The 57,671-nt window shown below is 59.9% G+C and carries 42 protein-coding genes and 3 pseudogenes; 17 read left to right on the top strand and 28 right to left on the bottom strand.

Going from position 1 to position 57,671, the window contains the following annotated elements; genetic code table 11:
• Nucleotides 1-329: 329 nt before the first annotated feature.
• Nucleotides 330-1,360 (bottom strand): annotated as a pseudogene (locus X739_RS01000000166685) (AraC family transcriptional regulator).
• Between the two features lie 214 nt (nucleotides 1,361-1,574).
• Here X739_RS01000000166685 and X739_RS139115 point away from each other — a divergent pair.
• From X739_RS139115 to X739_RS139135, 5 genes are all read left to right on the top strand, one after another.
• On the top strand, nucleotides 1,575-2,345 hold the full coding sequence (locus X739_RS139115; protein WP_031252494.1) for an alpha/beta hydrolase: 771 nt from the start codon (nucleotides 1,575-1,577) through the stop codon (nucleotides 2,343-2,345).
• Nucleotides 2,346-2,480: 135 nt separating this feature from the next.
• Nucleotides 2,481-3,356 (top strand): alpha/beta hydrolase, encoded by an 876-nt coding sequence (locus tag X739_RS139120; protein ID WP_023796128.1) that lies wholly within the window; start codon nucleotides 2,481-2,483, stop codon nucleotides 3,354-3,356.
• 54 nt (nucleotides 3,357-3,410) lie between these two features.
• Entirely contained in the window at nucleotides 3,411-3,905 is a 495-nt protein-coding gene (locus X739_RS139125) for a DUF302 domain-containing protein (RefSeq protein ID WP_023796127.1), read from the top strand.
• Between the two features lie 103 nt (nucleotides 3,906-4,008).
• The gene (locus X739_RS139130; RefSeq protein WP_023796126.1) at nucleotides 4,009-4,530 is read left to right on the top strand and encodes a hypothetical protein; all 522 of its coding nucleotides are present in this window, start codon (nucleotides 4,009-4,011) and stop codon (nucleotides 4,528-4,530) included.
• A gap of 65 nt (nucleotides 4,531-4,595) precedes the next feature.
• Nucleotides 4,596-5,357 (top strand): alpha/beta hydrolase, encoded by a 762-nt coding sequence (locus tag X739_RS139135; RefSeq protein WP_031252493.1) that lies wholly within the window; start codon nucleotides 4,596-4,598, stop codon nucleotides 5,355-5,357.
• A 495-nt stretch (nucleotides 5,358-5,852) separates the two neighbouring features.
• Here the strand turns inward: X739_RS139135 and X739_RS1000000170840 are convergent, their stop codons facing one another.
• Nucleotides 5,853-6,059, bottom strand: coding sequence for a hypothetical protein (locus X739_RS1000000170840; protein WP_245273959.1), 207 nt, complete (start codon nucleotides 6,057-6,059; stop codon nucleotides 5,853-5,855).
• A gap of 817 nt (nucleotides 6,060-6,876) precedes the next feature.
• On the opposite strand from X739_RS1000000170840, the gene X739_RS139140 reads away from it, so the two are divergent.
• The gene (locus X739_RS139140) at nucleotides 6,877-7,689 is read left to right on the top strand and encodes a hypothetical protein (RefSeq protein ID WP_023796122.1); all 813 of its coding nucleotides are present in this window, start codon (nucleotides 6,877-6,879) and stop codon (nucleotides 7,687-7,689) included.
• A 169-nt stretch (nucleotides 7,690-7,858) separates the two neighbouring features.
• Nucleotides 7,859-8,989, top strand: a complete 1,131-nt coding sequence (locus X739_RS02655; protein WP_023796121.1) for a nitronate monooxygenase — start codon at nucleotides 7,859-7,861, stop codon at nucleotides 8,987-8,989.
• Between the two features lie 305 nt (nucleotides 8,990-9,294).
• Here the strand turns inward: X739_RS02655 and X739_RS139145 are convergent, their stop codons facing one another.
• Nucleotides 9,295-10,332 (bottom strand): IS110 family transposase, encoded by a 1,038-nt coding sequence (locus X739_RS139145; RefSeq protein WP_023796120.1) that lies wholly within the window; start codon nucleotides 10,330-10,332, stop codon nucleotides 9,295-9,297.
• Nucleotides 10,333-10,869: 537 nt separating this feature from the next.
• Between X739_RS139145 and X739_RS139150 the strand changes: the two genes are divergently transcribed.
• Both X739_RS139150 and X739_RS139155 read left to right on the top strand, forming a co-directional pair.
• A complete protein-coding gene (locus X739_RS139150) occupies nucleotides 10,870-13,653 on the top strand; it encodes an MFS transporter (RefSeq protein WP_198026177.1) in 2,784 nt (927 codons plus the stop codon).
• A complete protein-coding gene (locus X739_RS139155) occupies nucleotides 13,650-14,657 on the top strand; it encodes an ABC transporter substrate-binding protein (protein ID WP_084056525.1) in 1,008 nt (335 codons plus the stop codon). The genes X739_RS139150 and X739_RS139155 overlap by 4 nt, the downstream gene beginning before the upstream one ends.
• A gap of 255 nt (nucleotides 14,658-14,912) precedes the next feature.
• Here the strand turns inward: X739_RS139155 and X739_RS139160 are convergent, their stop codons facing one another.
• The 3 genes from X739_RS139160 to X739_RS139170 all read right to left on the bottom strand — a co-directional run bounded on the left by X739_RS139160 (nucleotide 14,913) and on the right by X739_RS139170 (nucleotide 17,420).
• On the bottom strand, nucleotides 14,913-15,605 hold the full coding sequence (locus X739_RS139160) for a hypothetical protein (RefSeq protein ID WP_156940005.1): 693 nt from the start codon (nucleotides 15,603-15,605) through the stop codon (nucleotides 14,913-14,915).
• 52 nt (nucleotides 15,606-15,657) lie between these two features.
• Nucleotides 15,658-17,232, bottom strand: coding sequence for a relaxase/mobilization nuclease domain-containing protein (locus X739_RS139165; protein WP_084056523.1), 1,575 nt, complete (start codon nucleotides 17,230-17,232; stop codon nucleotides 15,658-15,660).
• Entirely contained in the window at nucleotides 17,229-17,420 is a 192-nt protein-coding gene (locus X739_RS139170) for a plasmid mobilization relaxosome protein MobC (RefSeq protein ID WP_156940003.1), read from the bottom strand. Before X739_RS139170 ends, X739_RS139165 begins: the two co-directional genes overlap by 4 nt.
• Nucleotides 17,421-18,198: 778 nt before the next feature.
• Here X739_RS139170 and X739_RS139175 point away from each other — a divergent pair.
• Nucleotides 18,199-18,879, top strand: a complete 681-nt coding sequence (locus X739_RS139175) for a ParA family protein (RefSeq protein ID WP_023796114.1) — start codon at nucleotides 18,199-18,201, stop codon at nucleotides 18,877-18,879.
• A gap of 590 nt (nucleotides 18,880-19,469) precedes the next feature.
• Here X739_RS139175 and X739_RS139185 read toward each other — a convergent pair.
• Nucleotides 19,470-19,811: a hypothetical protein gene (locus X739_RS139185; RefSeq protein WP_023796112.1), complete on the bottom strand. Its 342-nt coding sequence runs from the start codon at nucleotides 19,809-19,811 to the stop codon at nucleotides 19,470-19,472.
• Nucleotides 19,812-19,867: 56 nt separating this feature from the next.
• Entirely contained in the window at nucleotides 19,868-20,191 is a 324-nt protein-coding gene (locus tag X739_RS139190) for a DUF736 family protein (protein ID WP_006205585.1), read from the bottom strand.
• Between the two features lie 1,012 nt (nucleotides 20,192-21,203).
• Between X739_RS139190 and X739_RS01000000166675 the strand changes: the two genes are divergently transcribed.
• A complete protein-coding gene (locus X739_RS01000000166675; RefSeq protein WP_245273958.1) occupies nucleotides 21,204-22,355 on the top strand; it encodes a hypothetical protein in 1,152 nt (383 codons plus the stop codon).
• A 655-nt stretch (nucleotides 22,356-23,010) separates the two neighbouring features.
• Here X739_RS01000000166675 and X739_RS139200 read toward each other — a convergent pair.
• Together X739_RS139200 and X739_RS139205 are read right to left on the bottom strand one after the other, a co-directional pair.
• Nucleotides 23,011-23,850, bottom strand: coding sequence for a hypothetical protein (locus X739_RS139200; RefSeq protein WP_023796109.1), 840 nt, complete (start codon nucleotides 23,848-23,850; stop codon nucleotides 23,011-23,013).
• A 2-nt stretch (nucleotides 23,851-23,852) separates the two neighbouring features.
• Nucleotides 23,853-24,935, bottom strand: coding sequence for a hypothetical protein (locus X739_RS139205; RefSeq protein ID WP_023796108.1), 1,083 nt, complete (start codon nucleotides 24,933-24,935; stop codon nucleotides 23,853-23,855).
• 442 nt (nucleotides 24,936-25,377) lie between these two features.
• Here X739_RS139205 and X739_RS139210 point away from each other — a divergent pair, with 442 nt between their 5' ends.
• Both X739_RS139210 and X739_RS139215 read left to right on the top strand, forming a co-directional pair.
• Complete coding sequence (locus X739_RS139210) at nucleotides 25,378-26,226, top strand: hypothetical protein (protein WP_023796107.1); 849 nt, start codon at nucleotides 25,378-25,380, stop codon at nucleotides 26,224-26,226.
• A gap of 65 nt (nucleotides 26,227-26,291) precedes the next feature.
• On the top strand, nucleotides 26,292-27,821 hold the full coding sequence (locus X739_RS139215; RefSeq protein ID WP_023796106.1) for a DUF2235 domain-containing protein: 1,530 nt from the start codon (nucleotides 26,292-26,294) through the stop codon (nucleotides 27,819-27,821).
• A 213-nt stretch (nucleotides 27,822-28,034) separates the two neighbouring features.
• Here the strand turns inward: X739_RS139215 and X739_RS1000000170835 are convergent.
• The 5 genes and pseudogenes from X739_RS1000000170835 to X739_RS139235 all read right to left on the bottom strand — a co-directional run.
• Nucleotides 28,035-28,352, bottom strand: a pseudogene (locus X739_RS1000000170835) (hypothetical protein); the annotation flags it as partial.
• Nucleotides 28,342-28,602: a type II toxin-antitoxin system prevent-host-death family antitoxin gene (locus X739_RS139220; protein ID WP_023796105.1), complete on the bottom strand. Its 261-nt coding sequence runs from the start codon at nucleotides 28,600-28,602 to the stop codon at nucleotides 28,342-28,344. The gene X739_RS139220 and the pseudogene X739_RS1000000170835, both read right to left, overlap by 11 nt.
• A gap of 61 nt (nucleotides 28,603-28,663) precedes the next feature.
• Nucleotides 28,664-29,605, bottom strand: coding sequence for a DUF2493 domain-containing protein (locus tag X739_RS139225; RefSeq protein ID WP_023796104.1), 942 nt, complete (start codon nucleotides 29,603-29,605; stop codon nucleotides 28,664-28,666).
• Nucleotides 29,606-29,853: 248 nt separating this feature from the next.
• Nucleotides 29,854-30,897 (bottom strand): toprim domain-containing protein, encoded by a 1,044-nt coding sequence (locus X739_RS139230; protein ID WP_023796103.1) that lies wholly within the window; start codon nucleotides 30,895-30,897, stop codon nucleotides 29,854-29,856.
• 12 nt (nucleotides 30,898-30,909) lie between these two features.
• Nucleotides 30,910-32,079 carry a hypothetical protein gene (locus tag X739_RS139235; protein ID WP_156940001.1) on the bottom strand — a complete coding sequence of 390 codons (1,170 nt, stop codon included), beginning with the start codon at nucleotides 32,077-32,079 and terminating at the stop codon, nucleotides 30,910-30,912.
• A gap of 185 nt (nucleotides 32,080-32,264) precedes the next feature.
• Here X739_RS139235 and X739_RS01000000166670 point away from each other — a divergent pair.
• Nucleotides 32,265-33,469 (top strand): annotated as a pseudogene (locus X739_RS01000000166670) (DUF1173 domain-containing protein).
• A gap of 35 nt (nucleotides 33,470-33,504) precedes the next feature.
• Here X739_RS01000000166670 and X739_RS0135725 read toward each other — a convergent pair.
• The gene (locus tag X739_RS0135725) at nucleotides 33,505-34,188 is read right to left on the bottom strand and encodes a transposase (protein WP_023796099.1); all 684 of its coding nucleotides are present in this window, start codon (nucleotides 34,186-34,188) and stop codon (nucleotides 33,505-33,507) included.
• A 255-nt stretch (nucleotides 34,189-34,443) separates the two neighbouring features.
• Between X739_RS0135725 and X739_RS139240 the strand changes: the two genes are divergently transcribed.
• The gene (locus tag X739_RS139240; RefSeq protein WP_084056519.1) at nucleotides 34,444-34,902 is read left to right on the top strand and encodes a hypothetical protein; all 459 of its coding nucleotides are present in this window, start codon (nucleotides 34,444-34,446) and stop codon (nucleotides 34,900-34,902) included.
• Between the two features lie 168 nt (nucleotides 34,903-35,070).
• On the opposite strand, the gene X739_RS139245 is transcribed toward X739_RS139240, so the two are convergent.
• From X739_RS139245 to X739_RS139260, 4 genes are all read right to left on the bottom strand, one after another.
• A complete protein-coding gene (locus X739_RS139245; protein ID WP_023796097.1) occupies nucleotides 35,071-35,670 on the bottom strand; it encodes a DUF1419 domain-containing protein in 600 nt (199 codons plus the stop codon).
• A gap of 129 nt (nucleotides 35,671-35,799) precedes the next feature.
• Nucleotides 35,800-36,192 carry a hypothetical protein gene (locus X739_RS139250; RefSeq protein WP_051410647.1) on the bottom strand — a complete coding sequence of 131 codons (393 nt, stop codon included), beginning with the start codon at nucleotides 36,190-36,192 and terminating at the stop codon, nucleotides 35,800-35,802.
• 64 nt (nucleotides 36,193-36,256) lie between these two features.
• Nucleotides 36,257-38,404, bottom strand: a complete 2,148-nt coding sequence (locus X739_RS139255) for a ParB/RepB/Spo0J family partition protein (RefSeq protein WP_031252487.1) — start codon at nucleotides 38,402-38,404, stop codon at nucleotides 36,257-36,259.
• 279 nt (nucleotides 38,405-38,683) lie between these two features.
• Complete coding sequence (locus X739_RS139260; protein ID WP_023796094.1) at nucleotides 38,684-39,880, bottom strand: hypothetical protein; 1,197 nt, start codon at nucleotides 39,878-39,880, stop codon at nucleotides 38,684-38,686.
• Nucleotides 39,881-40,247: 367 nt separating this feature from the next.
• Between X739_RS139260 and X739_RS139265 the strand changes: the two genes are divergently transcribed.
• On the top strand, nucleotides 40,248-40,490 hold the full coding sequence (locus X739_RS139265) for a DUF982 domain-containing protein (protein WP_023796093.1): 243 nt from the start codon (nucleotides 40,248-40,250) through the stop codon (nucleotides 40,488-40,490).
• Between the two features lie 659 nt (nucleotides 40,491-41,149).
• On the opposite strand, the gene X739_RS139270 is transcribed toward X739_RS139265, so the two are convergent.
• The 3 genes from X739_RS139270 to X739_RS139280 form a co-directional block, all read right to left on the bottom strand.
• The gene (locus X739_RS139270; RefSeq protein ID WP_023796091.1) at nucleotides 41,150-42,679 is read right to left on the bottom strand and encodes an HlyD family type I secretion periplasmic adaptor subunit; all 1,530 of its coding nucleotides are present in this window, start codon (nucleotides 42,677-42,679) and stop codon (nucleotides 41,150-41,152) included.
• Entirely contained in the window at nucleotides 42,676-44,835 is a 2,160-nt protein-coding gene (locus X739_RS139275; protein WP_023796090.1) for a type I secretion system permease/ATPase, read from the bottom strand. The genes X739_RS139270 and X739_RS139275 overlap by 4 nt, the downstream gene beginning before the upstream one ends.
• A 153-nt stretch (nucleotides 44,836-44,988) precedes the next feature.
• Complete coding sequence (locus tag X739_RS139280) at nucleotides 44,989-48,081, bottom strand: hypothetical protein (RefSeq protein WP_023796089.1); 3,093 nt, start codon at nucleotides 48,079-48,081, stop codon at nucleotides 44,989-44,991.
• 150 nt (nucleotides 48,082-48,231) lie between these two features.
• Here X739_RS139280 and X739_RS139285 point away from each other — a divergent pair, with 150 nt between their 5' ends.
• A complete protein-coding gene (locus X739_RS139285; protein WP_031252485.1) occupies nucleotides 48,232-48,489 on the top strand; it encodes a hypothetical protein in 258 nt (85 codons plus the stop codon).
• A gap of 4,399 nt (nucleotides 48,490-52,888) precedes the next feature.
• Here the strand turns inward: X739_RS139285 and X739_RS139300 are convergent.
• The 5 genes from X739_RS139300 to repC all read right to left on the bottom strand — a co-directional run.
• On the bottom strand, nucleotides 52,889-54,187 hold the full coding sequence (locus tag X739_RS139300; protein ID WP_198026176.1) for an SEL1-like repeat protein: 1,299 nt from the start codon (nucleotides 54,185-54,187) through the stop codon (nucleotides 52,889-52,891).
• Nucleotides 54,188-54,456: 269 nt separating this feature from the next.
• Nucleotides 54,457-55,830, bottom strand: a complete 1,374-nt coding sequence (locus tag X739_RS139305) for an ATP-binding protein (RefSeq protein ID WP_156939997.1) — start codon at nucleotides 55,828-55,830, stop codon at nucleotides 54,457-54,459.
• Nucleotides 55,820-56,479, bottom strand: coding sequence for a response regulator transcription factor (locus X739_RS139310; protein ID WP_156939995.1), 660 nt, complete (start codon nucleotides 56,477-56,479; stop codon nucleotides 55,820-55,822). Before X739_RS139310 ends, X739_RS139305 begins: the two co-directional genes overlap by 11 nt.
• Nucleotides 56,476-56,772, bottom strand: coding sequence for a hypothetical protein (locus tag X739_RS139315; RefSeq protein WP_023796082.1), 297 nt, complete (start codon nucleotides 56,770-56,772; stop codon nucleotides 56,476-56,478). The genes X739_RS139310 and X739_RS139315 overlap by 4 nt, the downstream gene beginning before the upstream one ends.
• A gap of 417 nt (nucleotides 56,773-57,189) precedes the next feature.
• Nucleotides 57,190-57,671 (bottom strand): plasmid replication protein RepC (repC, locus tag X739_RS0135720; protein ID WP_031252481.1); only part of this gene is annotated, 482 nt, incomplete at its 5' end.

Here is a 57,671-nt window from a genome sequence, read left to right as displayed (position 1 = left end):
TGTCCAAACAAGATCATAACCATGCCATCGCTCGCTGGGTTCGGGTTACGCCAACTACAGACATCCCCAAGCCTTTACTCGGACGTCGCCTCTGGGGCCGACTGCGGACTGTCCGGTTCAAGCTGAGATACTTAGAAAGCCGCCGTCCCAAAATGCTGCACGCCCTCTTGAGAGCTGGCGTTGTGCGAGATGAACCTGCACCGAGGTGGGCGACATCTCGTCTTCTTCGCGACCCAGCGCCCGCGAGATGGCCAAGTTCGCAAGCGACTACGAAGAGCCGCTAAGCGCAAGTGACATGGCGACTGCGCTTGTCTTAGGTCAATCCGAGGTCAATCCGATACTTGCACTTTAGGACCGTCCGACTTCGGAAGGCCTCCGTCGGCGCGTCGGGCGGCCCGGTACCGGCCTGGAGACTGTTGGTTATGCCGGTGAAACAGCTTCGAAAACGCTGCGGCTGTCTCGTAGCCAACCCGGCTGGCAATCCGTGCGATGGGCTCATCGCTGGTTTCCAGCAGGAACGCCGCCNCTCGTAGCCAACCCGGCTGGCAATCCGTGCGATGGGCTCATCGCTGGTTTCCAGCAGGAACGCCGCCTCCGCCATCCGGCGTTCGATCACATAACGTTGCATGGACTGGCCGACGAGCTTTGTAAAACGCGCCGCAAATGCCGAGCGGCCGAGCCCGACGCGACGGCCAAGTTCGCTCAAGTTCCAGGACCGCTCCGGGTGTTCGTGAATCAGCTTGAGCGCCGGTCCGATATGCGGATCAGATATAGCCCCTAGCCAGCCGCCTTGTCCAGGACCGAGAGATGCGATCCAGCTTCGGAGCACCTCGACAAAGAGAACTTCTGTCAGTCGTGAAAGCGCGACGCGTTGGCCAGGACGCTCAAGCGCGGACTCGGCGACCATGCGGCGCAGGATGGCTTCGAGCCAACCGCCGTCCGCCGTCGGCTTCAGCACGAGCACCGGCGGAAGCAGCTGCAGCACGCTGCCGAACATCGGCCGTGACACCGTGAAATTACCGCAAATCATGGCCGAGAGTGGCTTTGCAGTGGTGCCGTGACGAATAAAGCTAAGGTGCGGCGACGATCGATCGATATCCACGATCCGTAAAGGCTGGGCCTGGCGATCCGAATAAAACACATGCGGCTCCCCGCGCGTGATGACGACAAAATCGCCCTCGGTGATCCGGATTTCCGGTCCCTGTCCGAGCTCGAGGGTGGCGGCGCCCTGGCTGAGATAGTGAAACAGAGCGTAGGGGCGCGCCGGCAACTCAAGATGCCAGGGATGGCCGAGCTCGAAGTGAAAGAGCAACGTCCCGCCGAGCCGGACGCGATCGAGCACCTGGGCGAGTATATCCATGCCATCGAGATTAGACCGGTGGACGATCGGACACAAGATCCGGACGATTGATGCCTACCGTCCGCAAGGCCGGCGGAATAGGACACCTCGCAGCGGGCCGACGTTACGTGCGGCAACCAATTCGCCAACTGCAATTGGAAGAACCGCGACCTTGTGGAACGCCTGCCCATTCACCACGGACCTCATTCCGTCCGATACGCAAAAGGACCATTCAATGCGAAATATCCTCTTCTCAGCCGCCGCCGCACTCTTGGCCGGATCGACATTGGTCGGCTCAGCCAATTCTGCCGAACTGCCCAAGGGAGCAGCCCACAACATTGTGCTCGTGCACGGCGCTTTCGTCGACCAGACGAGCTGGCAGCCCGTCGCCGATATTCTCACGAAAAAAGGCTACAACGTCACGCTCGTCGAAAATCCGCTCACCTCGCTCAGCGCCGACGTCGATGCCACCAAACAGGCGCTCGCGAAGCAGGACGGCAGGACCGTTCTGGTCGGTCACTCCTGGGGCGGCGTGGTGATCACGGAAGCCGGCAACGATTCCAAGGTTTCGGCGCTGGTCTATGTCTCCGCCTTCGCGCCTGACGTAGGCGAATCCTTGGCGTCGCTGGCGAAGGCCGGGCCGCCGACCGAAGGCGGCAATGCGATCCGTCCCGACGCGAATGGCAATCTATTTATCGAGCCCAGGGTGTTTCCATCGGCCGTCGCGGCCGACCTTCCTCCGGAGATCGCCGCACACCTGGCCAACTCGCAGCTTCCGTTGAACCATGTTGCTTTCGAAGCACCTGTCGACATTGCGGCCTGGCACGACAAGCCGACGTTCTATGTCATCACTACCAAGGACAAGGTCATCGCGCCTGAGGCCCAGAAGTCGTTCGCAACCAGGATGAAGGCTCAGACGACGCAAGTCGCCGGCAGCCACGCCTCGCTGGTTGTCCATGCGAAGCAAGTTGCAGAGGTCATCGAAAAGGCAACGCTCGCGAAGTGACGATACTGCTCCCGGCGCTTCGCGCCGGGAGCGTGCACACCCGCTCGGAGAATCTGGAACGCCTCGGACCGATGGCGCAAACCCGGCAACTCCGCAGAAGATCCCTTATTTTACACGCAAAATCCGGAGGATGACATGACTCAACTCGACATCGCACGCCAGAACGCCGCCACACTCGAAACAGCGCCCACCCGTTACGTCCAAGGCCACGGAATCAGCTTCGCCTATCGGCGCCTCGGTCCCGCAGCCGGAACGCCGTTGGTTCTCCTTCAGCACTTCTCGGGCAACATCGATGCGTGGGACCCCGCCGTCGTTAACGCTCTCGCCACAGATCGCCCTGTAATCGCATTCGACAATGCCGGGGTCGGTCGCTCGACCGGCGAAACGCCTGACAATATTGCAACGATGGCGAGAGATGCGGTCGCCTTCATCAATCTGCTCGGCTTTTCTGAGGTCGACCTGCTGGGCTTCTCTCTCGGCGGCTGCATTGCCCAACAGATCGCGGCCGAGCACGAACGGCTGGTCCGGAAGATCATCCTCGTCGGCACCGCGCCGACAGGGGGAGAGGAACATCTTTTAGAGGTTCTGCAGGACGCGTTTTCCCAAACCGATGCCCCCGATCCCCGCCTGCCGCTGTTCTTTACGAAGTCGTCTGCCAGCCGGGCGTCCGGCTTGGCCTTCCTGAAGCGGGCGAAGTTGCGTAAGGACGATCGGGACATTGATAACGGCAACGCGGTCACCGATCCGCAGGCCAAGGCTCTGATCACGTGGTGCGCCACGCCTGATCCCGAGCACGCCATTTTACGCGCCATCCACCAGCCCGCCCTTGTGGTCAGCGGCAGCCACGACACCATGCTGCCCGCAAATAACGCCTACGCAATGTTCAAGGAACTCAGCAACGCTCAGCTGGTCCTCTATCCCGATTCGGGGCACGGCGCCCTGTTTCAGCACCACAAGGTATTCGTCAGCCACGTCCGGACCTTCCTGGAAGCACAGCCCGCGGCTGCATGATCCCGGCGCGTTTCGAAAGTCCGAGGCGTTCGTGCAATGAGAGGAGAGGATAAAATGACAATCGCCAAAATCGAGGTGGAACGTTTTAGCGTCACGAGCTCAAAACCATTCGACGCTGTTGTGGCCGCCTTCAAGTCCGCGGTCGGACAGCCTGACATAGTCGAATTTTTCAGGGAGACGAGAGCGACCAACTCCTTCCCGGATTTGGAGCGCGTTGTACGACGCGGCCTCGGCCGAACGGACCTTATGCTCTTCGCGCAATTCGACCTCGGGGATATCTTGTGTCGCGAGACCGGAGCCAGGGCGCCTAACATCATGCGGTTCGTGGTCGGCAATCCACTCATCATGAAAGAAATGGTAAAGCACGTGCCCGAGGCTGGGTCCTACGCTCCCGTCACCGTGCTCATCGATGAGCGGTCCGACGGGGTGCACGTCTCTTATGACAAAATAGAGAGTTATCTGCTGCACTATGGCAGCCCGGAAGCCCTTGCCGTCGCCCGCGCTCTCGACACGAAAATCACAAGTTTACTCTGCGAATGTGCAGGCTGAGGCGTCGTGATCACGTCTTTGGCCAATCGAAGGTGAGTATGCCTGCCGCTAAATACGACCAGCGTCGTCATGATGCGAGCCAGAGTTGGAAAGGAACTCCCGCATGTATAAGATAATCATTGTCACTCTATTTGCTTTGGACTTATCCACCGGGGGTGCTGCATCTTCTTCCGCTGTCAGCAATGGGCCGCAGGATGCTTCGACACTCAGCGGCATAAAATTGAAGTTCGGCAGGCTGATGGATCTGGCCAACAAGCACGATTTCGAAGCTCTGCATGAGATGTTCTGGCAATCGCCCTCGACCCTATTGGTGGCTAAAAGCGCGATCCAGTCCGAGGGGAACTGGGCCGGCTTTTGGGGCAATGATGCGGTTGATCAAAAGCTGCATGAGATCGGTAGCTCCGGTCCGGTCGTGCTCGAGCCAGATTATTCGAAGCTCAGGGTAGTCAGCCTGACGCGAGATGTCGCCGAGTCCTACGTGCCGATGAACATCACCGTCTCTTATGCGGGGCAGGATGGAACAGCCAGGCCGTTTCTCATGATCATCAATTGGCTTCGCGTCGAGAACGACTGGAAGGTGGCTTCTGAAATCATCCTCCCGGTGCCGCCCGTCGTGTCACGGTAATGAAGATTGAATACACGAAGGAGAATTTCATGAAGAGCCAAGACCACCTTCCGCAGGAATATTCAATGAATCGGCGAGCCTTTGTGAGTACTTGTGTCGCCGGAGCGGCAAGCGCTCTTCTCCTGAGCGCACCCGCCGTTGCCGGGCCAGTGCCGAAGGCGCGGAACGTCGTCCTCGTACATGGCCTGTTCGCCGACGGGTCATGCTGGTCGGAGGTGATCGCACGACTGCAGGTAGCCGGACTCAATGCTACTTCCGTGCAAAACCCTCTGACAACCCTGCCAGACGCGGTGGCCGCCGCCGAGCGCGTGCTGGCACGGCAGGATGGTCCGACAGTCCTGGTTGGGCATTCCTTCTCCGGAATGGTCGTGACAGAAGCCGGCATGCACCCAAACGTGTCGGCTCTTGTCTATGTGGCCGCACGGGCGCCGGATGCTGGCGAGGACTATACGGCGTTGGCCAAGACATATCCGACGCCGCCGGCGGCCGCCGGGATCATCTTCGACGGCGACGAAGGGCGTCTTAGCGAGGCCGCGTTCCTACGCGATTTCGCGGGCGACCTCCCGGAAACGAAGGCTAAGATCCTTTATGCAATCCAGCAGCCATTCCAGAAAGCCCTGCTCACCGGCAAGACAACGCATGCGGCGTGGCGATCCAAGCCGAGCTTCTACGCTGTTTCGACGGAAGATCGGACGATCAATCCCGACCTCGAACGCTTCATGGCCAGACGCATGGGCGCGACGAGCATCGAAGTCAAAGCGAGTCATCTCTCGCTAATCTCCCAACCCGATACGATCGCTCGATTGATCCTGGAGGCCACCGGATAGCCCGATCAGCAAGGTGGCTTCGCGAGGAACAGGAGAAGTTGGCACTTGACATAAGAGAGCTGCGCGATCAACCGATCGAAAGCGTCAGCGCGATTGTGCTGACCGAGGAAGTGCTGTCCGAGACCACCTTCCAAGTGCTGTCCGGTTTATTTGAGGAAGAGCCCGTATGGTCCGAACTGCCGATTGTGGCGTTCGTCGGTCGGGAACCATCGACAGCCTACGTCGCTCAACCAGGCTCTTACAACGAGGGTGGGGCCGGCCGAAACATTGTCATTCTCAAGCGTCCTGTCCCGAGTTTCAAGCTTTATATCCGCGATGCAGTCCGCCGTCCTGGCACGAGCCCGGCAACACGAACTGCGCGACCAACTCGTCGCACGCGAGAAGGTCGAGGCGCACGCCCATATGCTTGCCAGTGAAATGAAGCATCGGGTCAAGAATACGCTCACAATGGTCGGCGTCGTCGCCTCGCAGACGTTCCGAACGCGGGTCGGTGGATCAAGCGCTCACGACGTTTTCCGCCTGTCGTCGATGGCCCGGGCTCAAGACCTGCTGACCCAGAACGGTCAGGACAGTGCCGATCTCCATCACCTGATCGATCAGGCGCTCGAACCCTACGGTCGCAGCAATGAGACACAGCGCTTTGAAATAGAGGGACCAAAGGTGAGAATTACGGCAAGGATGGCGCCCCCTGTCCATGGCCATGCACGAACTCGCCAGCAACGCGGGCAAATACGGTGCGCTGTCGGTGGAGTCAGGACGGATTGCGATCGGATGGCGCGTGGACGAGACACATGGAACGAGGCTATTGCGGCTTGAATGGCGTGACGTGGCGGTGCACCCGTTAAGCCGCCTGACATAAGGGGCTTCGGTTCGCGTCTCATCGAACGCGCTCTCGCACTGGAACTGGGCGGCACTGCGAAACTCTTCTTCGAACCGGAGGGTGCCGTCTGCGAAATTTCCGAGCCTCTTTGAGCGTCCTCCCCCTGACGTCGAGTACTCACCATCCCCATGCGGGTTTGCAAATAATCCTGTCGCCGATCAACTGCGGTCTGGCCGCGCTCGTATGATCTCGTATGGCCTGGCGAACCTTCGGCCGAAGGGAAGGACGACGACGCGTGGTTTGGAAGCGGCGCGCGCGGTCCTATAGTTAAATCTTAGCTGGGTTCGCCTTGGCCACGGCATGGGTTTTTGACTCCTATGCGGCATCGGCCACGCTCGTGTCGGTGCTGCTCCACGCCATGTGCAACAACATGAACGGCCAGGCGAGGAAGCGGCTCGATGACGTCGACCGGTCCTCAAAGAAGCGGAAAGTCTTCCTCTGATTGAGACGCCGAATTGGCGATACCATTGCGCTTAGGTCGAAATGGAAGGCGTCCGCTTTTGGGCAGCCGTAGGAATTCTCTGCACGGCGGAGATTGGGCGCAGAGCAGGCGTTCGCAGTCCTCTAGTTCGGCGGGAGATCCCACACTCATGACTTGAGACCGTTGTCGCTCGATCGAAATGAGTGCACAGTAGCCCCATGGGTTTATCCGACGAGACATTGGCCAAGATTGCTGATGAGGTGTTCGATACAATGACCGCACCCCGTGAGGTGCCCCCTTTCTCAGAGCGATTTCCTGGATTTGGCCTTGAGGATTCCTATCGGATCGTCAACGAGATCCGACGCCGACGGGAGGCTCGGGGTGAGCGCGTTATCGGCCGGAAGATTGGCTTCACAAACCCTGCCGCATGGGCCGGCTACGGCATTTCGGGGCCGATTTGGAATTATCTTTATGACGCAACAACTATCGACTTGAAGTCGGGAAGCGCCTTTCCACTCGGAGCTTGGCCAAACGTCCGCATGGAAACTGAGGTCGCACTGGGACTGTGTGAAACACCCGATCCGAGTATGGAGGATATCGATCTTCTGCATTGCATCGAATGGGCCGCCCTAGACTTTGAGATCTGCACCTCGATCTTCCCGGATTGGCGATTCAAGGTATCCGATGCGGCAGCGACCGGCGTGCATGTCGCACTGCTGCTAGGCGCGCGATACCCAATCGGCGAAACCCGAAAACAGTGGGCCGACGCGCTTGAATCGTTTTCGGTCACACTTTCAGAAGCGGCGGGGGCGCATGCGACGGGAGGCGGTGTTCAGGTCCTTGGCAGCCCGATCAAGGCGTTGGGGTATCTTGTGCGACAACTCGCGCTTTACGACGGCGAGCCACTACACGCGGGTGAAGTCGTCACGACAGGCACGCTAACGCAGGCGCTGCCCGCCGTGTCTAGCGAATTGTGGAGGGCCAGCGTCAAGGGCGCTCACTTTGCAGACATCCAGGTTCGGCTAACCTAACCAGCGTCGCGCAGAGGCCGAGTGGCCGTTAGGCGGAAGACCGCGTGTTGCGACCAAAAACCACAAAGATGGAATAGTGAAGTAAACGAAGCCGGAAATCCTTGTGCAGCAACACGGAAGTTCTGCGAACTTCCTGCCGACCCACCGGAGCGCTAAGGGGAAGTGAACTATGCGAACGCCACTCTGCGATCTGCTCGGCATTGAGGTGCCTATCGTCCTCGCCCCGATCATTGCCCCTGTGGGCGCACCGGCGGGGCCGCTCCTAGCGGCCGCCGTTAGTGAGGCCGGCGGGCTCGGAACGATCGCGCTCTGGCTTGCTGAACTCGGAGTGCTGCGGACCCGTGTCCGGGAAATGAAGTCGCTGACCACAAAACCATTTGCCGTCAATCTGCGACTGGATTTGGATCCTGATGTTCGCCTCGATGCCTGCCTCGACGAAGGTGTCCGCATTATCACTATGTTCTGGGGGGATCCGTCGGAACTGGCACCACGGGCCAAGGCAGCTGGTGCGGTAGTGATGCAGACAGTTCGTTCGGCCGATGAGGCACGGATGGCCGTCGATTGCGGGGTCGATGTGATCGTTGCGCAAGGCTGGGAGGCTGGCGGCCATGTCTGGGGAACGGTCGCGACTATGGCTCTGGTTCCGACCGTGGTGGATGCAGTCGCGCCTGTTCCGGTGGTTGCGGCGGGCGGGATCGCTGACGGCCGGGGGATGGCCGCTGCACTCGCGCTTGGCGCCGCTGGTGTCTGGATCGGCACCCGGTTTCTCGTCAGCGCAGAGGCCAACTTCCACGCCCGCTATCGCGAACGGCTGCTGGCCGCGTCGGAAACAGACACGATCTATCTCGAGAACCTTTTTGATGGCGGCCCTTGGAAAGATGCGCCCACGCGTGTGCTCCGCAACAAGACAGTTGCAGCATGGGAGATTGCTGGGCGTCCACCAGTCGGACAACGACCCGGTGAGGATGCCATTGTCGCCGTTTCAGCTTCAAGGGGCAACATCGAACGCTACGCGCCGGTGGCGCCGGTGATCGATGTGGAGGGTGACATCGACGCTTTACNGACGCTTTACCAATGTGGGCTGGCCAGGGAGTCGGGCTGGTTAAGAAAATTCAGCCGGCCGCGGAGATTGTTCGCGAAATCGCCGCTGAAGCGCAGTCGGTACTCGCGCGATTGGGAACGACAGGCGAGAACTGAGTGGTCGGTTTCGACATGGGACGCGATCGATCGCCTGCCCATCGCGGAAGGCTTATCGCTTGCTAAGGTCGGCAACGGGAAACGCGGACACCATTCCACCTGAGCCGAATGTCTTCTGTGGATGGCTCCCGCGATGGAAGAGGTAATTCGACATTATGGCGCGTTGGTCGGGTGCAGTCTTCTGTCCGGCCTGTTGATGCAGCCATTCGAGGCTGCTGGCCCTGATGGGGTCGGCGAACTGGGTCCCAATCTGCTTATCAGGCTATGATGCCTCGGACATTCGACGGGTTGTCCCTGTTCCCGGCCTGACCGGTCACGCCATCACATCGCGTCGCTCTCACAACCTCATGGAGCCGATCGATCGGCTCGAACTGTTCTCTGTCCTTAAAATTTCATCTTCTTCGAACCTTACGCCGCAAGGCTCGCGGCATGGCGAGCTTGATAGGTTTCGCCGCGCGCCATGATCGCCCAGACCACGCGGGCCATCTTGTTTGCCATGGCTACGCTTGCCACGCGCGCTGGCTTCCTGGCGAGCAACGCGAGGAGGCGCGGATCCGCAGCCTCGGGCTTATGCCTTGCCCGTCGGATCAGAGAGGTCGCGCCGATCACCAGGAGCTTTCTCAGATACCGGTCGCCCATCTTGGTGATGTGCCCGAGACGGTCCTTTCCGCCGCTCGAGTTTTGCGAAGGTGTCAGCCCAAGCCAGGCGGCGAACTCTCGACCCGAGCGGAACTGTCCCGGATCGGCAACGGATGCAGCCAACGCTGTAGCCCCTACCGGACCGATACCGGGGATCGTCGACAAGCGTCGTGCGACGTCGTCGGTTCGTTGGAGGGCACTGATCGAACGGTCGATCGCCTGGAGACGAACATGGGTGTCGAGCACCTGCCCGCACAGGAGACCGAGAACCTGCGTTGCCATTGCCGGCACTTCCGGCGTCGCTTCCTTCGCGGCGATCTGGTGCGCCAGCCTGAGCGCCCGCTCCAAACCTTGGGGAATGTCGATGCCGAACTCAGCCAACAAGCCGCGGATCATGTTCACGAGTTGCGTGCGCTGCTTGACCAGAAGATTGCGTGTGCGGTGAAGCGACAGGGCCGCCTGTTGCTCGGCCGACTTCATCGCCACGAAGCGCATGGTCGGGCGTGTCACCGCTTCGCAGATCGCTTCCGCGTCCACCGCATCATTCTTGCCGCGCTTCACATAAGGCTTCACGTAGCTCGGCGGCATCAACCGGACCTCATGGCCGAGCTCCGTCAGTTCTCGAGCCCAGTGATGTGACGTCCCGCAGGCCTCGATCCCGATCAGGCAGCGCGGTAGCTTGGCGAAGAACGGCAGAACTTGCGATCGGCGCAGTGCCTTGCGCACAACAACGTCTCCAGACGCGTCGACGGCGTGAACTTGAAAAATGCGCTTGGCCAGATCGAGGCCCACGGTGGTAATCTGCATGGCGGATGGCTCCTTTGCTCGGGTTGCCTGACAGCAAACCCACTGTGGCACTCAGATGCCGGGAGCGGGAGCCATCCACCTCATCTGCTTTCGGGAGACGACCAAGGACACTTGAATGGCGGACGAGAGGCGCATTGCAGACTGGCGATTTTGGGGCCGGAGGCGGTCCGACCGGTTCTGGGAAGAACGCTAGATTGCAGACATTCGATCCGGTGCATCCGAAACTCGAACTGACCCTTTGCGGACGGGTTCGTGCGAGAGATCGAAGCTCTGGCCGGGTTATAGTGACCGACCGGGGCTGAGGTTTGCGCCACCGCTTCACGATGTATTTTTAAATGAGAGCATGCTAATGCAATAGCCGGGGTGGCGGGTCCTGATCGATTACGTCGCGAATGTGATCGCCGGTGCATGGCAACCGGTGTCCTTGCAAACATCCGAATGCCTGGAGGCGGACCTTGGCGCCCCGCAGGCGAGCAAGACGATATAAACGACGAAGTGGTTGAGGGCTCCATTAGGCGGCGAAAGCGGCAGGGCACAATGACGTTTTTGGTCCGCGTTTGGTTGGCGTTGACGGTTGTTCTGGCAATCGTGGTCACGATCTTGGCTGTGCTGGTCAAACTACAGCACGAGGCGGTTTATTCGCACCTTGTGCGGCAACGACTTTCCGTCATTGCAGCTGCGACTGCCGCCCCCTTCCGGTCAGTCTCGGAACTTGGGCTGACGGTGGCGACAGTCCGCAATGCTCAAGAATTGCTGAACCGGGCTAGGCAGACGGACCCCGCGATTTCCAACATCGTACTGCTTGATGCAGCCGGCGGCGTTATCCTTTCCGTGCCGGATTCCGCTGTTCCATTTACCGGGCGCCAAATGACGCGAGCCATGGAAGAGGGCTCAAACAGCCAGTGGGGCCTAGAGACCACGACCGTGCTGGTTAGTGGTGCCACCATTATGGATGAGAACGACGAGCCGGCCGCCGCGCTGGCCGTTATTTATCCGATGAATGAATTACGGACGCACAATCGCGACATCAGTTCACAAATTTGGCTGTCCGCACTGGCCCTTCTAGGCGGGTTCTCGGCCCTGACCTACGCCGCGCTGCGCTATCGCCTGCGGCCGGCCATCCGCAGTCTCGATAATATCGCCAGCCATGCCGAGGATACCTCTGAAGATGACAGCACTTTCCCTGCGCGAGACTTTGCCGATTTTCGCGCGACCCTCGCGGCGGGCACCGCAAAATACCGTTTGGCAACGACCAAACTCGCGGCGATTATCGGGGCGGACCGCACGGTAGTTCCGCTTACGGGGGCCTATGGTGCCGACGTCATATCGCTCCCTGATAGCCCCATGGCCGTCGCGGTGTCGCGGAGGCTTACGGCGCTCATAGCCGCTCTGGTTTTGGGGATCACCGGATCGCTCGGCGTTGTCGGCTACCGCAGCATCGATGCATCTTTTGCGCCCGAACTCGACAAACGCACAAGGCTTATTGGCAGCATCGCCAATGATGCTATCGCCCGCACGCTCAAGGCCGGTGTGCCGCTTGACATGATGGTCGGTGGACGGGATTTCTTCTCGTCCCTGCTTAGCGAGTTTCCAGAAATTTCCTACTTCGCGCTGGTCACCAACCGACCCATCTTGGAGATGGGCACCCGTCCGCCCACCTCGACGTCGGTGATGCTAAAGGCAGGGACCCTCGTGCCGATCATCGTCGACAACAAGCTTGTAGCCAATGTCTTCGTCATAAAGAACGCGGAATACCTGTCGCGAGAATTCCGCGATCTCATCCTCGACCTTCTGGTGGTGACACTGGTTACCATCCTGTTGGCGGTCGAACTGGTTTCCGTGATGACCAACCACTCGCTGACAGGACCGTTGACCCGCCTCGACTACATTTTGAAGCTTCAGGCAGCGGGCGACTTCTCCCGCCGCATTCTGGTGAGCGGGATTAGCGCCGTTGACAGGTTGGGCCAGGTCCTTTCATTACGTGCCGAGCGACTTACGGCAATGATGGCGGGCGCAAGGAAACTACCCGGCCACGTCCTTGCCGTGCAACTGGAGCCAGACTTCATTATCCCAGCAGGCCGGCCGCTCATGATGAGATTTTGCAGTCTAAGCGATGTGCGACTCCCGCTCTTCCTGATAGCAGCGGCTGACTCCTTTCCCCTTTCGTTTTTTTCGCTGTACGTTCGCGATGCGGACAATCCGCTGACCTGGCTCAACCCGGGCATTGTTATCAGCTTGCCGCTCGCAGCCTATCTCATCGCCATTGTCCTCGGTTCACCCTACGCGCGTCCGCTTGCAAAACGCTTCGGGCACCGCAACCTTTTCTTGGTTGCGTCGATCCCAGCGGCCCTCGCGAATTTAGGGTTCTTCATTTCCACCAATGTGCTGGAAATTATCTTTTTTTGTGTGTTCAGCGGCATTGGTTATGCATTTGCTTCGCTCTCTTGCCAGGACTACGTGATCGATGCTGCTCCAAAGGAACAACGGGCCCAGGCTCTAGGACTTTTCCACGTGGCAATGTTTGGCGGTTTTTATGCGGGAACCGCGTTAGGGGGTGTCGTTGCCGACCGTCTGGGCGAGCGCAGCGTGTTTCTGGTTTGCGCCGCCTTGATCGTGATTTCGGCGGCAATGATCTTGCGCATGCTGCCTGCTTCCAGCCACGTTTCGGCGCTCGCCGAGCAGGGCGGCCGCTCAAGTCTGCGGCAGCTGCTCGGAACAATGGCCAACGGCCAGTTCGCCACCTTGCTGTTTGGCATTATCTTGCCCCAGACGATCCTCGATCAGGTTTTCGTCTCATATCTCTTGTCGCTTCAGATGAACGCGTTGGGCGCCTCCACGGCGGATACCGGACGACTGATGATGATGTACTTCCTGATGGTGATCCTGTCGGGGTCACTATATGGGCGATTGCCTGCCGGCAGGATTTCGGTGGTGGGAATTACCCTCGCCGGAGCATTGCTTGGCGGAGGGACGTTGCTCGTAGCAGCAGTCGTAACAAACGGCTGGACAATGATCGTTGCCGCAATGGGCACCGGCCTTGGCTACGGCCTGGTAAGCGGGCCGCAGACGGCGACGGTGATGAGTCTTGCGGAAGGAAAGCTGGCCCATATCGGTGCGGAGAAGGTTCTTGGCACCGTGAGGGTCATGGACCGAATTGGCAGTGTTGTGGGACTTATCGCCATTGCCGCCATCGCTGGAAATTTTGGCTATTCCGCCGCAATGGGCTTCATCGCCATCTTGGTGTTGGCCGGGGTTGGCTCGTATTTCATCTACCACGTGGCAAGCCGCAACTTGCCGATCATCGCCGGGAGGGAAGCATGAAATTGGCATACCTTATGTTGGCAGCCGGGGCAGCGCTGGCTTCTTGCCTCATTGTTGCTCCTCGTGTCGAGGCAGCCGAGAAGACCGTTGTTATGATAACCTGGCTAGGCTGCGAGGATGTCTGCAAGGGCCTCAAGGATTCGCTTGCCGAGAAGAAAATCGACGTCAGCTTCATCGTCGATGATGCGGGCCAGGACAAAAGCAAGCTGCCAGGCTTTGTCAAGGACGCACGTGAGCGCAAGGCCGATGTGGTGGTCACTTGGGGCACCAAAGCCACCCTCGGCATGGTCGGCACGTTGAAGGACCAGGACGATAAAGGCCTTCTCAATGACATTCCCGTGGTGTTCACGGTGGTGTCCGATCCGATCGGGGCGGGTATCATCGAAAGCTATGAAAAGACCGGCCGCGCCAATGTGACCGGCACCCGAAACCGGGTTCCCGAGAGCGTCAATATCAAGAGCATCAAGCGCTACCTGCCGACCTTCGATCATCTGGGCCTCCTGTTCGACCGCGCCGAGCCCAACTCGGTGAAAAAGATGGAGGAACTGGCGACATTGTCGAAAAAGATGATGTTCAAATTCGACGCATTGCCATTGCCGGCACTTGCCGACGGAACTCCAGATCAAGCCAAGCTTGCCGAAACCATCGCGCAACTGAAGGCAGCCGGTGCGCAGTTCGTCTACCTGGGGTCGAGCACCTTCCTTGAAAAGAACGCGGACGCCTTCACCGCCGCCGCAGTGGATAATGGTCTGCCGGTGCTCAGCCCATATGAGCATCTTGTCAGCGAATCCCAGGCTCTGATGTCGGTGGCCGCCCGAGACTACGACGTCGGCAAGCTCGCCGGCGAGCAGGTGGCCAAGATCCTCACACAGGGGGCCAAGCCTGGCGACATGCCGGTCGTCGCCATTGAGAAGTTCGCCTATCTGGTAAACATGCGCGTCGCCAAGAAGCTCAATCTCTTTCCGCCTGTCGAGTTCCTGCAATTCGTTGAGAGGGTGGAGTAGCCGTTACGACAATAACGAACGCCAGCAGCGGAAGGAACAAGGTCGCATTGGCGCTGGCCAATAGTTTGATACAATCACTGTCGACAAAGGGCGGGACCATGACCTCCAGCGGGTCAAACGCAATGTCTGCTTTCGGGCGGCGGGAAAGTTCGCCTTTATGGCCGAGATTAGGCGCATTGCTGCCATCCAGCCTGATCATTCTGTGAGGAATGACATTGTTTTGATAGACCACAGGACACCTAGATTGGCCCTTGCTCAACGCTCGTAGTCGTTATCGTTTGAGCGCTGGGTCTTCCGGTCCTGCTCTTCCGACTGCCGCGCCTTCTGTTTGTTGGCGTCCTTCTGCTTGGCTCTCACCTTCTCCTGCTCGGTGCCTGTGCGCGGCTCAACCGGCTGGCGGGAATCGTCCCGAGTTGGAAGGTCTTGCCCGCGCGCCTCGCGCTCGGGGATCGGCTCGCCACTGCCACCACCACGACGCTGCTGCTGCCGCTCGAACTGAAGCCGCGCCAGACGGTCGCGCATCTTGTCGTTCACCTCTTCACGATACTGTTCGAACTGTCCTTGATGCGCCGGCGGCAGCGTCTCGCGCATGTTGTCCAGAGCCTGATTGACGCGGGCCATCTGACGCCGCATCTCCAAGGGGGTTTGCGCCATGTTCAAATCTCCTATCAGTGCATTCAAATCTCTCATAACGGGGTGGGACAGGAAAGACTTCTGCCCCGATTGATCAGCTTCGCGATCCGCGGCAGGAGCTGGCTGCCCCTCCCCTGTCCGATCGCGCCGGAACTGCAGAAAATTGTTGCCGATCGACTCCGCTGCCATGAGCGCCTGACCGACTACGCCCGCGGTCCGCATCGTCGTAACAGTCTTTTGCCACGCGGCAGCGATTGCATCACCGTTCACGACCAAGGATTGCCCGTCCAAATGGCGTTGCCGCTTGGCTTCCACCCGCTCGATCGTCCTGGCGCTGACCCGGTAGCGCGGATCGCTCTGCGCGCGGCTATAGNTGCCGCTTGGCTTCCACCCGCTCGATCGTCCTGGCGCTGACCCGGTAGCGCGGATCGCTCTGCGCGCGGCTATAGGCCCCGGCATGCTCCTTCGTGAACGGACGCGTCATTGCATGGTCCATGCGCCGGGTCGCCACCATCGCAATGCCGTTCTCGCGTGCTTTTTCCGCAAAGGTCTCGCGCCAGGCGACCAAATCCGGCTTGTAGAATTTCAAGCGCTCACCGTCGGCCGACCGTGCCTGTACCATCGCATGGATATGGACGTGCTTGGTGTCCTTGTGATGCGCCAGGACGAACTTGTATCCCGGCGCTCGCTCCTCAAGCACGGCGCGCGCCGCGGCCATGACGGCGTCGGCATCGGTGCCGGCTCTCGCCGAGAAAAGCAGATGATAGGCATTGCGGCGCTCACGCCCCGAAAACTGCGGCCGCCATTGGTCATAGACTGAAGCGGCAGCCTTCGTGGAGTTCTTCACCCCAGGTACGGGCTCACCATTTGCGTGGCGGACCTGGCTGTGGGTGCGGATGAACTTCTGCAGGAAGTATTTCGCTTTGGGTTCACGGCTCACAGCCGCCGTTACCTCTGCCTTGGCTACCACCCCGGCCGCGCCCATGGCCTCAGACAAGCGCGCCTCGATCTTGTCGAGCGCCTTGCTGCGCGAGTTCTCCCGGCCGCCGGCAAGCACCTTGGCAAGCGGTCCGGCCCGCTCATCGGTATGCGCGTAAACCTCCACCGCCCGACCGCCCCGTGCATAGATGAACGGTTTTGCACCCAAGGCCTCGTTCAGCGCCTCGCTCAACGCGGCATCGGTGACCTCGCCGGCAAGCTCAAAACGAACCTCGATAAAATTGGTGTTTTCCAGGGGCGGTTCGAACGTCTCGCAAAATGTTTCCAGGAACGCTTTTCGTGCGGCACCTGTCGCAAGAACCTGCCCGTCCTCGTCAAAAATCTCGATGTCGTGTTTCCCGCCTTTTTCGTCCTCGCGCTTGCCGATGTAATTGAGCAGCCGAGCAGCGGCTTCACTGGTCGACGGCGGATTGGGCATAACCTTGAACACGGCAGGCTGCGCGCCCGCCGCATAGCCTGCCCGTGCCGCGACGGCCCGCGCCTGATAGCCCGCCCGCGGCACTCGTCCTGTAGCGCCAGAGCGGTCAGCGCCACGGCCACCGCCACCGCCGCGCCGCTTCCAGTCTTCCTCCTCCTCTTCCGGCCGGAAGCCGGCGAGCGTGGCGGCGTAGACCACGATCGGCGCGCCAGTGGCCTTGTGCGAGCTCGCAGCAGTAGTAGCCTTTGGAGCCCCGCTGGACATCGAACTCCCCGACGCCCCCAATCCTCCCGGCGACGAACGAGGGGCGTTCCTGCGCCCACCTGGCGTCGCGCCGGCTTGTCCTTGCCCGAGGCGCCCGCCCCCACTAGTCCGCTCATGACTCTTCATCGCCTGGAATTCACCGGCCTCGCGTCTGGCCCCCGTCAGAGAATTGTCGTCGTCCAGCCCCTCACGCTTCACGCCGGACCCGCCCCGCAGATAGCGTTCGATTTCGGCCGCGTAGCCAGCAAGACGACCACTCATGGCCTGGCCTCCCTTGCCTTGCGAGACTCGACAGTCATTGTTTTCAGTTCCTCGCGAAACTGCCGCACGAGGTCGCCCACCGCGACCAAAGCCCGTTCAATATCCTCATCCTGGGCAGCACGGCCGTCGTTCATGGCGCGCACGGCCTGATTGAAATTGACGCCGACGCGCCGCAGCTGATCGGTCATGTCCACGATCGCCGGCCGCAACGCCTCTGACGCGATAGGCAGATGCCCTACCTCTGCCCGCACCAGACGCCGGACGACCTCGCTGACNCGGCCGCAACGCCTCTGACGCGATAGGCAGATGCCCTACCTCTGCCCGCACCAGACGCCGGACGACCTCGCTGACGGTCACGCCGTCCCGCTCCGCAATGCCTTTGAGGCTAGCCAGCTCGTCAGCCGAAAACCGGATGTGCGTCACCTCGCCGTAGCGGCGTGACGCGTTCTTCACCGCTGCTTTCTCTGCGTCTGCGTCCATCTCTCAAGCCCGCTTGCGGGCGCTAAGACCCGTTAGGGCCGCGCCGCCTATTTTGTGTGTATCACAAAATAGGCTATCCTGCCAAGCACAGGAGGGAGGTTTCGAGGACGCTTTCTCACCAGCGCACTCGTCAGCAGCAGCAGCCGCCAGCGCGGGTGAGACATTCCCATCGTGACTTGATGCGATGTGTCTATGATGCGTTGGTGACTTGTTTCCATGTTAACATGGAAACATCGGCCCTATGATGAGCAGCCGGAAAGCGTAGTCGGAAAATGCGCGGTCGACGGGCCACCGGACCTTATTTTCTGAAGATAGCAGCTGCGCAAAAACCGCCCCCTGAGTGAACCCCTATCGATGCGCGCCTGGGTTGCCAAACCAGCCTTCCCCGTCGACAATGCCACCATGTTTCGACCGTGATTTCGTTTCATGTGTCCATGTTTCCATGTTGACATGGAAACATGGAAACAACGCCGGAAGGAGGCCCCCATGATCATCTCCGCTGCGATCCCAAAGGGCGGCACTGGCAAATCGACGATGCTGCGCACCCTCGCATCCGTCGCGCTGCATCGGGGCTATTCGGTGACTCTTATCGACGGCGACCGGCGGCAGAACATGAACCGCTGGTTCCAGATGCTGGGCGAAGCTGGCAATCGTCCTGATAGGCTCCAGATGGTGAGCGCGATGACGCCGCAGGAAATCCTTCGCGCGGCAGCCACTCACAACGCGGAACGCTCGGTCGTCTTGATCGATACGGAAGGCACCACAAACGATAACCTCATGGCCGGGCTCTTCGCCGCCGACATTGTCGTCGTGCCGGTCTACTTTGCCCTCGATGATGTGACCGCCGCTATCCAGATCACCGACCACTACATTCCGCTGGCGGTCGAGAGCCGCGGTAGACCGCTGCCTGCGATATTCGTGCTGACCAAGCAGACCATCATCGATGGCAGGGCGCGAGCCCTGACCGAACTGCGCGCCATCATCCAGGCCAACGGCACGCCCATTGCGGAACACGTCCTGCACAATCGAGTTGCCTATCGTGATCTCCAGACCGGACAGACACTTTACAGCCCCGAGGTGCCTGACACGAAGGCGATTGCCGAGAGCGAAGGGGTCTTCGACGACCTTCTGCAAACCTTCATCGAAGCCACAAGGAACGCGGCATGAGTGAAGAAACCGCACCGAAACCTGGTGACGACAAGAAGGCCCGCATGATGAAGGCGATCTCCACGCAGCCGCCCGTACTGCCGAGTATGTTCATCCCATCGAAGGCCGAGCCGTCAGGGATGCAAGCTGCGCCACAGATGCAGGAACCGACAAAGCCGTCCCTGGCAGTCGGGCCCGATTTCCGCAAGCTGCTGCGGCAGGGTCAGAAAAAGGACCCCATCGCCGGAAAGAAGATACGCGAGGAGGAGATGATCCGCTGCGGCTACTACCTGACGGCTGCGGAGCAGCGGCAGTTCAAGTTGCTGGCGATCAGCAACGGGCACAGCATGACCGAACTGCTGCGAAAGGCTGTCCAGGATTATATCCGCATTCATAGGCACAAACTGCCGAAGGAATNACAGCATGACCGAACTGCTGCGAAAGGCTGTCCAGGATTATATCCGCATTCATAGGCACAAACTGCCGAAGGAATAATCGGCGGTTTGCACTCGCTGTCGGATGCCGCAAGGGTGATGTTCGTGGCTCTTTCCGACGCACAAAAAAAGGGCCCCCGACGGAACACTCCGTCGCGGGCCCTGAAATGTGTTTGCCTACTTAGGTTGGTTGAGGTGTTTCAGCACCTGGCCGAGGATTGTGTCTTGCACCGAACGCCCGCTCCCTGCCGCTTTGTCGTCGACGAGCTTTGCGGCCAGTTTGGGCGACAACGGCGTGAAGTCATAGCCGTGTGCGATGGCTGCGCGGTGAAGATCCTCAAGCGTTTCGAACGCGCGATCGCGGGTGCCGAGCCAAAGGCTCGGCTCGTCGGTTTCTTCGTGCGGGAACGCTTGCAGGAAGTAGGTCCAAAGTGGCGGGTCGTAGCCGATGACGGCGTCTGGATCCGAGCGGACCTGTCCGGTGACGGTGCCAGTAACAGTGATGGTGTAGCGGCTCATTGCAACCTCCTTTACCGGTGGGGAGCCGGCCCCTTGCGGGGCCGGCCGCCGATGCCTCACTGGGGGTTGTTCCAGAGGATGACCTTCTTGTTTTCCTCGCCGCCGGGGGCGGGAGCGAGATTGCCGAAGATGACGCCGATCTCGGGGGCTTCCAGCTTGACCGAGAGGTATTCCTCGCCCGAACGCTGGGAGATGCGGTGCCAGCCGGCTCCGATCTCGAAGCCCGTGCGCTTGTTGACGATCCGGTAGTCGGGGGCGTCCTCGCGCGACTTGTTGGTGTTCGGGATCAGGGTGATCGGGGCGTTGACCCGGAGCGTGGCAAAGACGCCTTCCATCGAGCCGTCGGCCTTGGTGGTGAGGTTTGCGATCGTGGTGGCCATGGTAGTTCTCCTTCGGTTGCATCGGGACCATTCCCGATGGCGCCAAAGGAGAGGACCGTCCTGCTGCGGTCATCGCGGCGAAAATTCTGGAAAATTCTATTTGCGGAAAAATAGCGGGCAGGCCCTTCGCCTGCCCGCAGACAAAAAACAGAAATCGAATTTTCCTGAATATTCGCCGAGTGTACCCCCAACGGGGGTTGACCGCACAAAGCAGGCGGTCGTCTACAAAGGCGACATGAAACGGGAATGGCCCCGGATGCAACCGAAGCAGAAGAACTCAGGCCGCCATCGCTAGACAGCCGACGCAACGCTGCCGGATCGCCGGAACGTGCTGCAGCCTCTCGGGTCATGTCGTCGGCATCGCCAACACATCGAACAGCAGCCCGGCGCGTAAACCGCCTGGGCATGTTCGGTATGACAGCACAGCGGTTTTGAGATCGGAGCCGACTGGCAGCGAACTTCACGCCCCTCCGGGACGACACCGGGCAGTCAGGCTGGATGAGGGGCAAGCTAGGGTGTTGTTAGGCACGCTTGCACCCGCTTCGGAGGCGAGAAGCGTCAAGATGATCATCCGCACAACGCCCCGCGGCCCTGCGCGTGGACCGCTTTCGAAAGGGGCCGGCTCCGTCCGCTCATACAAGTGGATTAGGCGGCGCGAAGCCGGATCGAGATATCGGATTGAACCCGCCGGGCTATCGGCAGCTATCATCCTGGCAACGTTAGACGCTCCTCCGGCATCATGCGCGCTTCGGCTTGGCGGCGAATGTCCGAACCAGCATGGCGAAGCATGGCGCACCAGTCCTCCACATTGTACGTCGTCGCCATCCGGCCCCTGGCCAGATCTTAAATGAGGCACGGCTTGTTCGCGATGGCGAGCCGAAGCACGTTGACGTCCGTACCGGGTGATGCGCCGTCCCAGACCATACCGCCCCCGGCTAGGGTGCCATTTGCTCAAATGACCACGAGCTTCCAAGTTTTGGTGTTCATGCTATGTTCAAGACTGGAGGGAAGCATGTTTGAAAATTTGCAGCGCGAACTTGAACGGCTTTCGAGAACGACCTCGATAAGTGTCCCGATCGAGTCGGACGCAGACGGGTATTACGACCGCGAATGCCCTGCTACGGAATGCATGTTCTCGTTCAAGATCCATAGCGACGACTGGCGGGATATCGTTCGCGACGAGGAAGTGTTTTGTCCATCGTGCCGTCATGCCGCACCCGCGAAGTCCTGGTATACGACCGAGCAAGTTGAACAAGCCAAGGAATACGCGCTCAACAAATTGAAAAGCGGTATCAACGCGGCGATGCGTGCGGACGCCGATGCCTCCAAGCGCCGCCAGAACCGCAACTCATTCATCCGGATAACTCTAGAGGTGAAAGGCGGCCATGACAGCTTGCTGGTCCCTTTGGCGGCCGCCAAACCCATGCAGCTCAAAACATCCTGCGAAGGCTGCAACTGCCGCTATTCGTATATCGGCGCGGCATATTTCTGCCCCAGCTGCGGCAAGAACTCGGCGACCCACACCTTCACGCAAACCTTGGCGGCCATTCGGACGGCGGCCAATCTCGGACCCACGCTTCGCCAAACGCTCGACGTCGACGCCGCGGAGATCATGACGCGGACCTTGCTGGAGAAGGCTATGCAGGACACGGTTACGTCGTTCCAGCGACTTTGCGAGCAACTCTATGAAGCCAAAACAGGTGCGGCAGCCCGCCGCAATGCCTTCCAGAGCCTCGACGCCGGTTCTGACCTGTGGGAGCCGATCGTCAAGGAATCTTACGCTGATATGCTGGGAACGGCTGACCTTAGCCGGTTGCGGATATTCTTCCAGCAGCGGCATCTTCTGGCCCATCAGCAGGTATGGTCGACAGTGACTATGTTCAGCGAAGCGGCGACGCCAGCTATCAGGTCGGGCAGCGCCTTGTGGTCCGCGACACGGGAGTACTCCAGTTCGGCGACCTCGTGGAAAGGCTCGGCGCCGCGCTCATCGCCAAGGTGTAGGTCAAAAGACGTCGACCACGGCCCCTTGCGGGCTCGTCTGGATCCGGACCCGGCCATCCTTGCGCGTGCTGAGGACGCGTCGGCGTTCTCCGTTAAGTTCGAACCCCCGACATCGATGCCTGTACCAGCTCACTGTGTCTTGAGAGGCGTATTCCAGACCTGAGTCGGATATGACAACGAAATAGGGTTTGAGACCGGTCTCGTCGAAGAGACGCTCGCTGCACCCGTTGCGCCGGCCATGATGCGATGCAACGAGGATGTCGACCTTGCCCATGGCAGCGCGGAAACCCTCGCGAGCCAACAGACAGTCCCACCCAGCAACCTCCATATCACCCGGAAAGCAAATCTTGATGCCATGGCTCTCGATGATAGAGACGAGGCTGAGGTTGTTCTCGTCCTCGAAATCCGTCGGATAGCGGTTCCAAAAGCATTGGATATTGAAGTCGCCATAGTCGACATCGCTGCTAATCGGTCTGGTATATCTGGCCATCATATCCGCAAGGGCATCAATGCCGCGGCCTATCCCGCCGATGCCCTTCAGGCGCCGGAGGTTCTGCGGCGACACCGAGGGATTTTTCGTCAAGGTTCCTACGCTGACGGTGTCCACCAGATTGTGCAGGTCGCTCGCATGGTCTTCGTCGAAATTCGAAATGATGAGGTTGTCGATGTAAGAAATGCCCCGGCGCGGCAGATAGGTCGACGGCCGCCAGTTGGTGGTCGAGTTGTGGCCTGCATCAATTAGGACGTGCCTGTTGGTGCTGGTGACGATATGCGAGCACTGTCCGTGCTCGACATCGAAAATCCTGAGGTCCATTGGGTTAGTTGCCCGTAATCGCCGCATTGCGAGCAGCAGGCGTTTGCTGCAGCTGGACTTTGTCACAGGTCGCGAGCAAGGCCGTGGCGTACTGGATTCCAGCTTCATACACCCAGCGGTTCGAGACCACGAAGACCCAGATCAGTATCGCAAACGCGTTCACGACCATGGCAGACAGCACCGCCGGACCCAGCGGTGTCAGGACCGCGATCGCGGCCCGCCACGCGTGCGCCTGGATGAGGTCAATGACGCCGGGGTTGCTATAAATGATGGCTCCTGCCGAAGCCAGCAAGGTGATGACACATGCGGTGATGCCGATCGGCTTGAGACCGCGCAGGTTGCGGCGAAAGCCGTACTGCGCATTTTCGCGGTTCACCATTGCGAATTCCTTGCCCCTCGCTCGCTCCTTGAGCCAGATCACGGCGGAATCGTAAACGGCATTGGCAGCGGCAGGGTCCGCAGCCTCCTGCTCAGCGGTCGGGAAAGCCGGCAGGTCTGGCACCGCCCCGCCCAGAAACGCATGGTAGCGCTGACGGGTGTGCAGATCGAGCTCGCTGGTATGGCGAAGGAGGATTGTCGTCGGCCAGCCGCCCCACCGTCTGCGCAGCCCAGGCTCGATCCGGCGTCCCTTAGTTCTGGCCCAAGACCCGAGCGCGTAGAGCAGTCCGCACGACGTGGCAATCGTGAGCAATGTCGCCGCGACACTCGACACGATTAGCCAGGGGAACCAGGCCATCACTGCCAGCAAAGGCGGAAAGATCGTCAACAGTCCCGGAAACAATCGGGCCTGCCTGCCGTAGCCGTCGAACATCTGCGCGATATCAGTTGTCAGAGGAATTGCCATTGCTATTCCTCGTACTCGTCAGGATAGGTAACAGGCGTCAGAGCGCTCCATCCGCTCCTGACAGGCGCACCAGCGGATGACGATCGAATATCCCGCCCCTCGGTCATATGCAGGTTGGCGCCGCGATGAATCACGGCGCGCATCACGACCTTTCGCGGATGATCTTCATCTTCCTTTGCCGAACTGATGATGGCTGTGAAGTGGCCTTGGGCAGGAGGATTATCGAGGCGTGGGCCCAAAATTCTATCTAGTAAGTCAGTAGTCAGGTTACGGCGCCCACCGTGATGCGGAACCTGAAAGCGATTGATGCCGGGGAGCGAAAGTCCTGCGGCAGGAGCGTAATCAATCACTTCCGCCAAACCGTCGCGGCCGGTGTCGGCCGTTAGGAGAATCTTCTCGCCGCACATTTCAGCAAACTGCACCACGCTCATCTCGTTTTCGTTGCTTGTATCCTCTGCTGGGAACGCTTCGGCGCCCCATGCGACCCTGATGAGAGCCACGGCCGTGATTGCCTTCTCGAGCAGGGTAGTGAAAATCCCGCCGCCGGTGACCTCCTCGACCCTGGCCTCCGGCGTCTTGTTTGACGTGACGATCAGATCGAGGAACCGTGCCCGGGTGGGAGCCATGACATGGAACGCGCCGATCCACGCGCCTTGGAAAGGTTCGCGGATTTCAATGCCCTTTTTGAGCGCGATATCCTCAAGGGCGGCCAAGTTGGCATAGGCTGACCGCAAGGTGGACCGCAAACGGTCGACGCTCGTGTAGGTTTCGAACCGCCCAATAAGCTCGTCCGCGTACAGCCATGGCCGGAGCATCCAAAGGACGCCGACCTCAAAATGCTCAAGAACAGCAATCAAGCCGCGTGCATGGTCACCATCGTTGTGGGTGGCCACGACATGGTCAATGAACGCAGGATTACCATAATGCGTGACAATATGATCGCAGAGGGTCTCCCCGGTCGTCGCGTAACCGCCGTCGACGACGTGGATATAATTCGTACCATCTTTCTCGTAGCGCAGCGCAATGGCGTCGCCGCTTTTCTTGGTCTCTACCCCAAGAAAATCGATCTCAAAATAGTCTGGCATGTGGTTTCCCCGCCCCTCGGCTCCTTGAAAACTACTACAAACGCTTTCCGTCGCAAAGTTTTGTTGTCAAGTGCGACTTCAAGCGCCTGATTACAAGGGCGCTTATACAGAGAAATGCGGAATGTCGGCGGCATCCTTGGGAACATAATCGACGGTAGGTGCTAGGCTGCCGGGCGCCTCGGCCATCGCGCTACCTGCTCTCCTATAGATCTGCCTTGGAAAAGACGGTCCGTGGTCCACGGATAGGTTGTCGCCCCGTAGGTTTCGCATCCGCTCTTCTCTTCGCTTGACCAAGTGTGGGGAAAACCGTGCAGATACCCGAAAAGTAGTAGCCCTCTGAGCCTCGAAAACTTGTTGACAGTCCATTCCTTATGAAAATCTCGTTTTGTTTTTGCCAATACGGGATGCATTATTTGCGAAGCGGGAAAGGTGGGGACAGATCATGAAACTTTTCGTTAGGGGATCAATTGGAATTTGCTTGGCCGTTTCAGGGTGTGGAAGTGTTCCCAAGCTTCAAACCGACATCGGACTGCTGCGTATTTCGGACATTGTGGACAATATCCGGTGCGAGCTACAGGAAGGGCGAGACGGCAACACGAAGACAGGCGTCGGGCCGGCATCATTCCTGACCGAGAAAGAAGAGTGGAACGCTGGTGTCGACCTCTCTTTGAACGTGATTGCCGAAGGCGGTGGGAATGGAGCCGCCGGCAACGATGTGCCCTACATTCCACAAACCGCTACATTGGCTCTTTCCACGGACGTAACAGGCACCGCCGACCGGCAGGTCGGCTACAAGTTCACGATCGGCCTTGGCAAAAGGGATCAAATTGACTGCAACCACGATGCCGTTGAAGCACGCAGGTCGCATGGCATCCGCCTGGTGGGGGACCTTGGTATCGCCAGTTGGCTGGCCCAGTTGCAGGATGCCTATGCGGAGACGCGGACCAAGCCGGAATCGGTTGCGTATACCCTGAGTTTCAAACTCGTTCAGAAGGGCGAAGCCAGCGTAAAAATCGTCAAGATTCCCTTTGACACCGCGCAAGGTAGCCTTGGGTTTGGATGGAAAGGCTCGTGGACGGATACGAACAAGATCATCATCACCTTTGCCCCCAAGCCCGCCAAAACACCAAAGAAAGAGGCCGAGCGGCCAAAGCGCGCAACCAAGCTTCCGGAAGGTCAGAAGCCCAGGACGGTCGTCCCGCCACCGCCACCACCGGTGGACGAGGGCTCAAAGGAGAGGCTCCTAAGGGATCTCGACTTCCTGATTTTGCAGCAGAAACTCCAACAATAGACACAACGTGACCGGCGACCAAGTCCGAGCTTACGTGACCTAAATACTCAAAGGGTATTTTTGAAATGAGCAAAAACATTGTCGTGTTCTCCGACGGGACCGGACAGGACGGCGGAGTTCGCGCGGAGCAACGGATGAGCAATGTCTACAAGCTCTATCGGGCATCTCGTGTTGGCCCGGAAAGCCCCATCAACCCAAAAGCCCAGGTTTCATTCTACGACCCGGGACTGGGCACTGAAACGACTGCGACCGGCATGACCGACGTCGTCCGGCGGGTACAGAAGCTGCTTGCATCCGTTTCTGGCACTGGCATCACCACGAACATTGCTGATTGCTACGAATTCATCATCAATCACTATCAACCGGGAGATCGCATCTTCCTTTTTGGCTTTAGCAGAGGCGCGTACACCGCCAGAGCGGTTGCGAACCTTCTTATGCTTTGCGGCGTACCGAGCCGCATGGGAGATGACCGTCTTCCGCGGTTCAGGAAGGCGACGCGTGACATTTCAGAGGAAGCCGTGCGCACCGTTCTCGAACATGGCGCTGGGCATCCTCGGAAAGACTTTGAGGATGAACGGCTCGAACTCGCGCGCCGATTTCGGGAAAAGTATGGCTCGCATCATGAGACCGGAGAGGTAAACCGCTCAAATGCAGCGCCTCATTTCATCGGTGCGTTCGATACGGTGGCGGCACTGGGCGCAAAGGGAATGCGGCGCGCCATAATCCAGATCGGCCTTTACGCCGGTGTGTTCGGTCTCGGCGCAGTGGTGGCGTTCGTTCCCGCACTGGTTATTGCGGCAATCGCCAGTTTCTGGATTTCGTTCTGGGGAACCTTCTGGACGATTGTAGTCGCCGGGGCAGCTGTAGGCATGGCAGTGCTCCACCACAAGCAGCGCGGGTCCGTGCGCAAAACCATCAAGAATTTCCCCAACCCGGGTGACGTGCACAGCCATATCGCGGAGTGGAAGGGGGACAACTTCGACCGCCTTCTCAGCCGGTTCGTCAACTTTGCGCGATCGGCAAATGCGATCGACGAAACGCGCGAGGATTTCGGGAGAGTCGGCTGGGGATCGACCGTGGCTGCGCCCACCACAATTGATGGCCATGAGGTCCTCAAACAGTGGTGGTTTGCCGGCAATCACTCGGACGTTGGCGGAAGCTACCCCGAGGCCGAATCGCGTTTGTCCGACATAGCGCTTCTTTGGATGATCGAAGAAGCGACTGCCATCCCGGGTGGACTTGTCGTGGGCCCGATCGTGGTCAACGGGGAGAGATTCGAACGATCGATGGAAACTGGTACGGCGCTGCACCTCTTCCCTTCCGCCGATGGTCTCCAGCATTGTGAGGTGGCAGGCATGAAGGACACAATTGCGAGCCGAACGCCTACCTGGCTGTCCTGGTTGACCGCCAGGCTGGGTTACAAGGTGAAACTCCGGGATATCAATCCGGAAGCTGTAGTCCATCCCACCGTCGACGCCCGCTTTGAGTTCGCCGATGTCCCGCAGTGCGCCGGATTCGGACCTTACCGACCTGAGGCTCTGCGTAACCACAAGAAGGTTGCCCATTTTTACATCGAAGAAGCCACGCCTATCTAGGCAGCTGGATCTAGAAAAGCTCTTATAGCCTTTGTGCATAAGCCAGAGCGCCCGTTGGAGATGACTCGAAGGGCTTTGCGGGCACGGATTGGCTCTTTCACCGGATCGATACCAAATTGGCGCGCGGCTGCTCGCGATCAGTAGCTCCTCAACTTGGCGAGGCGATGTAAGGCTCGCCTGAACCACAACGGCGCGGCTATTGAGCAACTTCCCGCCGGCTTCGATGTACCGGGAGCGTTCGGCAATATCGTAATTGTATTCGTCAACCACGACCCAGCAGCGTTTGAGATCGGTCAGACCGGCGCGGCGGCACTCGATGGCGGAGACTTCCAAACCGACCCGATCAGCGGTCGGTGGCTGGGTTGTTATCGCCAGGAGCGCCAGATGGGTCAGGCCGTCTCTTGCGCCGCGGACAGCGACGACCACACAGGTCGGCCGGCTCTTGCGGCCTTCCGTTTCGCCGCGCTCGTGTTGCCATGCCCAAAGATACGGGTAGGAGACGACCTGACCGGGCAGGAATCTAGCGCTCATTATCGTATCCCTCGCCGCGCGCCAGTCGGTCGATCTCCGCGGTGAAGAGTTCCTGGTGTTCCTCCGGCATCTCGGAGACTGGATATGCGCGGCGGGGATCGCCACCGGTGCGCATCCGTTCGTAGTGCTCGTAACTCATCAACACGAACCAGGGTTTCCGGTGTTTGGTGAGGATGACGGGTTCGCGGCTGGCAACGTCGGTGACGTCGCCAACCTGCTTGTTGAGATCGCTTGTCATGAAATGACGCATGGCCGCGCTCCTTCGTCAATCTCCATAATATCCAGATTTTCGCATTGCAAAAAAACGGCGCTCACGCGCCGTCCTCCGTGAACCGCCACACGGGGATGCCGAGGCGACGAGCCTTGTCGGCGAGGTTCTCGGTGATGCCGGAGCCGGGAAAGACGATCAAGCCGTACGGCACCACCGAGAGCAGCTGATCGTTGCGTCGGAAGGGCGCCGCCTTGGCGTGCCGATTCCAGTCCGGCTTGAAGGCGATCTGCGTGACCTTGCGATTTTCGGCCCAGCAGGCGGCGATGCGCTCGGCCCCGCGTGGGCTGCCGCCATGGAGGAGCACCATGTCGGGGTGCTTCTCGCGGGCCTTGTCGAGTGCATCCCATATTCGGTCGTGCTCGTTGCAGTCGAGGCCGCCGGCGAAAGCGATCTTGGTGCCGGCCGGAACCAGCACCTCGGTTTCAGCGCGGCGGCGTGCGGCGAGGAAGTCGCGGGAGTCGATCACCGAGGCGGTCATCGCCTGATGGCTGACCTTGGAGCCGGTGCGCGGCCGCCATGCCGACCCGGTTTCCGCCTCGTAGAGGTCGGCGGCCTCGTCGCGCATGATTTCCAGCACGTTGCGGCGCTCGATATAGCTGATGCCTTCCGCGGTCAGCCGTTCCAGCTCGACCGACTTCACCTCGGAACCGTCCTGTTCGCCCTGACTCGAGCGCTGGGCCTCCTCGTTGCGGTCGAGGGTGCGGGCAACGCGCTCGGCGGCACGGTGGAAGAGATTGGTGAAGGACCAGAGGAGGTCATCGAGGTCGGGTTCGAGCCTGGTGTCGCCGAGCATGCCGGCGAAGGTCTCGACGATCCCGGCGAGGCCGGCCCGGATCACCCCGTCGTCGGGCAGCGGGCGGGGATCGGGCTCGTCCTCATGCGGGCGATGCCCGTACATCTGCAGCTCGAGGATGACGCGGTCCGTCGGCGAGGAGGCGTGGTAGGGTTCGTGGGCGTCGTCGAAAGGAAGCTCGTTGATCATGGCGTGTCTCCGTCGGCTTTGGCCGCGCCTATCGCGGCCTGACAGCGCATCCCGGCCGCGCCCCNGGCCGCACCGAAGGCCGGAGCGCGAGCGGAGGACGGCGCAGCCGTTGCGGCCGTGACGGGGGAGTGGCAGGGGTCGCCTCTCGGGCAGGCCGCGGGCGCGGCCTCTCCGGCGGACCGCCACCATGCCTGCAGCCTTTCCGGACGTCGACCCCGCCTGCCGGCCTTATTGCCGGTTTGGGCCGCTCATCCGTGCGGAGGCAAGAGACCGGCATCCTCCGGGGCGAGCTGATCGCTGAGCCATGCCGCGAGACGGGTCGGGCCGAGATTGCGCAGATCGTCGTTGAAGTCGCCGAGCCGCGGCCGCAACGCCAGCGCGAGGATCCCAGCCTCGCCTGCGCGCTGGCTGAGACGCTCGATGCCATGCCGGCCGGCGGCGTCAGCGTCGGCCGCGATGTAGAGGCGACGGCAGCCAAGCGGGAAGATCAGGCCGGCGAGGTGATTGGCCGAGGTGGCGGCTGCCACCGGCAGGTCCGGCATCACCGTCCGGAGCGAGGCCATTGTCTCGAACCCCTCGCCGGCAGCCATGACCGGAACAGGCGTTCCGGGCTGGAGGCCAAGCCAGATACCGTTGCCAAGAAGATGCCCGAGCGAGCGGCGGGGATCGGCGAGCTGCGCCTTGCCGTTGCCCGAAGGATGGAGCCAGGTGCGTTGCAGGCCGGTGAGACGCCCGTCGAGGCCGGTAACCGCCGCGATCAGCGCGGGCAGGGTCTGCGTCTCGCCAGTCACGAGATCCCGGTAATAGCAGGCGGGATGGAAGCGCAGGGCGCGCTCATATGTGGACAGAAGGATGCTGCGGCCGGCGAGATAGCGTTCGGCAAGGGTACCAGCGATCGGCTGAGATATTGTGAACAAGCGACGCGCGGCCTCGGGAGAGCCGCGTGCCGCGCCGGGTTTGCGCTGCGCGCCAGGGGGATGGTGCGGTGGCAGCGGCATGGATAGGAAGCGACGTGCTTCATCGGCGACTTCACGGAAATCAACAAGGCCACAGCTTTCGCGGATGACGTCGAGCAGGTCACCGTGCTCGGTGCTGGCCTCGTCCACCCATTTTCCGGCTGGCCCCCTGCCATTGTCCTTCAAGCGGACATGCATGGAGCGGCCGCTTGCATTGCGCACGTCGCCGACGATCCAGTAGTTGCCGATGCGCCGGCCATTGGAGAGATATTCGCGGCAGACCGCCTCGGCATGGTCGCCAAGGCGGCGTGCCAGCTCGGAAGCCGAGCCGGTCATGATCGCCTCCCCTCAAGCCGCGGCCGCACGGTCGGTGACGCCGACCAGCGTATGGCGTTCGAAGAGCGCGGCGAGGATGACGGACCCTTGCGCGGCCGTCGGGATGAATAGCCTGAGCTTCCACGAGATGATCTCGGATATCAGCCCAAGCGCCTTCAGCCGGGGAATCATGGCATCGGTGAAGCCGATCAGCTCGACACGGTAGTCGTTCATGACGCGGCTGCGACGGAGGAGCAGCCTGTCAGCAAGTTGCAGCCCGATGCGTCCCTCGAGCAGACCGGCCCAGGCCTCATCGGCCGACAAGGTTGCAACATGGTCGATGCCCAGATTGCGCAACAAGGTCGCCACGAGCGTCGGCGCGATATGACGGCCGATGATGGGTTCGCCGGCATCGGTCTGGATCCGATAAACCTGGCAATCATCGTCAGGCAGCCGCCGCCAGATCGGCAAAAGGAGGCCGGTCACGATGTGGAAGGTGCTGGTGGCGACATGGCCGTCGACATAGGCGCCGACGGTGAAGGGTGGATTCATCAACACAACGGACGGCCGAATGGCCGCATCGAGATGATCGTCGATATGGGCCGCGTCGTGCCGGCAGACGGGAACACGCGGGAACAGCAGGCCGAGGAGATCGGCCCGTGTCGCGGCAAGCTCGTTGAGCGCGAGCGAGGCCCGCGCGGTCTCGGCATGGACGGCGAGCAGGCCGGTGCCGGCCGAGGGTTCGAGGACGAGGTCTGAACATGCCATTGCCGCGGCTTGCGCCGTGACGAAGGCGAGCGGCAGCGGCGTGGAGAACTGCTGCATGGCCTGGCTCTCGTCTGACCGTCGCGTATGGGCGGGAAGAAGGTCGGCGACCCGCTTCATCATCGCCAGCGTCGCCTGCGGCGTGGTCGATCGCGACAGCATCGCCGGTCCGAAATGGCGCAGAAACAGCACGTGGGCGGCTTCGAGCACCTCATAGACGTCCTTCCAGGTCCAGAAGCCTTGCGCATCCGTGCCGCCGAAACTTGTCGTCATGGCCGTGCGCAGGGCTGTGGTGACAGGCTTGCCCTGTTCGAGGAAAGGCAGAAGCAGCATTCCCGCCTGATAGACCGCCTGAGCTTTGTCGCGGCCGGCGGGTGACTGCGCGACTAGGTGAGAGGCCGTTCTGGGAGCGGCCGGTGTGGTCGTAACGATGTTCATGGAAATGTCCTTCGCGAGAGGGGGAGGGCCCACGCGCCGGCACTCTCTCCGCGCCAGCCGGGCCACACTCCTCCCGGCGCCCCTCTGCCTCTAGGCCGATGCCTCAAAACGGGTTGCGCTCCGCGCAAAGCCATGGCTTGAATGCGCGGACAGGGATGCGGCGGCGACCTGGAGCTGTGGAGGGGATGCGACGGTTCAGAATTGGCAGTGAGGTCTACGAGGAGGGAGCGCCTGACCTGCAGGCGGCGCTGGCGAACGCCTATGCCCGCAAGGAGCGTCCATCATGCCTGTGCCATGAGCCAGGCTGCCCTATGTATGTCGCCCGCATCGGCGACCTCTACCTTATCAAGCGCATGCCGCTCAGCGGCGGCGGGCACGATTCTTCCTGCGATTCCTACGAGCCCCCTCACGAACTGTCTGGGCTCGGCGCCTTGATGGGCAGTGCGATCCAGGTCGATCCGCAAAGCGGCATGGCGGCTTTGAAACTCGATTTCAGCCTGTCAAGGACGGGGAGCCGGACGGCGTCCGTGCCTGCTGGCCAAAACTCCGCCAGCGTAAGCGCAGATCCAAGCAGGATGTCACTGCGTGGCCTTCTTCACTATCTCTGGCACGAGGCCGAATTGACGGTCTGGACATCCAGATGGGCCGGCAAGCGACATTGGTGGAATGTCCGCTGGCACCTTCTTGAGGCGGCCGGGCAAATGATGGTGAGGGGCGGGCCGCTCGCCGATATCCTGTGCGTGCCCGAGCCGTTTCGGGCCGAAAACAGGCAAGCGATAGAACAGCGTCGCAACGCGGTTCTTGCTACAGCACTTCCGCCGAAATCCGGCCCACGAAAACTGCTGGTGCTGGTCGGCGAGGTCAAGGAGATCGTTCCCGCCCGATCCGGTCAGAAACTTGTCATCAGGCATTTGCCCGGGTTTCCCTTCATCATCGACGATGCATTGCACCGGCGTTTGCAGGCCCGCTTCGAAAGGGAATTGTCGCTGTGGGAAGCGGATTCGACTTCACATCTCGTGGCGATCGCGACATTCGGGCTGAACCCGGCCGGCCTCGCCATTGTCGAGGAGATCGCGTTGATGGTGGTGTCCGAGAACTGGATTCCCTACGAGACGGTCCCGGAGAAGAGGCTCGNAAGAGGCTCGTCGATGGGCTCGCCCGCCTTCGCGAGAAGAGCGTGAAGGGGTTGCGCTATGACCTGCAATCCGACCAGCCGATCGCCAATGCGTTGCTTCAGAACAGGGACGAGCCAATAGCACTCTTTGTCGTCCCTACCGGTGCGGACGAGAACTACGAAGCCGCGCTCGATGAAATGATCGCCGCGCGACCTGAGATCGGCTCCTGGGTGTGGCGGGTCGGCGATGGCGACATGCCGCCGCTACCGCTTTGAGCGTCGTGCCGATTTCCAGCGATGCTCACGATGCCTTAGGCGAGGCCCAGCTTCTTCTTGAGCTCGGCATTTTCCTTGCGCAGACGGTCGGCAAGCAGGCTCTTGAGGCGCTTGTTTTCTTCTTCGAGCGCCACAAGATCGCGAAGGTCGCCGCTGTCTGAAGACGGTGCCGCAGCCCTCTTCCAATAATAATAGGTCTGCTCCGATATGCCGGCCTGGCCGACCGCAATCTTGCTGGTCGCGCCGCCAGCGATCGATTTCTCGATCTGGGCAAGCTTCTGGGCGCGTTCCTTGTCGGAATATGTCTTGCGGGCGGTCTTCGCTGCCACGGGAGCTTCCGCGGCCTGGGGCACTGGTCTCGCCCCGTCCTTGCGGGCCGGCTTGGTGAGATCTGCCTTCGCTTTCTTTGCTCGCGGAGCTTTCTCCTTGGATTGAGGCGCTTCCACTTTGGCTGGCGCCACCGTCGTCTGAACAGTTTGAGCGTCCTGAAAATCGGCCATTATATACTCCGCTAGTGGTGTTTCCCCTTCTTCAGCATCAAGAGGTCTTATACTGAAGTCAATCACCTCCGAATTTGGAAGCTGAGCAGCATGAGCCGGCTGCGTCATCTCGGTGGCAATTTTGGACAGGTCAAGATCGCCCCAGATCGAATGGCTTGGCTTTTGGCTGCCGCGCCTCTGTTTCACCTCCACGATGAAAGGCCGGATCTGGCGCTTCATAGTCTGTTCCTTGATGTAAGCATGGCTGGCAAGCCAAGTCGCTGTTCGTGTTAGCGAGTATACGACGCGAGGGCATCTTATCGCTCTCGCCGTGCTTTATCGGAGAAGCCCCGCAACGAGCAAGCGGTGTGTCATGGGGTCTTGGGCAACCGGCTCAATCAACTGGGGACAAGCAGACTTGCTGAGAGGTGATGGAGTGATCTTCAGAGCTGCATCCACACACGCCGTGCTCAGGCGTCTAGCCGGCGGCGTGCGATGACTGTGCACAATCCGGCTGGAGCGATTGCAATCCAAATTTTCTCGGGAACTAATCTTCTCATGGCGGCGGATGAGCTGGACGCGCTTGTTTTCGGGATGGCGGTCGACAGCGTTCGTGCGCTTTCTATCCCTTTCACGGAAAAAGTCGCGGAAATCGCCCACAGAAGCCACGGCGTACTGCTTTTCAATTTGCGCATCGATGGCGACATGGAACTTCAGCGCGTCGCCGCCATCCGGTATCCAAGCAATCAGACAGGCGTTCTGGTGCTGGATAAGCAAGGCTTGTTGACAAGCCATTGCATGGTCAATGGCCCTTTCTCCAGCTTTATCGCTCCGTTGGAGGACTGGAACGCGCTGCCGCTCGCAACGCAGGCCAGGACGAGTATCGCCGGCCCGGTCAGCCTGTTCATCGGCGCTTTACGCAATGCCGGATACTTCCCGCGTGGCAGGCGCTGACCCGAATTTTCCTGAGGGCCGGATGCTTATATCCTCGGGGCAGTTGGCCATACGGTCTCGCATGGGCCGTGCGCGGGTGCATCCATTGAACGAAAGTCGGTCACCATGATGGAGAGGCTTCGCCGCCGAAGCGCGGTTCTTATAGATGCCCATCGTCGTCTTCCTTCATCAGCTCCGACGCAATCGGACTTTGGACAGGCACTCGTCGATCTCGAGATCCGATAGGTCATCGAGCAGCTTGAAGGCAGCATCATGCCTTCCGGCGTTAACGAGAATCGTGCGTTTGCCGCGATGTTCGGCCCACCCGGTCTCGGGGTCTGCGTTGCGGGCGGTCCCCCTGAGCTCGACAGGGGTCATGTTCCAGATGGCCTCGAGCTTTTCCTCACGGGTCATGGTGTCGGTCGCGCCCGTCTCGTGGGCGATGATGGCGGCGCGCATCTTGTCTGGCGACTGCCGATCCGTGAGATCGCAGAAGCCGTGATACCAGCGCTCGCGCCCTCGGATCCTGATCGCGAAAAATACACTGGTGACGTTGCCGGCCTTATACTCCGACATGCCGAACAGGCCGGTCCTCTGGAACAGCGGCGGCAGCAGTCCGAGCATGAAGTGGTACAAGGCGGCCTCGATCTCGAACCACTCACCTGAATACGGCGTGCCGGATAGCGCATCGAGGTCTGGGTTGTCTTTGTGTCGATTGAACAGCTGGAACATCTGCTCGCGGGTGGCAACGCCATCGAGCACCTTCCTGAAGGGTGGATGTGCGGTCATGGTGTTCTCCTGAACGCAGCTCGGCCACGCGCGGCATCGCCGCGCCATGGCAACTGCTTGGTGTGTTGTGACTGGCGACCGGTCGAGCCTCTGCCGGCGCGTGCACCGGCGATGATGGGTTTGCAGGGTTCAGGCGGCGCGTCGCTCGGAGGAACGCGAAGCGTCTCGACCAACCCCAGTGATGGCGCGGACGGCCGCAGCAAGGGCCGGAATGTCGTCGAGCATGCCGAGTGCGACGAAGTGATTGGCTCCGCCGGTATAGTCCTTGCGGCCCTTGCAGGTGCGGATCAGGATGCCGTGGCCCGGGGAAAGCCCGAACTGGCTGACCTGGATAAACGCCCGGTCATGGTGCAGGGTGACTTCGCCGGAAATGGCTATGCCCGCCTTGTTCGAGCGCAGGTCAAAGCTGCCGGGCGGCAGTGCAAGCTCGGCCGCGAGCTTCTTTAGCCGTGAACGGGCGGTCGTGTGAAAACGTCTCTTCTGCTGCTCGTCGTAGGAGCAGCTTCTGTTCCAGTCGAACATGTCGATCTCCATGAAATGTAACAGGCCCGGCGAAGGTGCCGGGCCTGGGCGAGCGGGAGGCCGACTATTCGGCGGCCTGGAGGTGGTCTGTCTCGTCGCCGGCGAGGGTCGCCGGCTCATCGGCGGACGGATCCGCAACGTCGGCGAGGAAGGCCGGCAGCTCGGCCGCATCGCCATCGAGCGGCGCCTCCCCCGACGCGTCGCCGGCGATGGCGCCGCCAGCAACGGCAGCCGCGTCGTCGACCTCGAGGCGCAGCGGCTCGGGCAGCCAGTTCGATCCCTCGAGAAGGCGGGCCGCCTCACGGGCCATGATGTCCTTCTTCATGTTGTCGATCAGCTGCGCGGAGTCCGCGTCACGGGCTTCACGGACAGCCTGCAGGATCCGCGCCTTGGTGAGGCGGCCGAGGAACTCGACCGTGGGCGTCCAGCCTGCATCGACCATATTGAACTGGAGCGCACGGCCGAGCACGTCTGCATGCTCGAGTGCCCGGTGCCGCCTGTTCCATGGTTCAACCACCGCGTTGAGGGCCAACGAGACGCAGTGCGCGAACAGCGCCTTGCGGCTCGCTTCGTCGAGCCCAAGAAGGAAGTCCCACAGGCTTTCCGCCCCTTCGGGAAGATCTCGATCCCAGGCTTCGTGCCGGTCGGCGATCTCCTTGGCCCAGGACGTCTCGGCAAGCCCGTCGACCTGGCTGAAGCTGCCGCTCTTCAAGCTGATCTCGAGGCAGGTGTCCGGCGCGAAGCGATAGAAGACCTGCAGGACGAAAGCATGGAGTGCCGCAACGAAGGCGATGTCGACTTCACCCGCGAGCGCATTGCGCAGCGCAAGCGTCCGCTGCGCGGTCAGGTCGAAGACGAGCCGATCGGGCAGCGGCTTGATGCCATCCTCCTCGCCGTCGTCGCCGGAACTATCATTCACCGGCTTGCCATTGACGACAACGCCATCGCCCTCGGCGTCCCCGTTAGACCGGGTTTCGCCCTCGGCGTCCCCTTCATCGCGCTCATCGCCATCGCCGGTCTCGGTCCGCGGTTCGTCCTCGGACCGCACGAAACCGGCCTCGACCTGGAGCTTGCCGTTCGCGGCGAGCGTCACGAACACACCGGCAATGCCCTTCTGGGCGGGGTCGTAGCTTTGAGGACGATCGTCGATCGCGTCGAGCTCGGCGCCCAGTCGATCGAGCTTCGCCTCGATTGCCTCGTCGGCATCCTCGGCCGCGGCATAGTCCGCATCGAGCTTGTCGTATTCCGCCTTCAGCGCATCGTAGCGTGCAATCTCCTCGGCGCTGAGCTCCTGCGCCTCGGCATAAATGCGGCGCATGCCGGAGGTATGTCCGTAGGGAAAGCTGATCGCCGCCTCGACCCATTTCCAGCCTTCGGCGCGGACCGCCTCGGCGTCCACCTTCAGCCTGTCGAAGACAAGCTGCTCGAGAAGTGCCGCATCCTGGAACCAGCCGCCGGAATCCTGCTCGAACAGGTCGCGGAGGATGACGCCGCCAGCTGCCTCATAAGCCTCGGCACCGACATAGACGGCCCGACGATCGTCGGCCCGGACCGTGGTCTCCGTCAGCAGGCGCCTGATGTAGTAAGGTTCCTGCGTGTGCGAGCCGGAGATCCGTTCCCAGACCTGCTCCTGGCGTGCGTGGTCGTCCGAGATCGAGAAGGCCATGATCTGCTCAAGCCGGATTTCGTCCTTCTCGTAGAGACCGAGAAGTTTGGGCGATACCGTTGCCAGCCGCAGCCGTTGCCTCACCGTCGCCGGCGATACGAAGAAGCGGGCGCCGATCTCTTCAGGATCGAGGCCCTGGTCGCTGAGCGTCTTGAAGGCCCGGAACTGGTCGAGCGGATGCAGGTCGGCGCGGCGCAGATTCTCGGCGAGCGAGTCTTCCTCTGCCGAGGTCTCCTGCCTGCGGTTGACGATGCAGGGGATCGGCTCGTTCTTCGCCAGGCGCTTCTGCTTGATGAGGATGCCGAGCGCGAGATAACGCCGGCCGCCGGCGGGCACTTCAAATGTGCCGGTCTCCTCGCCTTCACCGTCGAGCACGGGACGGACGTTCAGGCTCTGGATCAGCTTGCGCCGGCCGATGTCTTCGGCAAGCTGCTCGACGGAAACGCCGTCCTTGATGCGCCTGACATTCTTCTGCGATAGCATCAATCTGTCGTAGGGGATGTTCTCGGCGGCGTTCATTGCGATCTTCTGAATGGCCTTTGCCATGGTCAGGTTCTCCATGACGGGCGGCCCGGGGCCTCTCCCCGAGCCTCCAAGCCCGTCAGAACCCTCCCCTCCCCCCTCTGCCTCCAGGCCTCGCGCCGACCCCGCTCGGCTCGCGGATCTCGACGCGACCGCGCCGCCCGGGGGCCTTCAGCATGTGCGTCACCGGGCTATCCACGAAAAAAGCGCCGTCCTCTTGCTAAGAAGGACCGCGCTGGAACTAATGGGGATGGCTCGGAGGCGAGGCCGGCGGCGAGAGTTTTCGCCGCCGGCCCTGCGGAATCAGTTGGCAAAATCGAGAAGCTTCTTGGCCTTGCCCTCCATGTCCAGGCGGACATCCTGATGCGGCTTGTCGCGCGCGACCCGCGTGATGCCCTGCACGAAATCAAAAATCGATTCCGGTGGTCTGCCTTCCTCCATGAGAACAGTATCGATGATCTTCGTGGTCTCGGACTTGGAGAAGCCCCGCTTGCGCAGGAAGCTCTGGCGATCTTCGTCGTCTCTGGCAATGATTCGCTGCCGCGCCGTCTTGATGCCGTTGACGAATGGCATGGGCGAGGAATCGGCAAACTGGATCAGCGCCGGCTCGGCTTCCAGGGTGAAACGGGAGGCCGCGTATTTCGAATGGCGGATGGTGATTTCCTCGAAATCTTCCACGCCCCACAGATTTCGATTCTGACACACTGCGCGCAGATAAAAGCTGGCGATCCCGAGGGTGCGGGCTCCGACTTCGGAATTCCAGCAGTAGAAGCCGCGGAAATAGAGATCCGGTTCCCCATTTGGCAGCCGCCCGGCCTCGATCGGGTTCAGATCGTCTACGAGGAACACAAAGATATCGCGATCAGACGCGTAGAGCGTTGTGGTGTCGCTGGAGATGTCGACGTGCGGATTGTAGATTCCCGTTGACCAGTCGAGCACTCCGGGCACCTTCCAACGCGTGTCGCCGGTACCGTTGCCGGCGATCTTTTGAACGGCGTCCACCAGTTCTGAGTCAAATATTCTGCCGTAATCCGGGCCCGTCACCGCCCGCAACTCGAGGCGCCCGTTCTCTATTTCCAGTGTCTTCACTTGTTCGGCGCGGTGCTTAAGGAGACCGTGCTGAAGGTTTATCGCCGCGAGCGGAGCTGGAAGCTGCCGCAGATAGGTGGCCGGTGCGCCGACCAAACTGGCGAGTTGGCCAAAACTCCAATGCGTGGGGGCAACAGGGGCAGGCGCATCAGGCAGCATTAGCCTCAGGCGCTCCGGGTCGTCGCGGCTGGCCTCGACGCGGATCAGCTCACTTTCGACGATGCGGGTCTTGCTGCGCTCCGACCGGCTCTTCACCGCATTTCCAAGGTCGTTGAGCGACAGGTATCGCTCATCCGCTGGCCGGTTGAACCATTCTGACGACACGCGGCTAATACGCTGGCCGCGGCTGACGTCGACCTTGTAACCGGCACGCTCGTTGCGCTTGGGCGCAAGAATTTCCATCTGGGTCATGGGTGTTGCTCCTTGGCGGGCGCCGGGAGACTCTCTCCCGGACCTTTACCCGCCACCGCAACCCGCCCCCCCTCTTCCTCTCCTGCACCAGCGCGCCCTATCAGGCCGCCATTGCAGCCGCTTCAGGGCTGGCACCCAGGAAGGAGGGCTCGGGCTTCGGGAAAGCCCGAGCCTGAGACCAAGCGCCGTTCACCTTCCGGCCGCGACAGAATTCCGCGGTGCTTTCTTGGGCAACGAGACCGTCCGGAACTTGTCTTGAGATTGGGCAATTGCCAGTTCTGTTCTGGCCCTAGCCAGAAATGTATAAATTGACCCCACGTCATGATACGCGAATACTTTATCGAGGTCGGGATTAAGAGTGAATTGGATGTCGAGCAGGTTCGTCCGGCCCGTAGTGGTGCAAGTTGGCCGGCATGACCGTGAGCGCATTGTATTCGATGTGAACGACGCAGCGACGATCCTGCTGCGGAGTTTCCCTCATCAGACGGAGAAGCGAAAACTGGCTATGGATGCATGTCTTCAGGTTCTGCGCGGTGAAGCTCGGACGCCGGTTGCAAGACGGGCCTTCGTTGCAGCGGCGTTGGAAGCGAACATCCTACGCAGCGACTGAAGTCCAAGTCATATTAGTCGCATCCTTAAGCCGCAGCCCAGCAGGAAAAATCGACCTGCGGACCTGGCTCCCGGACAATCAAGATATGGTCCCGCTCCATCCGCTATGCCGGGCTTTGACCACGGCGCAGTCAAGTACCGAAGCCGGGCCATTTCTCAGTCAACTTTGATGTTCATGGTAATTTTCGAGGTACCCGAGCGCTGTGCGCTTTTTCCCGTAGCGGCGAAAACAAAGGTGTCGGTACCTTTGTAACCGCTTTGGGACTGATAAGTGAAGCCTGATCGGCTGGTGGCGGCAGCAACGCCGTGTTGAGGAGCGGAAATGATTTTCAGACTTGAGTTGCTACTGGTGCCATGGGCGTAGACGGGGAATGCGCATTTTTGGCCGCTATGTGCCATTGCGCTGCCGGTACCGTCTTGTCCGAAATAGAAGCGCAGTCGCCACGGACACGGGTCCGCGTTCGCAGGCCGTAAAATGCCCAAACTTAGAAGGCTAGAAAAAAGGAGGACAGCATACGTGTTAGATCTCATGGGAATAGATGCTTTCTGGCTGGTGTTGGAGGACATGCTCAGGATTTCGCGGGCTCGCCCTTGTGGGTAACTGGACCTCGCGCTTGGCATTTTCGAATGTTGGGGACGCGTGCTGCCGCTGCTGCCACATCATCTCTCCTTGAACGCCTCGCTGGAAATTTTAGCCAAAGGCGAAACCAGGTAGTCGATGATACGGCGATCGCCGGTGCGAATTTCGGCAACCACGCTCATGCCGGAAGCGAGCGGGATGTCGGCGCCATCGACGGGGATGCTGTTCTGATCCAGTGCAATGGTGATCGGAAACACAAAGTTTGGGGCCGCTCCCGGCGACGCGCCGGCGGAGGCGGTAGCCTCGTTGGCGGCTGCGACCGCATCCGCCAACTGCCGCTTAGCCTCCTGTTCTTCAATGGCCCCCGCCGCGATCCGGACGATATGGCCGCGCACGGTGCCGAAGCGGGTGAAGGGGAAGGCATCCACCTTGATGACAGCGGATTGGCCAAGTTTTAGAAATCCGATGTCGGTGTTGGGAACCAAGGCCTCCACCTGAAGGCTTGGTTTCGCGGGGGCTATGGTCATGATCTGCTGGCCGGTGGTGAAGACTTGGCCGAGCGTGGTGGCAGCGAGATCTTGAACGATCCCGTCAACCGGCGCACTAAGCTTTGTGTGCGCCAATTGCGCTTTGGCCTTGTTGACCACTTGGGCTTCGTCATCGCCGTGCTTCTCAGCGTCAGCCAGCTTGCCAGCATAGTCGGCTAGGAATTGTTCCACCGCCTTGCGCTTGTCGCTGAAAGTCTCGTCAAGCGTCGCCTGTGCCTCGGCTAGCTGTCCTGTGTCAGAAGCGAGTTGTGATTGAGATTTCTCCAGCTCAGCTTGGGCATCGTAAAGGTTGATCTTGCTATCAAGCTCCCTAACCACGGATTCTTGGCGCATTGCAGCGGCCTGGGAAAGGGTTTCAATCAGATCATTCTCATGGGCGATGCTCATATGCAGGCGCGCCAGGTTGGCTTGTCCGCCCATTGACTGCTTGTCGAGACTCTCCAATGTCGAGGCCAAAACCGCAAAATCGGCTTGAAGTACCGCCTGCTCACGTTGACGGGTCTCCGATGGAATAGAGGCCGTCCATCCCACATCTGCCGAAGTATGAATGATTGGAACCAAAGGCGCGGCGGGCGCCGTTTGGCCCGGATCATCCTGCAACTTCACCGCCAATCCCTGAATTTGTTCGATGGCGAAGTGCCTCCGGGCTATCTCAGCTTGGGCTGCAGAGAGTTCGCTTTGGGCCGCGTCGACCTCGGCCCGGCTCTCGGCGGAGTCGAATTCGACGAGAAGATCGCCGGCATGAACATTCAATCCAGGTTCCACATGGATGGAAGCTAGCTTGCCCGGATCGATGGCTTCAATGACCTTGGCATGTCCCAAAGCTTCAATCTTGCCCGGGGCCACGGCATCAACATCGAGATGGCCGATGAAAGACCAGAGAATGGCTGCTGCGGCAAAGGCGCAAATGGTCATCATGAAGACGGTTGCCACTGGAGGCGTCGGTGTCTCCAGAATTTCCAAAGCGGCCGGCAGGAACTGCAGGTCACGGCCCCTGATCTGGCCTGATTGATGTGCTTGACCGGTGCTTCCCTTGCCCAAAGATCCCGGAGGCTGCTTCATGCTGGTCTTGCCTGCTCCATTTGCAGCGCCCAGAGCCCCGCATAAAGCCCGTTCGGATTGTTCAAGAGTTGGCTATGCGTGCCGCTCTCTGTGATCTCGCCCTTGGCCATGCCGACAATCCGGTTGCAGGGGCGCAAGGCCGCCAGGCGATGGGCGATGATGAGCACCGTCCTCCCTTGCGCGATCGCCTGCATATTATCCTGGATGATGCGCTCGCTTTCGTAATCGAGAGCCGACGTGGCCTCATCCAAGATCAGGATCCTGGGATTGGTTGAAAGGGCCCGAGCGATGGCAATGCGTTGCCTCTGCCCTCCGGAGAGATTGGCGCCTCTCTCCTCGATCATTGTGTCATAGCCCTGCGGCAGTTCGGCGATGAACTCGTCCGAGCCCGCAAGACGCGCCGCCTGCATCACCTGAGCCCGTGGCATCGCGGGATCGCTGAGCGCAATGTTCTCGTGGATGGTGCGATTGAAGAGGATATTCTCTTGCAATACCACGCCGATCTGCCGACGCAGCCAGCCTGGATCGAGCTGAGCGATATCCACACCGTCAAGCAGGATCTGTCCACCAACCGGGCTATAGAGCCGCTGGACCATCTTGGACAGTGTCGATTTGCCGGAGCCCGAAAGCCCGACAACGCCGATGACTTCGCCGGCTGCAATGCCAAGTGTGATACTACGCAGAACGTCCGGCGCATCGGGACGGTAGCGCATGGTGACATTGCGGAACTCGATGTGGCCGCGAATAGGCGGGAGCGTCAGCACGCTCTGCGGGCTGGGCTCGGGTGGAGCATTGAGAATGTCTCCCAATCTTGCCACCGAGACCTGGACCTGTTGAAAGTCCTGCCACAATTGCGAAAGCCGCAGCACGGGTTGAACCACCTGACCGGCGATCATGTTGAAGGCAATGAGCTCGCCCACCGACATGTTGCCGGACATTACTTCGCTTGCGCCAAGGAACAGGATCAGCGCATTAACCGCCTTGCTCACATATTGGATAAGCCCCTGGCCGAGAGAGCCCGTCACCGTCGCGTCAAACGACGTGCTGACATAAGAGGCAAGGCGCTCCTCCCATTGCGCCTGCATCATCGGTTCCACGCTGGCCGATTTCAGCGTTTGTGCTCCAACGATCGATTCGACCAGGAACTGCTGGGATCTTGCCCCCTTATTGAACTTCTCGTCGATCTGACGCCGCAGAATCGGTCGCAGCAGCAGGGCAATGAGCAGGTAGACCGGGACAGAAGTGAGAATGACGAAGGTCAAAGTGCTGGAATAGATAAAGAGCACGGCGATGAAGACGAGGGTGAACAAAAAATCCAGTACCGCCGTCAGCCCCTGTCCGGTCAGAAAGCTGCGGATGGTCTCCAGTTCACGCATGCGCGCCACCGTTTGACCGGTTGGTCTTGTTTCGAAATAGCCGACCGGCAGGCGGAATAGATGGTGAAAGAGCCGTCGCCCCAGCTCGACGTCGATGCGGTTGGTCGTATGGTTGAGTGTATAGCTTCGAAGGAATTGCAGGATCGATTCAAATAAGCCCAAAGTGAGCAGGCCCACCACCAGCATCGTCAAGGTGGAGACGCCCTTGTGGACCAGCACCTTGTCCACAACGAGTTGGAAGAATAGCGGCGTGATCAGCGCGAAGATCTGGATGAAGAGCGAGGCGGTGAAGACCTGCGCCAGAGCTTTGCGGTAGCGCCACAGCGAAGGCAAAAACCAGAAGAAGCCGAAACGGTCCGGATCAGTGCCAGCACCTCCCAGTCTGCGTGTGACTAGAAGCGCTTCACCTGAGCAAAGCTCAAATGCCTCTTCGAGCTCCGCCTCATGGGCCGAACGGAGCAAGGGATCGACCAGCCGCACTTTTCCTTTTTCCGAAGCAGCCGCCAATATCGCGCTGCCTCCGTCCCTGAGGAACAGCACGGCGGGCAACGGAATGGCTCCGAGGCGCTCGGGCTTGGGCAGTTTCACAATACGGGCTTTCAAGCCCAGCAGCTTGGCGCCGCGGATCAGATCCTCGGGTTCCGAGGGAATCGATAGCGCCAATTGGTGGCGAAGCTGGGCCTGATCGGCAGGAACGCGATAATAGCCTGCGATCAGGCACAGATTGGCCAGGCCGACATCGAAAGCCGAACCAGGTTCCGGCGCTTCAGCATGCTTCATAGAATCAAACTCGCCTGAGCAGATCAAACTGAAATGAGGAACGGCCCGCGCCGGGTGTGTCTTCCCATGCGCGATATTCTGCAGGGGCAGAACGGTTCTGTTCCCTCACCAAACCAACTCTCATGGACGCCCCAAACCGCATCCGTCCGCGATCTATGCGAAACGGAACTCGCCCGATGTCAGGTTTGTCTTGGTGACGCCTGTCAAAGTGATTTTGTCACTGGCATCCAGCGTGATCACCGTGTTGGAACCCGATTGGGTCATGGCAGCCTGCAATGCGGTCCAGTTGGCAAAGTTGAGATGAGAGAGCTGGATGATGTCACTGGAGGCAAAACCGCTCAGCGCATCCGCGCCTGTCACGGTGCCATATTGAACAGTTTCGGATGTGCCGGACAGCGTGAGCGTGTCACCCGAGCCCACATTGAACACGTTCGAGTTGCCGGTGACTTTGTCGGTCGAACTGTTCGCCATGCCCACGGTTTCGGAACTCGCGGTAACCGTATCGCTGTTGGTGAGATTGAGGGCGAGCCCTGTCGTCGAGACGGTGTCGGTCGAACTGGCTCCGAAATTGATGATTGAACCGGCGCCGCCAGTGATGGTGTCGCTGTTGCCGGTAATCGTCGCGGATGCGCCGGCGGCGACACTGACGGTGTCGGACGACGCTGTCAGGCTGTCACCACTCACCAGCTTCACCGTGACACCAGTAGTAGACACCGTGTCCGTCGAGTTGGCGCCGAGGTTGATCACCGTGCCGCTGCCGCCGGTGATCGTGTCGCTGTTGCCGGTAACGGTGACAGTGGCGCTTGCCGCAACGCTTACCGTGTCGCTCGACGCCGTCAGGCTATCGCCACTCACCAGCTTGACGGTCAGTCCCGCTGTCGCGACCGTGTCGGTCGAGTTGGCGCCGAGGTTGATCACCGTGCCACTGCCGCCGGTGATCGTGTCGCCATTGCCCGTCACGGTGACAGAGGCTGCGGCAGCAGCCGAAATTGCATCGTTTGAAGCCGTCAGCTTGGCGCCATTCGCAAGCGTGATTGTGTTGCCGGATCCCGTTACCGTCGCTGTGGCTGAGGCGGCGACGCCTATCGTTTCCGAACTCGCCGTGATCACATCGCCATTGGTCAAATTGAGCGTGAGGCCCGCGGTCGACAAAGTGTCGGTTGAACTGGCTCCGAAATTGATAACCGAGCCGCTGCTGACATTGATCGTGTCGCTGCTGCCGGTGAGCGTCACCGTGGCACCGGCCGCAATGGAAATCGTATTGCTCGAGGCCGTCAACGTGTCGCCATTGGCGAGAGAGATCTGGTTGCCCGAACCAGTCAGCACGTCCGCGGCGCCGGCCGCGAGCATGATGGAAGCATTCGAGGCGCTGGTGGTCGAATAAGCATCGCTGTTTGGATAGTCGCCAAAGCCCGACGGTCCAGCACCAATAGCGATGACGTCGTTCGTGGAGCCCGCATTTAGAGTCAGTTTCGAAGGCCCGGCCTGGGCGATCTGGTCATAATTGCCGGTCACCGTGGCGACGCTGTTGTAATCAAGTAGCACATCGGCATTTGAGGCCGTCACTGTTACCGTGTACCCCATCACTTCAACCGAATCGTTGAAGCCGTTCATGGTGACGCTGCCGCCCTCTCCCTGGATCTGGACGAGATCGTCGCTGCCATTGATCGTCATCGCCACTGCGTTACCAGACGTCGCGTTCATGTCGACGATGAAGTCATGCGAATAGGAATAAGTGCCGGCGGTTCCGACCTGGATCGAGCTTGAACCGGGACTGATCCAGTTTGGTGAGGTCGCACTGGTACCCGCACCGGCAAAGAGCAGGCTGACATTGGGATCCGTGGCGGTGCGACTGGTGTTGAAATCATACTCCGCCGCATATTGGGCCACCTGCACGGCTGCTTGTGCCCAATCATCAGAAATACCTTGCACGCCTTGAGAGTTTTCTTGCGCGATATAATACCCCGTATTGGTCATCTCTTCTGCCGTTGGCAATCGCCCGAAAGCATTCTCATAGAATGGAATCGGACTGTTCATATATCCGGCTATGCCTTGATAAGTTTGCCATAAAGCGTAGTTCGCATGATATTCTGGCGAGTCGAGGTAGATTTTATAGGCCAGTTGCTCCTCGTTGAAGACGCCGTTAGTGATGTATTCCGACAGGTATTGGGTTTCGGAATCGTCCATCGCGTGACCCATCATCACGCGGTACAATTCGTTCGCCTGGGTGATATATTGATTTTCAAGTCCTACCGAGATGGTGATGGTTTTCTGAGCATCGCCCAAGCCATCATTGATCGTCCAGGTGTCCATGCCGCTGGCGTCAATGCTATGGGTTGACCAACCGGAGGCCGAACCATTGCTGGCGGCCACACTGCCCGCCGTCACACTGCGCGACCATTGATAGCTGCCATAGGCATCGGCAAAGTCCACCGTTGTATCGGTAATGCCGGTCGAGGCGACCAGGGTCGTGATCAGGCCATTGGCGCTGCGGGTATATGTATTGCTGCCGGTGACGGCCCCGCTCGGCCCCGTCGTATTGCTGTAGTAGTTGTCAACTGTGGTGGAGGAGCGATCCGGATTGACGGTTGTGGTGTCAACCTGTTCGACGACGCCGTTTCCATCATTATCGACCTGCTTGACCGTGACCAGCCCGTTGGCGCTGACCGTCGTGACGATCTTCTGGCGCAGATTGCTGAAGCTGCTTCCGAACGCGCTTTCTGTCGTCGTGGTCTGGCTGCCATCGGCATTGAGCACGGTGGCGACCGACCCGACAATGTCGGTGGCCAGCATGGAGCCCGGCAGGCTGGACCCGGATTTGATATCCGAGGCTGCCGAAGTCAGTGTCGATTTGGATTCAAGCCCGGTCGTGTCGAAGGCAAAGCCTGTGGTCAGGCCCGCGGCCGAGACCTCCTGCGCATTCTGGCTGACCGTGACGCCGCGCGCATCCTGGTTGGTGATTGCGAGCAGCTGTCCGCCATCGGCCGTTGTCGACCAGTTGAAGGTCTGTTCGTAAGCAGGAGCGCCGAACGCACCAGTACCGCTCCTGGTCTCGGTCGTCGTGCTATCGGCATTGCGAACATAGACATCCGTTGTGAGATCGTAGGGTGTGGCAAAGCTGGGCGTATAGGTGGCCGGAGGAGAATCCCCTCCCCCCTGATCGGCAGCATCGGCGGTGATGGTCTGTCCGGACGCGTCATAGGCGTTTTTGGTCGTCGTCGTGGTGGTGCGCCCGTCCCAGCTCACATTGGTTATAGTCTGCGCCAGGATGGTGCTCAGCGCGCTCTGGTCGTAGTAGGTCTCGGTCTCGGTGGAAGAGCCGNGGAGACCGTGATGGTCTCGGTGTCGGCAGCCGTGCCACCTACCGTATCCGCATTGGTCGTGGTTTCAATACCGGTGGCCGCAATCACCGTGCTGCTGGTCTCCGAGGCGGTGGTGCTTGCCGCCATGGCCGAGTTCAAGCGGCCGCTGAGCGTCAGGGACGTGGTTGTCGTGAGGCCGTTGCCGCTCACATTCGTGGTGCGGGATGTGGCAAGGGTCGTGCCCGAAACCACCACATCACTGTCGCTGAAGACTGTAGTGGCGCTGCCATCCGTGTTGAGTGTCTTGGTGGAGCTTTGCGTATCGGTGACCACACCGGACCCATTCTTGTAGGTCCTGGTGCTGGCGAGGCCATTGGCGCTGGTCGCCGTCACGATCGTGCTGAGAAGCACGGCANAAGCACGGCAGTGGTCCCCCAGCTGGTCAAGATCTCGGTGAGTGAGCCATCGGCATTGGTCTGGTCGACATCGGACTGGTCCAGATGGGTGATCGTTCCCGTCTCATTGAGATAGCGGTTGGTCGTCACCGTCAGCCGGTCGGTGCTGGTGGTGGTAACAGACTGAGCCTCGGTCGATCCGTTCTGGGCCTTGGCGGTAACGGTTTCAGTCTCGCTGCCATCGGCATTGATGGCTGTCACATCCGTGACGACCTTGTTGAATACCGCGGCACCGCCGCTCACCGCCCCATTCTGGTCGTAGGACGTCGTGGTTGAGAGGCCATTGCCGGAGACGGTCGTGACTTTCTCCGAGACCAGGCCACTGGCGTTGCTCAGTGAAGCCGTATCCGTGCCGCTGCCATCGGCATTGATGGTCCTGGCGTCGGTATTCCAGAAGTCCCAGGTGCCATCCCCGTTCACGTCGGTATAGAGCGTGGTGGTCAGATCGTTGCCGCTTACCGCTTGCTTGGTCTGCCGCAGCAGGGCGCCACCCTGCGAGGCATAAATCTGCACGGTCTCGTCCACCTCGCCAGTGGCCAAAGGGGTCACCGTGTCGGTGGAATAGAACGGCACCGAGCCGTTGGACTGCAAGGTCGTCGTGGTTTGCCGGCCGATGCCGGACACCAGGACATTGGCCGTGGTGGTGCTGACATCGCGCACCGTGCCCGAACTCGTTCCGGTGTAGTCCGTGATAGTCTCGGTGGTGCTGCCATTGGCATTGTACTGCAGAGTGTCGGTCGAGGTTTGGTCGATGGCCCCATCGCCATTGAAGTCATGGCTGACAGTTTTGCTCAGACCATTCGCGGAGACCGTGGTCTTGGTTTGGTCGAGCAGTGTCGATCCTGACCCATTGTACTTGCCGACGGTGGTGGTCAGGCTGCCATCCGTCGAATAGGTTTCTGACATCTTGGCATCGAGATCGTTGATGCCATCGCCATTGACATCCTGGGTGGCGTTGTTCGACGTTCCAGTACCATTCACAGATGTATCAGCTCGATCGAGCAGCGTGGCATTGGGCGCCGAAGCCATTTGATCGGTCAGGGTCGAACCGTCGATGTTGTAGGTCGTGGTCGCAGTTGTCGTGCTGTCCCAGGCGTTGCCATGGCCGGTCGTGTCAATATTGGTGGTTGTTGTGAGTCCATTGGCGGAAGTCACGGACTCGGCCCGGTTGACCAGGCTGCCATTGATGGCAAAGCGACTGGTGAGGTCGGTCACCGGCCCGCTGGAAGCCGTGGTGATGGACTCGGTCTTATCGACATAGGCCGTATTGGTTCCGTTCACCGTGTGCACGCCATAGTCGGTGATTGTTTGCGTGCGCCGGTCGGCCGAGGTCATCGCCACCGTCTGGTGCAGCAGGCTGCCATTGGCGCTGGTCGTGGTCACCGTCTCGGTGACCGAGCCATCGGCATTGTTGACCTTCTGGTCCTTGAGCGTGGTATCGACCACCGCATCACCATTGACATCGGTGGCCGTGGTCACTGTCAGGCCATCGGCGCTGCAGGTGATGATGGCCTGATCCAGCAGCGCGCCGTTGCTGGCGTAGTTTCCAATGGTTTCCGTGGCGCTTCCATCGGCATTCTTGACGGTGACGTCGGTTACCTTGGTATCGATGACGCCATCGCCATTCACATCCGTCGTCGTAGTCCTGGACAAGCCGTCCGCCGAGGTGGTGACCACGCCTTGGTTGAGCAGGGAGCCATTGGCGGCCAGATTGGAGGTCGTTTCGGTCTTGGCTCCGGTCGTGCCGTTGATGCTCACCGTCTCGGTGCTCGTGGCGTGACCAATTCCCATGCTATCGACGGAGACCGTCTTGCTGATCTGGTCGGCGCCCAGGTGGGTGGTGATCTGGCTGATCAGGCTGCCATTGAGCGAAGTGATAGCCACCACTTCGTCGCGGCTGCCATCAGCATTGAGCGTCATGGTGTCGGTGGTGGTACGGTCCGCGCCATGCGTGCCGTTGAGGTCTTGCACTGTGGTGGTGGACAGGCCATCGGCGCTCTTGGTGACAGTCTGGCCATCGATGTAGCTGCCGTTGCCACCATAGTTCTGAAGGGTGGACGTCGAGGTGCCATCGGCATTGGTTGTGATCACGGTCTTGACCAGGCGGTCCACCGTGCCGCTTCCCATATGGTCGGTCGAGACCGTCTGGGTCTTGCCGTCGGCACTTAAGGCCGTCCATACTGTGCCGAGGTCCGATCCATTGTTGGAAGTGGTGGCCACGGTCTCGTTACGCGAGGCATCGCCGTTGACCACAAGGCTATGGGTAACAGTCCGGTCGGTGGTGCCATTGCCGTCGATGTCGGTAGCCACAGCCTTGGTCAGGCCATTGACCGAATAGGTGCTCGTGCTCTTGTTGACCTCGCTGCCATCGGCACTCAGATTGGTGATCGTGTCGGTGCGCGAGCCGTCCGCAGCAGTGGCCTGCACTTCCACCTGGCTGAACCAGCCGCCACCTGTTGCATCCCTTGAGATGGTGATGGTCTTGCCATCGGCCGAGGTCACCGTCTGCACCGCCGAGAGCCTGGTGCCACCGCTATTGTAATTGGTCCACAGTTCCGTAGTGTTGCCCGAACCATCAACCGTCGTGGCGATCACCTGCTTGCGGTCGATGACCCCATCGCCATTGTCGTCATAGGTTGTGGTTCTGGTCACGCTGCTGCCATTTACCACCGTCGTCTGCACGTTCACGAAGCCGACAGAGCCATCGGCATTGATGCCGGTATTGGTGATCACCGTGGTGGTGACGCCACCCACCGTGGATGTATTGGTGGCGGTGCTGACCGCATGGCCACTTGCATCATAGGCGAGACTGGTTGCGGCCACCGTGCCCGTCGTGCCGTCGCTCTTCGTAAACGTCGTCTCGCCCGTGATGGCCGAGCCGTCCGCATATTGGATATTGGTCGCATCACCGGTCAGGTTGATCGACGTGATCCCGGCTTGCGCCAGCGTCTCCACCGTCGTGGTTCCGTCGGCATTCGTGACCATCACCTTGAACTGCGACCACTTGGCATCCAAAGCATTGAACACCCCGTCGCCATTGCTATCGAAAACATCCCGCAGCGCCTGCATATCGTCCTTGGCAGTCGGGTCCCACTGCGTGAAGATATACTGGTTCCGGTCGACGATCTTGCTTAGGTTATTCGGATCGAAGAAAAGCACCGCCGTCCCCGCCCCAGCCCAGGCGGTTCTATACGACAGGCCGGAGCCTGTCGTATCCATGAATGTATTCGAGCGGTTCAGCTCCGTGACCTTGATCCCCTTGCCGGAGAGATCGAGCAAGACGGGTGCGACCCCCTCACCATCGTCACTGCCTGGCCCGTCGTTCGCGTCCCCGGTGTCGTTGCCAGTGGTACTGTCTGTGCCGTCATCGCTTTGTGTTGCGTCGGGACCGCCAGTCATACCATCGTCAGGGCCGACGGCATTATCGGGGGAGTAATTGGACCACCCAAACCCGTGATCCTGCGCATTGTCAGGGCCATCGGCCGCATTGTTATCAGAGCCAACGGTATTATCGGGGGAGTAACTTGACCATCCAAACCCGTGATCTTGCGCATTGTCAGGGCCGGCTGCCGCATTGTTATCAGGGCTGCCGGTGCTGCCAGGTGAATAACTTTGCCAACCAGGCCCATGATCTTCACCGTTGTCAGGACCAGTTGGCGTATTTGCATCGCCAGCTGTGTTCCTGTCGTCGAACGGGTCAGGATGTTCTGGAGCATAGTTGTTCGACCACGGGCTTTGGGAAGTTGGCGGGTTCGTACTCTCCCACGGATCAGGGTTGATCGGAACGTCATCAGGTATAAAAACGTCTAGCTTATTGGCATTTATGGGCACACCGAACGTCGGGTCTTCCGGCCCGGTGATGTCCGGCGCCACATATGTATGGGAAGTTTCGTAATTAGGATCGACAGCTGGATCTGGAGTATATTCGATAACTTCGAATGTTTTACGCGTAACCGCGACTGTCCCAACCTCATTTTCTACTTTAGTTCCAAAATTGACCGTTGCGTTATCTGGGTAAACATCTACATCAACTCCCGCGTCATCCAACGTTTTGACTTGTGGGCTTATACCTATAGAAAACGCCCTCCCCGGCACACCGGACACACTTATTCCATGGCCATTTACCCCGATGCTACCCTCTACCGTACCATCTTGAAAAGAATCCTCTTCTGCAGTAACCGTGAGGCCGCCTGCGGAAATACTCACTGACGTTCCAACGCCACTTTTGTAACCCATAGCTTCCTCCACTTTATGCAGACTCTGAGAACGAAAAGAATTTCGTCGAATAATACTTCGTCAAAAAAGGCGCTTTAGAGCCTCTTTCGCTTTCATATTGCCGGCTGCCGCAGCTTGCTTATAGTACATAACGGCAGTCAATCGATCTTTTGCTACACCAATACCAAATTCAAAGATAGAACCCAGTACGCATTGAGCGTCTGAGTCGCCGTTTTTTGCGCTTTCCTCAAACAATGCTACAGATTTTTCAATATCTTTTTCAACACCGATACCATTCATATATATAGCTGCAAGATCATATTGCGCCCTAGGATTATTTTGATCTGCTGATTGTTCAAGCCAGCGACGAGCGACAGAATAATCTTTCTCAACACCTTTCCCGGTTAAGTAGGCTGCCCCAAGATTATATTCACCTTTAGCATTGCCATGTTGAGCCGCGATCGAAAACAACTCTATAGCGCGTTGATAATCTTGCGGCACTCCTTTGCCGGCCGCATAGAGGGCGCCGAGATTGGCACTGGCCGCAGACAGTCCCTGCGCAGAGGCCTTTGCATACCAAATGGCAGCCTGTGCGGGATCGAGTGCGACGCCTCTCCCGGTGTCATAAAGTCCACCCAGATTATTTTCCCCAATAGGGCTGCCTAGCGCGGCAGCAGCCCGATACCAGCCGATGGCAGCGGTGTAGTCCTGTGGGACACCCCGGGCATACTCATACAAATAGCCAATTGCCGCCAGCGCCGTAGGATCGTTCTGGGCTGCCGCTTTCTGATACCACATCATTGCTTGCGCATAATCTCGCCCAACGCCTTCGCCGCCTTCATAGGCTGCGCCGAGCTGAAATTGGGCAGGGGCAAACCCTTGGTCCGCCGCCTGGCGGAGGAGTTCGGCGGCCCGGACTGGGTCCTTTGGTGCTCCTTGGCCGATCTGATACATTTTGGCCAGGCTCAATTCCGATTGAGCAAATCCTTTGGCCGCCGCCTTAGTATACCAGGCAAAGGCGAGAGCGCTGTTTTGAGCCACGCCGATGCCGCCCTTGTCATAGAGGTATCCCAGATTGTGCTCTGCTTGCGCGTCGCCCTTGTCGGCGGCCTGCTCAAAGTACCCCTTTGCGCGCTGAGCGTCGGGCTTCACCGCGCAACCCAACGCGTACATAAACCCGAGATTGTTTAGCGCCGCCGTCTTGCCTAGGGCAGCGTCATTTTCCCATTGCTGTCGCTCTGAGTCGCCGAGAGTTCCACATGTCAATTGTTCGGTGATAGTAAGCTCGCCTGCGAGAGCAGGTTTCGAAGCAGTGAAAACCGCTATTCCAGCGCAGACCACACTCAGAAATGATATCTTGTAATTTGTCGAATGAACCATTGTCATCATCTAAGACGCGCAGACGTTATGGGCATCTTACGCAGCCAACCTGACGACAACCTGACGAACTACCAGCCAGGGTGATTTTTTTGACATTTCAGGGACAGCGAGATTTTGAATTCTTGATGGCCCGACCGTTGCGATGGAGTTTTGCCCCGCAATTTGTATGGGGTGCTCCACCTGTTGTGATGCTGCTTCACGCAGTACGAAGAACCAGACGACAAGCGGCGCACATTCATCAACAGGCCGCCAAGCTGTGCCACTAAGTCCTATGCCGCCTTGAACTCAAGGTGGAACAATGCCCCACCTGCAGAACGATTTTCCGCCTGCACGAGCCCACCGTGCTGGCGCATGATCTCGTCGACGATGGACAGACCAAGGCCCGACCCGCCCTTGTCCGCCTGGGTGGTGAAGAATGGCTCGAGCAAACGATCGAGATGCACCGCTGCAATTCCATCCCCATGATCAGCCACGCTGATAGTTGCAGGGTAACTCACGATGATCTCTACGCAGGTTCCGCGAGCTGTGTGGCGCAGCGCGTTGCGTATCAGGTTGGCGAGTGCCTCGCCTATGACGGCGGGAGCGCCTTTCGTCATGCAGGGCTTGTCCGGTCCCTCGTAGGACAAGCTCTTACCTTCGGCGATTGCGAGCGGCGCCATGGCGGCGACAACCTCTTTCGCTGTCGTTCTAAGATCCAGCGTCTGCTGAGGCACCGGCACCGAGGCCAGGCGCGACAGCTGCAAGAGTTGCTGGATCAGGTTCTGCATGCGGCGGATATCACCATGGACAGCCGGATCCCGGTGCTGAAGCTGATTTTGCTCTATGCGCGCGGAAAGCATTGCGAGCGGCGTGAGCAGTTGATGTGCAGTGTCGGCGGTAAAGCGCCGTTGGCTTGTAATGGCCTGCTGTAGGCGACCCGCCGCGGCGTTGGCCGATTCAGCGAGGCCGCGCAATTCGACCGGCAGCTCAGTCTCGGCGAGGCGCGCCGCCGGATCGCCAAGCCCGATCCTGTCCGCCTCCTGTGATAGCCTGCGCACGGGCGCCAGGCCGAAGCGGACGATCGCAAGGCTGGCGCCGAACACGATAAGGCAGATCGGGACGGCCGCAAGTAACGTGCCCGTCAGCAGCCGCCATTCGACGTCCCGCAGCAGCGCATCGATTTGCGAAGCATGTTGGCCGACGATCAAAAGCATCGTCTTCCGGCCTGGCATATCCACAGGCTGCGCCAGGAAATAGAATGCGTCGTCGGAGCCATCCTTTGCCTCGGTGTCCGACTCGCCTGCCGTCAGGTCGCGTAGAAATTCAACACCGAACCTGTCCTGCAAGGCCTTGGATGAGGTGATCACCAAGTTACCGGTCCCGTCACGAAGCGCATAGAAGACTGCAGCTGCCTCGTCCCGATAGGGATCTATGCGGTCGGCCGGCAGTTCGACGGAGAGCCCTCCTGTGTTCGTCAGGTGCAAAGCCTGCGAAATTTCACTGGCCTGCCGCTGCAAACGCAGCGATCGGGCAGTCTCGTCGATATTGGAAAGCTGGTAGACGATCAGGGCTGCGCACGCTGCCGCAAAAAGCACGAACAGTAGAGAAAGCTGAAGACTCAACCGGATACCAAGCGAACCAAACAGACGCTCGTTAAGGCGCAAGGCAATACCCGATGCCACGGACAGTATGTATTTGCTGGTCCGCCCCTAGACTGGCGAGCGCGACACGCAGGCGGTAGACGCTGGCTTCGATGGCATTGGGCGAAATGCCGGCAGCGAAACTGAACAGCTTGGAATCCAAAGCCTCACGCGTGACGACTTGGCCTGAGCGCGAAACCAGTTGCTCCAACAGCATGGTCTCACGGCGCGCAATCGCCAATGGCATACCGGCGACCGTTGCAGCGTGTCTGGCCTTGTCGAGGATTATGTTGCCTGCCACCATCGTCGAGGGGGCCATGGTTCTTGGTCGGCGCAGGAGCACGCCAACACGCGCAACCAGTTCAGCTGCCTCGAATGGCTTACACAAATAGTCGTCAGCCCCGCGATTGAGTGCCGCTACTCGCTCGTCCAAGGCAGAGCGCGCCGTCAGGTACATCACTGGAACGGTCAATCTATTCTCGCGTAGGTGATCCAGAATTTGCACCCCATCTCCATCAGGCACTCGCCTGTCGAGGATGAGTAAGTCGTAAGCAGCTGCCTGAACTGCATCAATAGCCGCGGCAATGCTCGCAACGACGTCCACGGCATGTCCCGCGCGTTCAAGCGAGCTTTTCACATGGCGTGCCAAAACGGCCTCATCCTCGAGTATCAATAGCCGCGCCACAATTCCCGCCCCGCCTCGACTGCAGAAAACTCCTGGAAGTTATGGCAAAACTTCCGCTCGCTCGCGAAACACTCTTTTGTGCAGTCAGTCGGCTCCTCGAGGATGCCGAGGATCTCGCACCTTTTGCCGGTGCACGAACCGGTCAAGCGGATTCGTACGACAATGCAGACCCGCCTTTCCGATAAAGCAATTGAAAAACTGGTCGGCGAGACAGCGTCCAAACGTGGATCGCCCATGGAGCCCAAATGACCGGAGAGACGGAAGCCCGCGAAAAGGGCCATGTCCAAGTCTTCGCCTGCCAGGCTGGAGAAGATAGGCCGTCGGCTTGACAGCTCTGACAGTGTTCTTAGTTCGCCGGTGAAGTGACAACGCGATATTGGACGATCTTGGTAAGGGAGACGACCTACCAAGGCCGGACTTCGTCGCCGCAGTTAGCTTTTTCTCGCGCGCAAGAAAAAGGCCGGACCAAAGGCCCGGCCAGGTATGAAGGTCAAAACCTCCAGAGGGGAACGCGCCAGACGAATGGGAGGAAACATCCGACGCGATGCGCATATGGGTCAGCAAAGGTGACACTTCAACGACATGCCGTAGGCCACCAGACTTGCTCTTTTGGTGCACTGAACCTTGCGTGCCTGATGGGATTGTTGAAACGCTTTGAGCTTTATGCGCAAAGGGACAAGCTGCGCTCAAGGCGATCGTCATCCCGTCATCCTCGGCGTGGCGCCGTTCGCCTTGAGCGCCGCCATCAGCATCGGCCCGACCGAGAACTGCCCTGCCGTTGCCTTTTCGGTCAATACCCGCAAATAGCCGCCGGCCGAGTTGATGTGCTGTGCCCTTTGCAGAATGCAGGCAANGCAGGCAATCACGATCGCCGCGATCTCCTGGCCCATCACATGGCAAGCCTCCTCATACGCTGACGGCGAAACGCCTAGATATCCCCTCACCTGGGCGGCGGTTATCATGAGATCGCGCCAATTGCCGATCCCGTCGACAGCATAATCCGCAATTTCGGGGCAAGCCTTCAGCACCATCCCCAGCGGGTATGTTTTCGGCGCCTCTGCGGTTCTCGTCCTGGGCTCGGCCGTCGCCCCGCTTTTCTCCAAAGCAGGTTCAAATTCAAAAATAGAGTCGGTATTTGAATCAGATTGCTGCCGCTCGGTTTGAGAGTCATTGCCGCTCG

This window comes from Mesorhizobium sp. LNHC209A00, from assembly GCF_000502915.1.
Taxonomy (GTDB): domain Bacteria; phylum Pseudomonadota; class Alphaproteobacteria; order Rhizobiales; family Rhizobiaceae; genus Mesorhizobium.
This window is presented reverse-complemented; position numbering and strand designations above follow the sequence as displayed.

What these genes read in the sequence shown, in the direction of transcription:
- X739_RS139215 (WP_023796106.1), top strand. Translation starts at nt 26,292, where the DNA reads ATGAGCAAAAACATTGTCGTGTTCTCCGACGGGACCGGACAGGACGGC.
- X739_RS139120 (WP_023796128.1), top strand. Translation starts at nt 2,481, where the DNA reads ATGACTCAACTCGACATCGCACGCCAGAACGCCGCCACACTCGAAACA.
- X739_RS139230 (WP_023796103.1), bottom strand. Translation starts at nt 30,897, where the DNA reads ATGACCGGCTCGGCTTCCGAGCTGGCACGCCGCCTTGGCGACCATGCC.
- X739_RS139275 (WP_023796090.1), bottom strand. Translation starts at nt 44,835, where the DNA reads ATGAAGCATGCTGAAGCGCCGGAACCTGGTTCGGCTTTCGATGTCGGC.
- X739_RS139200 (WP_023796109.1), bottom strand. Translation starts at nt 23,850, where the DNA reads ATGGCAATTCCTCTGACAACTGATATCGCGCAGATGTTCGACGGCTAC.
- X739_RS139315 (WP_023796082.1), bottom strand. Translation starts at nt 56,772, where the DNA reads ATGGCCCTTTTCGCGGGCTTCCGTCTCTCCGGTCATTTGGGCTCCATG.
- X739_RS139240 (WP_084056519.1), top strand. Translation starts at nt 34,444, where the DNA reads ATGACTGTGCACAATCCGGCTGGAGCGATTGCAATCCAAATTTTCTCG.
- X739_RS1000000170840 (WP_245273959.1), bottom strand. Translation starts at nt 6,059, where the DNA reads ATGGCCATGGACAGGGGGCGCCATCCTTGCCGTAATTCTCACCTTTGG.
- X739_RS139235 (WP_156940001.1), bottom strand. Translation starts at nt 32,079, where the DNA reads ATGAACATCGTTACGACCACACCGGCCGCTCCCAGAACGGCCTCTCAC.
- X739_RS139205 (WP_023796108.1), bottom strand. Translation starts at nt 24,935, where the DNA reads ATGCCAGACTATTTTGAGATCGATTTTCTTGGGGTAGAGACCAAGAAA.
- X739_RS139140 (WP_023796122.1), top strand. Translation starts at nt 6,877, where the DNA reads ATGGGTTTATCCGACGAGACATTGGCCAAGATTGCTGATGAGGTGTTC.
- X739_RS139300 (WP_198026176.1), bottom strand. Translation starts at nt 54,187, where the DNA reads ATGGTTCATTCGACAAATTACAAGATATCATTTCTGAGTGTGGTCTGC.
- X739_RS139185 (WP_023796112.1), bottom strand. Translation starts at nt 19,811, where the DNA reads ATGAGCCGCTACACCATCACTGTTACTGGCACCGTCACCGGACAGGTC.
- X739_RS139135 (WP_031252493.1), top strand. Translation starts at nt 4,596, where the DNA reads ATGAATCGGCGAGCCTTTGTGAGTACTTGTGTCGCCGGAGCGGCAAGC.
- X739_RS139190 (WP_006205585.1), bottom strand. Translation starts at nt 20,191, where the DNA reads ATGGCCACCACGATCGCAAACCTCACCACCAAGGCCGACGGCTCGATG.
- X739_RS139255 (WP_031252487.1), bottom strand. Translation starts at nt 38,404, where the DNA reads ATGGCAAAGGCCATTCAGAAGATCGCAATGAACGCCGCCGAGAACATC.
- X739_RS139225 (WP_023796104.1), bottom strand. Translation starts at nt 29,605, where the DNA reads ATGATCAACGAGCTTCCTTTCGACGACGCCCACGAACCCTACCACGCC.
- X739_RS139220 (WP_023796105.1), bottom strand. Translation starts at nt 28,602, where the DNA reads ATGCGTCATTTCATGACAAGCGATCTCAACAAGCAGGTTGGCGACGTC.
- X739_RS139260 (WP_023796094.1), bottom strand. Translation starts at nt 39,880, where the DNA reads ATGACCCAGATGGAAATTCTTGCGCCCAAGCGCAACGAGCGTGCCGGT.
- X739_RS139265 (WP_023796093.1), top strand. Translation starts at nt 40,248, where the DNA reads ATGTCGAGCAGGTTCGTCCGGCCCGTAGTGGTGCAAGTTGGCCGGCAT.
- X739_RS139250 (WP_051410647.1), bottom strand. Translation starts at nt 36,192, where the DNA reads ATGTTCGACTGGAACAGAAGCTGCTCCTACGACGAGCAGCAGAAGAGA.
- X739_RS139270 (WP_023796091.1), bottom strand. Translation starts at nt 42,679, where the DNA reads ATGAAGCAGCCTCCGGGATCTTTGGGCAAGGGAAGCACCGGTCAAGCA.
- X739_RS01000000166675 (WP_245273958.1), top strand. Translation starts at nt 21,204, where the DNA reads ATGTTTGAAAATTTGCAGCGCGAACTTGAACGGCTTTCGAGAACGACC.
- X739_RS0135725 (WP_023796099.1), bottom strand. Translation starts at nt 34,188, where the DNA reads ATGAAGCGCCAGATCCGGCCTTTCATCGTGGAGGTGAAACAGAGGCGC.
- X739_RS139130 (WP_023796126.1), top strand. Translation starts at nt 4,009, where the DNA reads ATGTATAAGATAATCATTGTCACTCTATTTGCTTTGGACTTATCCACC.
- X739_RS139125 (WP_023796127.1), top strand. Translation starts at nt 3,411, where the DNA reads ATGACAATCGCCAAAATCGAGGTGGAACGTTTTAGCGTCACGAGCTCA.
- X739_RS139115 (WP_031252494.1), top strand. Translation starts at nt 1,575, where the DNA reads ATGCGAAATATCCTCTTCTCAGCCGCCGCCGCACTCTTGGCCGGATCG.
- X739_RS139170 (WP_156940003.1), bottom strand. Translation starts at nt 17,420, where the DNA reads ATGACCGATCAGCTGCGGCGCGTCGGCGTCAATTTCAATCAGGCCGTG.
- X739_RS139155 (WP_084056525.1), top strand. Translation starts at nt 13,650, where the DNA reads ATGAAATTGGCATACCTTATGTTGGCAGCCGGGGCAGCGCTGGCTTCT.
- X739_RS139145 (WP_023796120.1), bottom strand. Translation starts at nt 10,332, where the DNA reads ATGCAGATTACCACCGTGGGCCTCGATCTGGCCAAGCGCATTTTTCAA.
- X739_RS139245 (WP_023796097.1), bottom strand. Translation starts at nt 35,670, where the DNA reads ATGACCGCACATCCACCCTTCAGGAAGGTGCTCGATGGCGTTGCCACC.
- X739_RS139210 (WP_023796107.1), top strand. Translation starts at nt 25,378, where the DNA reads ATGAAACTTTTCGTTAGGGGATCAATTGGAATTTGCTTGGCCGTTTCA.
- X739_RS139150 (WP_198026177.1), top strand. Translation starts at nt 10,870, where the DNA reads ATGACGTTTTTGGTCCGCGTTTGGTTGGCGTTGACGGTTGTTCTGGCA.
- X739_RS139175 (WP_023796114.1), top strand. Translation starts at nt 18,199, where the DNA reads ATGATCATCTCCGCTGCGATCCCAAAGGGCGGCACTGGCAAATCGACG.